Below are 57,106 nucleotides of genomic sequence, written 5' to 3'. Positions count from 1 at the left end.
TCGTCACGATAAACGTTGGTGACGATAGCCGGATTATTGTGCACCACGCCAAACAGATCGGCGGCAATATCGCGATCCAGGTTGTGGGTGAAGATCAGGTTGCCGTTGGTATCATGCACGCGCGCACCGTTGGAGGTGATCATGTACGATTTGATCTCAAGATTATCGCGGATCTGCCCCACGTCGACGTGGTGGCGGCCGGTGGCAAACACAAAGTTCACGCCCCGTGCCGTCAGCAGCTTTAGGGTCTCTTTCGCGTAAGGCGACAGGATGTGGTCAGGGGAAAGCAGCGTGCCATCTAAATCAGATGCAACAACCTGGTACATAGGGATTTCAACCTCTGGTGGAAAACAATAATCAATTATGCCTGTTGAAAAATTCAACAATGGCGTTGAGCGCGACTGAGCGCATAGCGTCCTTTTCAAAAAGGATCTCATGGTACGCGCCGTTAATGACCAGCGGTTTTCCCCCTTCACAAGGGTGACCGGCGGCCGCGCGCAGTTCAGAATAGCGGTCATGCATGCGGTTATCCACCACACGCTCTTCTTCCGCCTGAATCAGGAGTGTTGGTGTATCGTCATTGCCGACACCCGCCAGAACCTGCTCACCGGCAAGGATACCTTCCCGCACCCAGTGGTAGGTCGGGCCCCCCACGCGCAGGCGCGGTTCATCGGCATAAAAACGCAGGTTACGACGATACCGCTGGCGACTGTGAGTCAGAACGTTCATCGCAAACGGCAGTGCCCGCCAGCGTCCCGTCCCGATGGCATAGCCTTCCCGAATGCGCTGATGGCCCTCAGCCCAGTCAAGAATATGACGCACCATCCAGTCAGGAAAACGCATGACGATGCCATACATCGGCGCGGTGAGCGCAATGGCGTCGCACTGGTGAGCGTGGCGCTGTAAAAACAGCGTTGAAATCGCACCGCCCATCGAGTGCGCCAGAATATAGCGCTTCCGCCAGGGGCCGGGCTCGACCTCCTGCTGCCAGAACGCGGCAAGATCGTCGACGTAATCGCTGAAGTTATCCACGTGGCCGCGATGCGTATCCGATAGCAGGCGGCCAGAAAGCCCCTGCCCGCGGTGATCGATAATCAACACATCGAAGCCCAGATGGAACAGGTCATAGGCCAGTTCGGCGTATTTGATGTAGCTCTCGATACGCCCGGGGCAGACCACGATGACCCGGTCATTTTTCTTATCGTGAAAACGCACAAAGCGTACCGGTATATCACCGACGCCCGTAAACTCATCTTCCTCACGCTGGCGCCAGAAATCGGTCAGCGGCCCCATGGAGAAAGCAGCAAATGCGTTTTCTCGTGTTTCCCAGTCCTTTTTCTGCTGAAACATCGGGTTTCTACTCACCTAAGCCAAGGAATATCGTTTTTTCGTAACCGGTCACAAAATGACTCAACAATAGCGTATTGTGGCATAAAAACAGACGATTCGGGAGTTTCAAATGACCTTCGAGTGGTGGTTCGCTTACCTGCTGACATCCATCATCCTTAGCCTTTCACCGGGCTCGGGCGCCATTAACACCATGACCACCTCCATCAACCACGGCTATCGCGGTGCGGCAGCGTCAATTGCCGGTTTGCAGACCGGGCTGGGCATTCATATCGTGCTGGTTGGGATTGGTCTGGGGACTCTGTTCTCCCGCTCGGTACTGGCCTTTGAGGTGCTGAAATGGGCCGGGGCGGCGTATCTGATTTGGCTCGGCATCCAGCAGTGGCGCGCGGCAGGCTCCATCAACCTGAACACGCTCGCGCAGACGCAAAACCGCGGCCATCTGTTTAAGCGTGCGGTGTTCGTCAACCTGACCAACCCGAAGAGCATCGTGTTCCTCGCCGCGCTGTTCCCGCAGTTTATCTTGCCGCATCAGCCCCAGGTGATGCAGTACGTGGTGCTGGGCGCGACCACCATTATTGTCGATATCATCGTGATGATTGGTTACGCGACGCTGGCGCAGCGGATTGCGGCGTGGATTAAAGGGCCTAAGCAGATGAAGGCCCTGAATAAAGTCTTTGGCTCGCTGTTTATGCTGGTTGGCGCGCTGCTTGCGTCAGCGCGTCATGCTTAGCGAGAAATGATGAGATGAATGCCGAAGCCGGCGAACAGCGCGCCGGCGAAGCCATCAATCCACTTCGCGATACGCTGGTAGCCGCGGCGCATCGCCGGTAAGGCGAACAGGCTTGCCACGATGGTAAACCAGGCAAAGGTTTCAACAACGATCAGCAGGAAGATGCCCCAGCGTGCGCCCGCACCGACGCTATCGCCGACAAACAGCGAGAACACGGAGCCGAAATAGATAATCGCTTTTGGGTTCGCCAGATTGGTCAGCAGCCCTTTTACAAAGCTGCGGCCGCCCGTTGCCAGCTCCACCTTTGGCTCTTCCGGTTTTTTCTGCTCTTTCTTCAGCGCCCCGCGCAGCATCTGGTAGCCCATCCAGCACAGGTACAGCCCGCCGCCGACCATAATGATGTTATGCAGCCAGGCCATCTTCGCCAGGATCAGGTTCAGACCGAGCAGCGCGACTGCCGCCCAGACCATAACGCCCATGGTGATACCGAGCACGCCCATCATCGCCTCTTTGCGGGAGCGGCTGACGGCCGTTTGTGACACGAAGAAAAAGTCCGGTCCCGGGCTCATCAGCGCAACGATGTGCACTAACGCCACGGTGAGAAATAGCATCAACATAATTAACTCGCGGGGAAATAATTCAGTGAGTCATCATCCTGGCACTTTTTCGCCCGGCTGACTACTCCTCATCATCACCATCGGCGTGAGAGCGGATGAGCGCCATAAACTCTTTACCGAAGCGTTCCAGCTTGCGCGTGCCGACGCCGTTGACGCTGAGCATTTCGCTGGCGCTGAGCGGCATCTGCTCGGCCATCTCGATGAGCGTCGCGTCGTTGAACACCACGTAAGGCGGGATGTTCTCTTCATCGGCGATGGCTTTACGCAGCTTGCGCAGTTTGGCAAACAGCTTGCGGTCGTAGTTGCCGCCGTAGGATTTCTGCATCACACGTGGCTTCAGGGCGATGACGCGCGGCACGGCGAGCTTGAGCTCAACGTCACCGCGCAGCACCGGACGCGCGGCCTCCGTGAGCTGAAGCGCGGAGTGCTGGGCAATGTTCTGCGTGGCAAAGCCGAGGTGAATGAGCTGGCGAATGATGCTCACCCAGTGCTCGTGGCTCTGGTCCTTGCCAATACCGTAGACAGGCAGCTTGTCGTGGCCCATGTCGCGGATACGCTGATTGTTGGCACCGCGCAGCACTTCCACCACGTAGCCCATCCCGAAGCGCTGGTTCACGCGGTAAATGGTCGAGAGCGCCTTACGCGCGTCCATCAGACCATCGTACTGTTTCGGCGGATCCAGGCAGATATCGCAGTTGCCGCAAGGCTCCTGGCGCCCTTCACCAAAGTAGTTGAGCAGCACCAGACGGCGGCAGGTTTGCGCTTCAGCAAACGCGCCCATCGCGTTGAGCTTGTGGCGCTCAATATCCTGGAGCTGCCCCTGCGGTTTCTCTTCCAGACAGCGGCGCAGCCACGCCATATCGGCCGGATCGTAAAACAGCATCGCTTCCGCAGGCAGACCGTCACGTCCGGCGCGACCGGTTTCCTGATAGTAGGATTCGATATTGCGCGGGATGTCGAAGTGCACCACAAAGCGCACGTTCGGCTTGTTAATCCCCATCCCGAACGCCACCGTCGCAACCACGATTTGCAGGTCGTCGCGCTGGAATTTCTCCTGCACGTCGGCGCGGATGTGGTTCTCTAACCCGGCGTGATACGCGGCGGCGCTAAAGCCGCGGTTTTGCAGACGCGCGGCGGTGTCTTCCACCTTCGCACGGCTGTTGCAGTAGATGATGCCGGACTTGCCGCGCTGCTCCTGGACGTAGCGCAGGAGCTGATCCAGCGGCTTGAACTTTTCCATCAGCATATAGCGGATGTTAGGGCGGTCGAAGCTGCTGACCTGAATATAGGGGTCGTTCAGCCCGAGCAGACGAACGATATCCAGCCGCGTGGTGTCATCCGCCGTGGCGGTGAGCGCCATAAACGGCAGCTCGGGGAAGCGCTGACGCAGCTGGCCGAGGGCAGCGTATTCCGGGCGGAAATCGTGTCCCCACTGGGAGATACAGTGCGCTTCATCTACCGCCAGCAGCACCGGGTTCCAGTGCGCGAGATGGTCGAGGAAGTTATCCAGCATCAGGCGTTCCGGGGCGATATACAGCAGGCGGATCTGCCCGGTGCGGCACCCGGCCATCACCTCTTGCTGCTGCTCCCGGGTTTGCGTGGAGTTAAGACAGGCGGCCGCGACGCCGTTGGCGAGCAGCTGGTCAACCTGGTCTTTCATCAGAGAAATGAGTGGGGATACCACGACCGTCAGGCCGTTAAGCACCAGCGCGGGCACCTGATAACAGAGGGACTTACCGCCGCCGGTCGGCATCACCACCAGGCAGTCACGGCCTTCGAGCACCGTTTCAATGATGGTTTCCTGGCCAGGGCGGAACTGCTGGTAGCCAAAGGTTTCATGCAAAACCTGTTTAGCCAGCGACTCCTGATTCAATACTTCCGCCTGCGCCACGTTAACCCCATATGCCTGAAATGAAACAGGCGCTATTTTCAGCGCCTGAGAGAGAAACTTCAACGTTTAACGCAAAAACATTCGAGCAGCCTAGAGAATATCGTTCAGCATCACGCCCACGCCGATGCGGGTCTGGTTGAAGTTGTAATCGATAAGCGACTCGCCGTAACCGCTGTACACCTGAGTATAGATGCGGACATGCTTCGTCATTGGGTAGCTTAAGCCCACTTCCGCACCACCGTAGCCGGTGTTCCAGTTGTACTGGCCTTTGGCGCTGAGCACGGCATCACCTAGCTGGTAGCCGACCTTGAGCTGGTAATAGCCCATATATTTGGTGATATCCGGGTTGTCATCGGTTTCGCCCACCACATACCACGGCTTCACTTCCACCATCCAGTTACCGTTCTGCGCCATCAGACGCGTATAGGCACGGTTCCAGCTGCGCGAGGTGGGATCGGAACGTCCGTTAGAATCATGGTTAAAGCCCACTTCGATATCACGCAGCGTCCAGCCCGCAAACTCATAATCCGTTGCAAAACCGAGGAACAGCTGCGGCTCATAGTTGGTTTCACGGAACGGTGAGGACTCTCCGCTGTTAGAGAGCTGCCACCAGGATTTCTGCGTGTAAGACGCCCCGAGAACCGAGTTCGGCCCCAGAATACCGCGCCAGAACGGGAATGCCAGGCTGAGCTGGAACTTCACCTCATCTTTACGCGCATTATCGGACCAGTTATAGGAGCTTATCGCCTCTTTGTTGAGATCGCTGGTCTGGGTGTAAATCAGGTAGTTGGTGTCATACGGATAGAGCGTAAACGGATTGTCATGCTCCTGAAGAAGGTTCGCGATAATGCTACCGTGAACGGCAGGTTTATCATGCACCTCTTTGATCGTCGCTTCCTGCGCATATGCTGTGAAGGGCAGCGCAACCGCCGCCAGTAACCAGGCCAGATACGTCCGCATCGGTGGTGTTCTCCTGCAAAAGAGTAAAATTACCTGAATAGTTATGTGGCGGACATTCTACAGACTTCTGCGACAACTGCTGCATCCTCGTTTCTGAAAGTGGCATTCCTTGTTGCCGCGGCATAAAATCAACATTTCGTTAACAATAAGGATGTGATGCCTCATGTCAGCCATGCTTACCGCCGAAGAAGTGTTAAAACTCGTGGGCGAGATTTTTGTTTACCATATGCCGTTTAACCGCGCGCTGGGACTGGAGCTGGAGCGTTACGAGAAAGACTTTGCCCAACTGAGCTTCAACAACCAGCCGATGATGGTGGGTAACTGGGCGCAAAGTATTTTGCACGGAGGTGTGATTGCCTCCGCGCTGGACGTGGCGGCAGGTCTGGTCTGCGTGGGCAGTACGCTGACCCGCCATGACACCATCAACGAAGACGAACTTCGCCAGCGTCTGGCGCGAATGGGTACTATCGACTTACGCGTCGACTATCTTCGTCCGGGACGCGGAAATCGCTTTACCTGTACCAGCAGCCTGCTGCGCGCGGGGAATAAAGTCGCCGTGGCGCGCGTTGAGTTACACAACGAAGAACAGGTGTATATCGCCAGCGCAACCGCCACTTATATGGTGGGTTGAGGCGGCAAAATCGGGTAAAATTAATTCACTTTTTTGTAACGGATTTTCCCGATGGATGCTAAACAGACGCGGCAGGGCGTTTTACTCGCCCTTGCCGCTTATTTTATTTGGGGTATCGCCCCGGCGTATTTCAAGCTTATCGCCTACGTTCCGGCTGACGAGATCCTGACTCATCGCGTTATCTGGTCATTCTTCTTTATGATCGCGCTGATGAGCCTCAGCCGTCAGTGGTCGGGCGTCAAAACGCTGTTTAAAACCCCTAAAAAGGTCTTCCTGCTGGCGCTCTCAGCGGTGCTGATTGGCGGTAACTGGCTGCTGTTTATCTGGGCGGTGAATAACCATCACATGCTCGAAGCGAGCCTGGGGTACTTCATTAACCCGCTGGTGAACATCGTGCTGGGGATGATTTTCCTCGGCGAACGCTTCCGCCGGATGCAGTGGTTAGCGGTCCTTCTGGCCTTCTGCGGCGTACTGGTGCAGCTCTGGACCTTCGGCTCGCTGCCGATTATCGCCCTCGGTCTGGCGTTCAGCTTTGCCTTCTACGGCCTGGTACGCAAGAAGATTGCGGTGGAAGCGCAGACGGGGATGCTGTTTGAAACCCTCTGGCTGCTGCCGGTGGCGGCGATTTATCTCTTCGGCATCGCCGACAGCCCAACCAGCCACATGGGCAGCAACCCGTGGTCGCTGAACCTGATGCTGATGGCGGCGGGCGTGGTGACCACCATTCCTCTGCTGTGCTTCACCGGTGCCGCGACGCGTCTGCGTCTCTCCACGCTGGGCTTCTTCCAGTACATTGGCCCGACGCTTATGTTCCTGCTGGCAGTGGTGTTTTACGGAGAGGTACCGGGGGCGGATAAGATGGTGACGTTCGCCTTTATCTGGGTGGCGCTGGCGATCTTTGTTGCGGATGCGATTTATACCCAACGCAGAATGCGCAAAGGGCTGTGATGTTGCCCTCACCCTAACCCTCTCCCACAGGGAGAGGGAATTCGATCGTAGGGCGGGTAAGCGCAGCGCCACCCGCCAGTTTTTTACAGCCAGTTCCGGCGTTTGAAATAGAGATACGGCGCCAGCCCCGCGAGGATCATAAAGATAATCGCCCCCGGGTAACCAAAGCTCCACTTCAGCTCCGGCATAAACTCGAAGTTCATCCCGTAGCTGGATGCCACTAGCGTCGGCGGCAGGAACACCACGGAAACCACCGAGAAGATCTTGATGATGCGGTTCTGCTCGATGTTGATAAAGCCCATCGCCGCCTGCATCAGGAAGTTGACCTTCTGGAACAGGGATTCGTTGTGCGGCAGCAGTGATTCGATATCTCGTAAGATCTCACGCGCCTGCTCCAGCTGACCGCCCGGCAGACGCGCCTTGCGCACCAGGAAGTTCAGCGCGCGCTGGGTATCCATCAGACACAAACGCACCTTCCAGCCGATATCTTCCAGCTCTGCCAGCGTGGACAACGCTTCGTCATATTCGTCGCCCTGATGGCCTTCCATGATCACGCGGCTCAGCTTTTCCAGATCGCTGTAGATGTTTTCAATTTCATCCGCCAGCTGTTCAATTTTGGTCTCGAACAGATCGAGCAGCAGCTCGTACGCGTTGCCGTCTACCATCGCCTGGCTACGGGCGCGCATGCGGTAGAGGCGGAATGCCGGTAGCTCACGCTCGCGCAGGGTAAACAGACGACCGTCGCGAATGGTAAACGCCACGGTGGAGTTGCCCGCGTGGTCTTCCGCATCTTCAAAGAAGAAGAAGGAGTGAATGTGCAGACCGTCTTCGTCTTCAAAAAAACGGGCGGATGCTTCGATGTCTTCCAGTTCCGGGCGGGTTGCCAGGCTTTGCCCCAGCTCAGATTGTACGCGAAGGCGCTCATCGTCGTCCGGCTCGACCAGATCCACCCATACGGCATCAATGAGGGGCTGTGACTCTTCGGCTTCAAGCCGAGTCAGTCGGTTATTTTCGAGTTGAAATGCGCTCAACATGACCGGGACTCCCAATGCAAAAAATATCGGACAGTTCGGTGGGCACACAGAAACAAATTGGGTTTCAGACCATTAAACAGCCTGACTCAGCGCGACGGGAATAGAGCAGTCGCTGACAACCACTAAGGCCATCAGCAAGAGGAGATAGCCTTAGGAGTTGTTCCTGGATGACAGGGAATTGAGCCAGTATCTACTGGGTGTGTCCAAGGCGAATGTCCTCTTAGCGTAATCGTGCGCGCATGTTACGCCAGCTATAACTGCGGCGTCAACACGCAACGGAACGCTGAAGGGCATTAATTGACCTTCACTGTATAAGGCTAGCAGATTATTACAAAATAATGATATTTTTCTGAATGTTAGACTGTTTCCAGCTTGGCGTAGGCCGCCACCAGCCATTTGATCCCCTGCCCCTGGAACGCCACCTGCAGGCGGCTATGCTCGCCGCTGCCTTCCAGATTCACAATGGTACCTTCGCCAAACTTCGAATGGCGCACGCGCTGGCCCAGCTTGTAGCCGGTATCGGTTTCCGCAATCGGCGAGCCCATGCGCTGATGGCTGACCGGACGGCTGATGCTCGCCCGCAGACGCACCTCCTCCACGCACTCTTCCGGCAGTTCACCGATAAAGCGCGACGGACGGTGGTAGACCTCTTTACCGTACAGACGGCGGGTTTCGGCGTAGGTCAGCGTCAGCTTTTGCATCGCGCGCGTCACACCCACGTAGGCCAGACGACGCTCCTCTTCCAGACGCCCGCCCTCATCCAGCGACATCTGGCTCGGGAACATCCCCTCTTCCATCCCGACGATGAACACCTGCGGGAACTCCAGACCTTTGGCGGAGTGCAGGGTCATCAGCTGAACCGCATCCTGCCAGGTGTCCGCCTGCCCTTCGCCCGCTTCCAGCGCGGCGTGGGAGAGGAACGCCTGCAGCGGCATCAGGTCTTCGTCTTCTTCGTTGTAGCTGAACTGGCGCGTTGCCGTGACCAGTTCCTCTAAGTTCTCAATTCGGGTCTGGCCCTTCTCGCCTTTTTCCTGCTCGTACATGGTGCGCAGGCCGGAGTCTTTAATCACCCGGTCGGTCTGCACGTGCAGCGGCATGTCCGCGGTTTCCTGCGCCAGGGCGTCAATCAGCTCAAGGAAGCGCTGTAGAGCGCTGGCCGCGCGTCCGGCAAGGGCCTTTTCCTGCAGCAGCTCGCGGCACGCCTGCCACAGCGTCAACTGGCGGTCGCGCGAGGCCTGACGCACCACGTCCAGCGTACGGTCGCCAATCCCGCGGGTTGGGGTGTTCACCACGCGTTCAAACGCCGCGTCGTCGTTACGGTTGGCAATCAGACGCAGATACGAGAGCGCATCTTTGATTTCCTGACGTTCGAAGAAGCGCATGCCGCCGTAAATCCGGTACGGCATGCTCACCTGCAGCAGCGCCTCTTCCAGCACGCGCGACTGGGCGTTGCTGCGGTAAAGAATGGCGCACTGCTCCAGCGCGCCGCCGTTGTCCTGCCAGGTTTTGATGCGGTTGACCACGAAGCGCGCTTCGTCGAGTTCGTTAAACGCGCAGTAAATCGAAATCGGTTCGCCGTCGACGCCGTCGGTCCACAGCTTTTTACCCAGACGCCCGTTGTTGTTCTCAATCAGGGCGTTGGCCGCGCTCAGAATGTTGCTGGTTGAGCGGTAGTTCTGCTCCAGACGGATAGTTTCCGCGCCGGGAAAATCGTTGAGGAAGCGCTGGATGTTCTCCACCTGCGCCCCGCGCCAGCCGTAGATCGACTGGTCATCATCGCCCACGATCATTACCTTGCCGGTATCACCGGCCAGCAGGCGGATCCACGCGTACTGGATGTTGTTGGTATCCTGGAATTCATCCACCAGGATATTGGTGAAGCGTTCACGGTAGTGCTGCAGGATGTGCGGCTTGTTGAGCCACAGCTCGTGGGCGCGCAGCAGCAGCTCGGCAAAATCCACCAGGCCGGCGCGATCGCACGCTTCCTGATAGGCCTTGTAGACGTTCTGCCAGGTCTGCTCGACCGGGTTGCCGAAGCTCTGAATGTGGTGCGGGCGCAGCCCCTCGTCTTTCTGACCGTTGATGTACCACATCGCCTGACGCGGCGGCCACTGCTTCTCGTCGAGGTTCATCGCCTTGATCAGGCGCTTCAGCAGACGGAGCTGGTCTTCGCTGTCGAGGATCTGAAAATCCTGCGGCAGGTTGGCGTCCATGTGGTGCGCACGCAGCAGGCGGTGCGCCAGGCCGTGGAAGGTACCGACCCACATGCCGCCCTGGCTGGTGCCCATCAGCTGGGCGATACGGTGGCGCATCTCCGCCGCCGCCTTGTTGGTGAACGTCACCGCCATGATGGAGTACGGCGAGCAGTTCTCCACGCTCTGCAGCCAGGCGATACGGTGAACCAGCACGCGCGTCTTACCACTGCCCGCCCCAGCCAGCACCAGCAGGTTGGTGCGCGAGGCGGCAACCGCGTCACGCTGTTTGTCATTAAGGCTGTCGAGCAGGTAAGAAACGTCCATTGGCACCGTCACGTCATGTCGGGCAGGCGAATAGCATTCGCCAAAACCCTGTTAATTTATACAGAACAATTGATGATTATATCAGCGTCGTGAGGGATGCCAACCGCGAAATTTCCACGTGCGGCAGAAGACGGCTATCGGAGGCGATCATCAGGTCAGCGTTTTCCGGCTTGATCCAGCAGGCCTGCATGCCGCAGCGGATAGCGCCAGCCACGTCTGTGGTCAGGTCATCCCCCACGTGCAGGATCTCACCCAGCGGCAGCTTAAGCTTATCTGCCGCCAGATGGTACATGTCACTGAACGGCTTCGCGCGCCCGTGAGGACCCGCACGCAGCACGAACTCAAAATAATCACTCAGGCCAAACAGCTCCGGCTGGGCATTGCCGTTGGTGATGGCCACCAGCGGCCACTTTTCTGCAAGCTTCGCCAGCGTGTCGTGGGTTTCCTGCGGCACGTCGATACGGCTGCGCCATTTGGCGAAGTTTTCCATGGCCGCTTCGGCACCGATGGCCGCGTCCTGCACGCTCAGACCCACGTTGAGCATCGCCTGCTCTACCGCACGACGACGCCATTCGGTCACGTCGTGGTAAATATCCGGCTCGGTCTCCCGCAGGGACTGGCGCAGCTTCTGGAAATCCTTGTTCTGTATCGCCTTCAGCGCGGGATGGTAGTTCTGCACGAACGCCAGCGACTCCTGCTCGGTACGCAGGATCACCTCGCGGTTGTCATAAAGGGTGTCATCAAGGTCAAACGTCAGGGCTGAGATCTGACCGAGTGGGCGGTAAAAACGCATTATTTCCCCCGTTTGGCGCGTGGATGCGCCGCGTCATACACCGAGGCAAGGTGCTGGAAGTCTAAGTGAGTATAGATTTGAGTGGTAGACAGATTTGCGTGCCCGAGGAGCTCCTGCACGCCGCGCAGATCGCCGCTCGACTCAAGCATATGTGTTGCAAAGGAGTGGCGCAGCTTGTGCGGATGCACGTGGCTGTTCAGCCCCTGCTTAATGCCCCACTCCGCAAAGCGCTTCTGCACGTTACGCGCCGAGATCCGCTTGCCGAGTTTCGACAGGAACAGCGCATCTTCGTCGGAGCCAAACAGCCCGCGCAGGTCAAGCCAGTGCTCAATCCAGGAGACCGCGTTGCGGCCAATCGGCAGGCGGCGCTCTTTGCTGCCCTTACCCATCACCCACACTTCACCAGATTCCAGATCGAGATGCTTGAGGTCAAGGTTGACGAGCTCAGACAGACGCAGGCCTGCGCCGTACATCACCTCCAGCATCGCGCGGTCGCGTACGGCAAGCGGATCGTTAAGGTCGATATCCAGCAGGTGGTTTACGTCGTCGACGTCGATATTTTTGGGCAGATGGCGCGGGGCTTTCGGCGTGGCGATGCCCTTTGCCGGGTTGGCTTTTAAACCGCCCTGGCTGACCAGCCAGTCGAAGAAACTGCGCAGCGCTGAGAGCCTGAGCGCCAGGCTCGCCGGGCTGAGATTTTTTTTACGGCTACGCACGACGAACCCGCGTACCGTCGCAGCGTCACATTGTTGCCAGCTTTTCAGGCCGATCTCGTCGGCGATCTGCATGATGGCATCAAGCTGACGCTGATAGTTAAGCAGCGTAATGGGGCTGAGATGGCGTTCCACGCCGAGATAGCGCAGAAAGCGCGAAACGTCAGTAGCGAGCAGTCCGTCCGTCATACGCGCTCAATCCAGCGCTCCAGCAGCTCGGGCAGCATCAGGGCGATCTCCTGCAGCAGGTGGGTGGCTTGCCCTTGCTCATAGTGATGCGCATCGCGGCTGGTAAATAACATGACCCCCAGGTCGCCGTCGCGCCCCATCAGCGACATCGCCACCGAGCCAATCGCTTTGGCTTCCGGCAACACCACCAGTAGCTCAGGCCCGTTCAGCGGCCCCAGATAGTGGTGCTCATGGCCCAGACGCTGAATGCGCAGCGGTTCAAACGCCTGACGGCTCAGTGCCAGATGGGTAAACCCCGACGGCGCGCCAATGCGCCAGCGGTCAGGGAACAGGCGAATCGTTGCGCCTGCTAGCCCCAGCTCCCGAGCCCAGCGGTGGAAGCGGCTGAGGAACTCGTCAAGACTGTGCGCCGACGCCAGACGCGCCTGCAGATGCAGCAGACGATAGAACAGGCTTTCGTTGGTGCTGGCCTGCTCCATCAGCAGCGTCATGTTCTCTTCGAGCTGGTTGATGTGGTTGCGCGCGCGCGCCATGTGCCATTCCACCAGCGACACGGTCCCGCGAACCGGATGCGGCACGCGCATCTCTTCGACAACGCGTGCATTGCGAATAAAAAACTCAGGATTGCGCAGCAGATAATCAACAACAGCTCTGTCGTCCAGTTCCGTCACTGTTTCCTGCAGTTCTTCCCCTGGTTGTTTCATAGATGGATAAACCCGTCATAGACATGTGCCGCCGGGCCAGTCATATACAGTGGATGACCCGGTCCTTTCCAGGCGATATCAAGCCGACCGCCCGGTAATTCCACGCGAACCTCTTCTGCCAGTAACCCCTGAGAGATGCCCACGGCCACCGCCGCACAGGCACCGCTTCCGCAGGCCTGAGTCTCACCCGCGCCGCGCTCGTAAACCCGCAGGCGAATGTGCTCGCGCTTCACCACCTGCATAAAACCGATGTTCGCGCGCTCCGGGAAACGTTCGTGGCTTTCCAGCACCGGGCCGAGCGTTTCGACCGCGGCGGTTTGCACATCATCAACCTGAATCACGCAGTGCGGGTTACCCATTGAGACGACGCCGCACAATACTGTCTGCTCGGCCGCACGCATAATATAGGTCTTTTCCGCTTTGTTTGCGCGAAACGGCACGACGGAGGGCTCGAAGTTAGGCTCGCCCATGTTCACGCGCACCAGTTCATCATCAGTGACGCTGAGCACCATGCGACCATTGGCCGTGCTGACGCGAATATCACGCTTGTTGGTCAGCCCTTTCAGACGAACAAAGCGGGCGAAACAGCGCGCGCCGTTGCCGCACTGGTTAACTTCGCTGCCGTCCGCGTTAAAAATACGGTAGTGGAAATCGAGGTCGGGGTCGTACGGCGGCTCAACCACCAGCAGCTGATCGAACCCCACGCCCAGATGCCGATCCGCCAGGCGACGGATCAGTTCCGGGGAGAAAAACACATTCTGCGTTACCGCGTCGACGACCATAAAATCGTTGCCAAGGCCATGCATTTTAGAGAACTGCATCATTTGCTCCATTGCGCGGGTACAGAACGTTGTCGTCAGAGATTAACCTGAGTCGGGCCACCGTTGTCGCCACGGTCGTTAGTGTTTGGCGTGGTAGACTCAATGCCGCTGTTAACCGGTTTCGTCGGCGGCGGTGCGGTTTTATCCGCAGGTGGGAAGTACAGTGGTCCCTTCAGTCCGCAGCCAGTCAGGCTAAACAGCGTGATGAGAACGGCAAGCGTTCGGAAAGCGTTTTTCATTATAAAGTTGCCCGTAAGTTCAAATCTGTTTCTATCATCGCAGGAGAAGACACAAAAGCAAGAGTTTGCCGCTTTCCTGCAACGGGAATTATTTAGGGTTATACTGCCGGCATCACGAAAAACAGGAACAAAACCATGAACGACAGTGAATTCCATCGCCTTGCCGACAACCTGTGGATGACCATCGAAGAGCGTATTGACGACTGGGACGGCGACAGCGATATCGATTGTGAAATTAACGGCGGTATTCTGACCCTGAGCTTCGAAAATGGCAGCAAAATTATTATTAACCGCCAGGAGCCGCTTCACCAGGTCTGGCTGGCCGCGAAACAGGGCGGCTATCATTTCGATCTGAAAGACGGGGAATGGGTTTGCGACCGCAGCGGCGTAACGTTCTGGGATCTGCTGGAACAGGCGTCGACCGCGCAGGCGGGTGAGACAGTGAGTTTCAGGTAGTTTTGTCGCCCGGTGGCGGCTACGCCTTACCGGGCCTACAACGGCTCGAACCGTAGGCCGGGTAAGCGTTAGCGCCACCCGGCGAAAAGAGTCAGGAAAAATACTGCTGCAACAGCGGCGCGGTGTCCTGATTGGCAGGCGCGGCAGGCGTGACGGCCTGGGTGCGGAACGGAATCACCTGCGTACGGCCGTCGACGTTCACAATCTGGTAGAACTGCGGCAGGTTAAAGTTGATAAAGCTTGAGCCGTAGGTAAAGCGGTCATGCGAAGAGGAGTAGAAGCGGCTGACGTCGCGCACCAGCTCCTCTTTACTGCCTTCACAATGGTGATACACCTCGGCGCGGTTGGTCTCATCCAGAATGTAGATGTTGAACCCGGCATCGTCGCCCGACTCTTCAAAGAAGAACTGAATAATCCCTTCGCTGGCAAAGCCGTCCACCACCTGCGGCAGCTTAACGTGGTTGGTTTCCACCTGCACCGACAGACCGTGCAGCTTGTTATGCGAAATCGCGCCGTAGAATTCGATGGCGTTTTCCAGCTTCTGTACCGACACGTTCAGGCGCTCGAAGAACAGGCCCCAGGTCTGACCGGAGACGCGCAGTGCTTTAAAGCGCCCGGTTTCCTGACGGGTACTGGAGAGACGCAGTTCGATACACTCAGAAACCAGCTGCTGCACGCGGGTACGAATCAACCCACGCAGGTGCTGGCTGTAGCAGAACACTTCCACGCTGTCCGGCGGCGCGGCATCCTGGTGCATCTTGCCGAGGATGGTTTTCAGCGCCTCGATCATCGCCTGCTCGCCGTTGAAGTGCAGGGTACGCACTTCGTTCCACGAGTTGCGATAGAGCAGGTCCACGCTGCCGACCAGGCAGTTTTGCTGCTCGCCAAAGCTAAAGACGTCCAGCTTGCGGAAGTCAAAATGGACCACCTGATTGCGGAAGGCCGCCGTCGGGTCGTATTCCAGGTTGACGATGATCGCCAGATGGCGAATCTCGCACGGGCTGTAGAGCGCTTTCGGCGTTGGGGCAGGCAGACGCAGCGGGAAGTGGTGCGACACATCCGCGACCATCTCCTGCAGCTTAGCGAGATCGACCACCTCGTTGCCTTTGATAAACAGGCGCGTACGCGAGGTCAGCAGGCCGTTAAACCAGGCCCAGGCCACCAGCTTGTTCAGATAGCGGTTATATTCCAGCGGCTGATGGCTGATGATTGAATCCATGCTTGGCGCACGGTTGTACAGATACCACCCGGTGCGGTTCGCGCGGCCCGGCGGCACGTAGATAAAGGTCAGGTTCGGTTCTGACAGGTCAGGCGAAATCTGCGGGTTAACCAGGGTGACTTTGCCCGGCAGCGCTTCAAACGCGGCGTACAGCTTACGGGTCAATACCCCGATGTCCTGCGGGCTGGCGGAAACGCTGAGGTTGTTACGGCGCGCAAAGCGGATCAGATTACGGTAGCTTTGCATCATCGCATCGAGCAGTTCGTTGTGCGCTTCACGCACCTGATCGATTTTCCAGTTGGCCCGGTTGTCGAGCATGGACAGACGCGCTTCGTCCCATCCCCACTCTTTCACTAACTGACTGACCACTTCACGACGCCAGCCCACGCAGGCGCGCTCGCGGCTCAATTTCTCACAGACTTTGAGATAGAAACATCGACGCACCAGGTCAAGACGCGTGGTGTCATCAATGGCTTTCAGGTATTCGGTCACGCGCTCCAGCATCATGCAGTAGGCGTCCAGCCCGAAGGAGACGATTTCCCCGTCGTGCAAACGCTGCTTGATATCTTTCGCCAGCAGGCGCGGCGTAGGGTATTCCCAGGAATAGGCTTCAAGCAGCAGCGTTTTCAGCACCGCTTTGTACGGTGAGTCGATACTCTTATAGAGCTGCCAGAGGCTTGCGCCGAAATACTCTTCTGCTGACAGGGAACTCAGGCCGCCAAGGTCCAGCCATTCGTTTGGCGTCAGTACGCCCTGCGCGTAAAGCGACATGACGTAATCATCGTAATGCTCTTCTTCTTCGCACGGGACCATATTCCACAGAATACGCTTCCCGGCCAGGCGCACAGCAGTACGGTAAAATTCATCCAGCAATAAGATGTGCTGAGTCGAGCCGCAGTCTTCACCACCCAGACTGCCGCTTTCGTTATGGCGGAAACGGTTTTCATCAATCAGGAAGAAGCTCACTTCCACACCGAGCGATGCCGCCCAGCTCTCCAGCAGGCTGCATTTACGCTGCAGCAGCTGACGCTCGTCGTTATCGAGCCAGGACTGATGGCAGACCCAGATGTCCAGGTCCGAAGAACAGCTTTGCCCTACCGATGAGGTGCTCCCCATTGAGTAAACGCCGGTAATCGGCAGTTCACCTTTCGGGGACTCCTGTGGCGGCATGCCGCGGTAGAGTTCCAGCTCGTTCAAATAATGCTGTTGGGTTTCATCAGGCGTGAAAAGGCAAATGCCCTGGGGAACGTTACCATCAAGGTAGCCAGGCATCAGCGGGTGGTGATAGTGCAATAATGTCGGCAGCAGACTGTATACCTGCTGGAAAGCAGGGCCCATAGCAGCAAGCGCGCGATCCACACGCAGTTGATTTATGGCATCCAGTCTCTGTTTCAGAGTCTCAATATAGAGGTACAAGACGTATCGCCTGATGTTTCCGGGTGTCGCAGCTATTCAAAACACGAGTAACAGCGGACCCGCAGTATTTCAAAAAGATAACCGTTACCCTTTTTCGCCCTTATCATTTTTGGTGGTACCGACGAAAAAATGGTCTAAAACGTGATCAATTTAACACCTTGCCGGTTGACCGTAAAGAAAGATGCACTACATACAAGTGTAGCACCGTTCTGTACGTGTAAATTCCTGAATACGGCTATGGCTGGCGAATACGCCGCCTTGTCCCTCTCACGCTTCATCAACCGTAAAACTGCCATCCCAGAGTCAACAATGTTAGGATGGTTAGCGATTGATAATGACGGTAACAAGCATGTTAGACAATGTTTTGAGAATTGCCACACGCCAAAGCCCTCTCGCGCTCTGGCAGGCACATTATGTGAAGCAGCGCCTTGAGGCCTGCCACAGTGGATTGCGCGTCGAGCTGGTACCGATGGTCACGCGCGGTGACGTGATCCTCGATACGCCCCTGGCGAAAGTGGGCGGCAAAGGCCTGTTTGTCAAAGAACTGGAACTGGCATTGCTTGAGAACCGCGCCGATATCGCCGTACATTCGATGAAAGACGTACCCGTCGAGTTCCCGGAAGGGCTGGGGCTGGTGACCATCTGCGAGCGCGAAGATCCGCGCGATGCGTTTGTCTCTAACCACTATGACTCCCTCGACGCGCTGCCAGAAGGTAGCGTGGTTGGCACGTCCAGTTTACGCCGTCAGTGTCAGCTGGCGGAACGTCGTCCCGATCTGATCATTCGCTCGCTGCGCGGTAACGTCGGCACGCGCCTGGCCAAGCTGGATAACGGCGATTACGATGCCATTATCCTCGCCGTTGCCGGCCTGAAGCGTCTGGGGCTGGAGTCGCGCATTCGCGTGGCGTTGCCGCCAGAGCTGTCGCTGCCGGCCGTGGGCCAGGGTGCCGTCGGCATCGAGTGCCGTCTGGACGATGCGCGTACCCGCGAACTGCTCGCACCGCTGAACCATGACGATACCGCTACCCGCGTAAAAGCCGAGCGTGCGATGAATACCCGCCTCGAAGGGGGGTGCCAGGTTCCAATTGGCAGCTATGCTGAATTGACGAATGGCGAACTGTGGCTGCGCGCGCTGGTGGGCGCCCCTGACGGTTCGCAGATGGTGCGCGGCGAACGTCGCGGTAAAGCGCAAGATGCCGAGCGGCTTGGCGTTTCGCTGGCCGAAGAGCTACTGGATAACGGCGCCCGCGAGATTTTGGCTGACGTTTACAATGGAGAACCCCCTGCATGAGTATTCTCGTCACCCGCCCTTCTCCCGCAGGAGAGCAGTTAGTGAGCCGTCTGCGCGCACTGGGGCAGGTGGCCTGGAGTTTTCCGCTCATTGAATTCTCCCCCGGTCGCGAGCTCTCTGCGCTCGCCGACCAGATGAATACCCTTCAGGACGGCGACCTGCTGTTTGCGCTGTCGCAACATGCCGTGGAATTTGCCCACGCGCAGCTGCAACAGCAGGGTTTGACCTGGCCAACCGCCCCCCGCTATTTCGCGATTGGCCGTACAACGGCCCTTGCGCTGCATACCGTAAGCAGCGCGGACGTTCGTTACCCGTTAGATCGGGAAATCAGTGAAGTCTTGCTACAATTACCTGAATTACAAACTGTTGCCGGAAAGCGTGCGCTCATTTTGCGCGGTAATGGTGGCCGCGAACTGTTGGGCGAAACGCTGCGTGAACGTGGTGCAGACGTGACGTTCATTGAGTGCTATCAGCGCTGTGCAAAACACTACGATGGCGCGGAAGAGGCGATGCGCTGGCACGCGCGCGGCGTTAATACGCTGGTGGTCACCAGCGGTGAAATGTTACAACAGCTTTGGTCGCTGATACCGCTTTGGTATCGCGAAAACTGGTTACTCCGCTGTCGGCTTCTGGTCGTCAGTGAGCGTCTGGCGAACCAGGCCCGGGAACTGGGCTGGCAGGATATTCGGATCGCTGATAACGCCGACAACGATGCGCTGCTGCGCGCATTACAATAACTCTCAAATGGGAAGCCATAATGACGGAACACGACAAATCCTCCGCCGTGGTTGAAGAGACCAGGGAGACTGTGGAGACGACGCCACAGCCAGAGACGACAGAGAAAACCGCTGAGAAGAAAAACGGCAGCAACAAAACGAGCCTCACGCTGAGCGCGATTGCCATCGCCATCGCGCTGGCAGCAGGGGTTGGCCTGTACGGTCTGGTGAAACAACAGGGCGCTAACCAGACGTCCACCAGCGATGCGCTGGTGAATCAGCTCACTGCCCTGCAAAAAGAGCAGGAGACGCAGAAAACCGAGCTGGAAGCCGTGATTAAGCAGCAGGCCGCTGCGCTTGCCGAAGCGAACAGCAAACAGGAAGAGCTGACCAAACAGCTGGGTGAAGTACAGCAGAAAGTCGCCACCATTTCCGGCACCGATGCCAAAACCTGGCTGCTCTCGCAGGCCGACTTCCTGGTGAAGCTCGCCGGACGTAAGCTCTGGAGCGATCAGGACGTCACCACTGCCGCGGCGCTGCTGAAAAGCGCCGATGCGAGCCTGGCAGACATGAACGATCCAAGCCTTATCACCGCCCGTCGCGCGATCACCGAAGACATCGCCAGCCTCTCCGCCGTCACACAGGTGGACTACGACGGCATTATCCTCAAGGTGAATCAGCTTTCGAATCAGATTGATAACCTTCAGCTGGCGGATAATAACGACGACGACTCCCCGATGGATTCCGACGGTACCGAGCTTTCGAGCTCCCTGAGCGAATGGCGCATTAACCTGCAAAAAAGCTGGCAGAACTTTATGGACAGCTTTATCACTGTCCGCCGTCGTGACGAAACGGCCGTACCGCTGCTGGCACCGAACCAGGACATCTATCTGCGCGAGAACATTCGTTCCCGTCTGCTGGTGGCGGCGCAGGCCGTACCGCGTCATCAGGAAGAGACCTACAAGCAGGCGCTGGATAACGTCTCAACGTGGGTCCGCGCCTACTACAACACCGATGATGCGACGACCACCGCCTTCCTCGAAGACATTGATAAGCTGAGCCAGCAGAACATCACCATGAACGTGCCGGATAAGCTGGCCAGCCAGCCGATTCTGGAGAAGCTGATGCAAACGCGCGTGCGTAATCTGCTGGCACAGCCGGGCGTACCGGCAGAGCAGACGAGCGGAGCAGCACCTGCTCCGGCTCCTGCGCCTGAAAGCGCACCACAAGGAGAGTAATGATGCTAAAAGTCCTCTTACTCTTCATCCTGCTGATCGCCGGGATCGTGCTGGGCCCCATGCTTGCGGGTCATCAGGGTTACGTCCTGATCCAGACCGATAACTACAACATTGAAACCAGCGTAACGGGTTTGACGATCATTCTGATCCTCGGCGTGGTGGTGCTGCTTGCGATCGAGTGGATCCTGCGCCGTATTTTCCGTACCGGTGCCCATACGCGCGGCTGGTTCGTTGGCCGCAAGCGCCGCCGCGCCCGTAAACAGACCGAGCAGGCGCTGCTTAAGCTCGCAGAGGGTGATTATCAGCAGGTTGAAAAGCTGATGTCGAAAAACGCCGACCACGCCGAACAGCCGGTGGTGAACTATCTGCTGGCGGCCGAAGCAGCGCAGCAGCGCGGTGATGAAGCACGCGCCAATCAGCACCTGGAACGGGCGGCTGAGCTGGCTCACGGCGACCCGATTCCGGTGGAAATCACGCGCGTTCGTCTGCAGCTGGCACGTAATGAGAATCACGCGGCTCGCCACGGCATCGACCGCCTGCTGGAAGTCGCGCCACGTCATCCGGAAGTGCTGCGCCTTGCCGAGCAGGCCTACATCCGTACCGGCGCCTGGGGCTCACTGCTGGACATCATTCCATCGATGGCGAAGGCCGAGGTGGGCGACGATGAACATCGTGATGAGCTTCAGCGTCTGGCGTGGATTGGCCTGATGGATCAGGCGCGCGCTGACCTGGGCAGCGACGGTCTGAAAACGTGGTGGAAGAATCAGAGCCGGAAAACGCGTCAGCAGGTTCCTCTGCAGGTGGCGATGGCGGAACATCTTATTGAATGTGACGATCACGACACGGCTCAGGAGATCCTCCTCGACGGTCTGAAGCGCCAGTACGACGATCGTCTGGTGATGGTGATCCCGCGCCTGAAAACCAACAATCCTGAGCAAATCGAAAAAGTGCTGCGTCAGCAGATTAAAACCGTTGGCGATCGTCCACTGCTGTGGAGCACGCTCGGCCAGTCGTTGATGAAGCACGGCGAATGGCAGGAGGCAAGCCTCGCCTTCCGTGCAGCGCTCAAGCAGCGTCCGGACGCGTTTGACTACGCATGGCTTGCCGATACGCTGGACAAGCAGCATAAGCCGGAAGAAGCGGCCGCCATGCGCCGTGATGGGTTGCTGTTGACGCTGCAAAATAACGGTACGCAGCAGTAATTAATCAGGAGGCCAGATGGCCTCCTTTTTTTATCGCCTTTCTCCTGCTACATTCTTTACACCCGCATCCGCAAACGAACCCGCCAATGTAACGATGTCTTTTCATTAACTTTTTTTCACACACGCGCACATTCTGCAGCGTGGATTAAATCGTTTTTGAAAGGAAATCGTCATGAACTCGCTTTTATATACGCTTATTGAAGCGCTGCGCGGCCACCGCTGGCTGCGCCTGCTTGCCTGTGCTTTTATCTTTTCTTCGTTGGGGAATGGCTTAACCCAGGTTGTGGTCTTCGGCTTGCTGTTAGCGTGGTCGGCCTCGCCTGCTCTGCTAACCCTTGCTTTTCTTTTCGCTACGGTACCGGGATTTATCGGCAGTACGATCGGCGAAAAGCTGTGCTCACGCTGTTCTCCAATATCCCTGCTGATACTGACCGAAGGGCTGGGCCTGCTCGCCCTGCTCTTTCCCCTGCTTGGTGTGGGTTATCACAGCGTTGCCGCATTACTCGCCGTACAATCCACCGAGGCGCTGCTCAGCGGGATGAGCTGGCCCGCGCTGACGTTGCTCTTCAAGCGCGGCCTCAGTGAAGCAGAGCTGCCTGCTGCGACCTGTCTGGAAAATGTGATTTTTGCCTCGCAGGTATTGTTAGGGACCGGCCTGGGCGTGGTGCTGTTCCAGAAGACTTCCGTGTTTACCCTGCTGGCCATTGATGCCGCCAGCTTTCTCGGGTCACTGCTCATGCTATGGCTGGCTGGACGCCGGTTTTCTGCGCCATCACTCACGCCCCCCGAGGAAGAGGAAGCCCCTGCGGCATTACGCTGGCGGACGTTGACCGTTCGGCAGAAACGCAGCCTGCTCATCCTGCCGTCGCTGGCGGCCGTCGGCTCACCGGCCATGGCGCTGCTTCCGGCGCTGGCACAGCAAATCCATCCTCAGGATGCGGCGGGGCTTGCTCTGCCGCTGCTTTTCGCAAGGAGCATGGGACAACTTTGCGGCCCCATGCTGATAAAAAAAGAGAGCCTGACGCGCTTTGCCGCTCACACGCCGCGCATCATCGTTTGTCTCGGTATCTTTCTGACCGGTTATGGTGTGCTGCCGTTTTTGTCCGGGTGGACGGCATGTGCGCTGAGCATGATCTTTATCGCGCATCTGGCCTCGAATATTCTCTTCGCAGCGGGCACGTTTGGCGTACTCAGTAGTTTTCATCTCACGCAAACCGCTTCAGCCAGTGGGAAAGCCTGGCGCTGGCAAACGCTCAGCGCCTCTCTTTTCACCGGTATTGCAGCGATGGTGGCTGTTGGGCTTGGCTCAGTGCTGGCGCTCTATACGGTCTCGTCAGTTGCCCTGCTGTTGGTCGCCCTGATCATGCGCAGGTATCGGGAATAAGGCATAAAAAAACGCCTGCTATAAAAGCAGGCGTTAAAACAGGTCTGTAAGACAACATATTTGGTGCTTCACTCAACGTTATGTCCATGGTGTCTGATGAGGCCGAAGCGACATCTGTCAGTGGACGATAAGCACCGTAAATGGCTCTGCGTCATTCCTGAGTTTATGAGGCACTAAGGCGAACATAAGAGATGGAATGAGCATCTACACGCATATTATTGCACGTAACGTGCCAACATGACACCCAGAACTTTTACATGACGCAACATTTTAAGATAAAAGGAAATTATGCTGTTAAGTAACGTCTTAAGCTCTACAACGTATCGGGAAAAGGCGGGAAGATGTCGCCAGGAGGAGACAGCAAAACCCATAAACAGTTATTTACCTAACTTTCAATGAGTTATATGTCGCTGGATTGCGACAATGAAAAAGGACGTTGTTGGGGAATGACTACAGGGATGAAGAATTGCAGAAAACAAAAAACCCCGCCGAAGCGGGGTTCAAAATTGGTCGGCGAGAGAGGATTCGAACCTCCGACCCACTGGTCCCAAACCAGTTGCGCTACCAAGCTGCGCTACTCGCCGATGTACTGCTTTTTTGAATTTTTAGTTCAATTCATTTAAAAAGTCGTGGTGCGAGGGGGGGGACTCGAACCCCCACATCCAAAGGACACTAACACCTGAAGCTAGCGCGTCTACCAATTCCGCCACCTTCGCAATTCACAACTCTTTCAAATAATGGGGTGGCTAATGGGATTCGAACCCACGACAACTGGAATCACAATCCAGGGCTCTACCAACTGAGCTATAGCCACCACTGTATTCTTTCACGCGGTACTGACTACTTCTCAGACCACCGCAGCTCCAGCACCGGGTTAATGGTGCGCCCGACAGGATTCGAACCTGAGACCTCTGCCTCCGGAGGGCAGCGCTCTATCCAGCTGAGCTACGGGCGCTTAGCGCCGTTGCGGGGCTGGATATTACGTACCTCCGTCCCCGCTGTCTAGTGCTTTTTTGAAAAAAATGCGCGTTTGGTTATGGTTTGCACATTTTGCCGCTTATTCCTCCACTTTCTGCGTGGTGGCACGGCGACCCAGGCCAAAAAGCTTATATGCAGCCGTCACAGCCGCCAGGAAGATCACCCCGACAAACAGCGACATGCGGGTATCTTCATTAAAGTACATCCCGATTAATACGCAAATCAGGAACGCCATCGTCAAATAGTTCGCATAGGGGAACAGAATTGATCGGAACGGATGGCTTTCAATCGCCTTTTTGTGCGCATGACGGAAGCGCAGCTGGCTGATGAGGATAACAAACCACGGCACCATGCCCGGCAGTACGCTGGCGCTGTAGACGTAAACGAACACGCGCTGCGGGTTAGGTATGATGTAATTCAGGCAAGAGCCAATCAGCAGGATCGCAATGGAGACCGCCACCCCCGCCACCGGCACCCCGGCACGTGAGACTTTACTCATCGCCGCAGGCAACTGGTTGTTCTTCGAGAGCGCATAGAGCATACGCCCGCAGCTGTACATCCCACTGTTACAGCCTGACAACGCGGCCGTCAGGACCACAAAGTTGATGATACCCGCCGCCGCCGTGATACCAATTTTGGCGAAGGTTAAAACAAACGGGCTGCCGGTCGTGCCAATTTCGTTCCACGGGAAGATGGTCACGATGACGAAGATTGCACCCACATAGAAAATCAGGATGCGCCACAGCACTTTGCCTACCGCGCTACGCAGCGTGACCTGCGGGTTTTTCGCTTCACCGGCGGTAATGCCGATCAGCTCCACGCCCTGATACGAGGCCACAACGATACACAGCGCCGTCAGGAAGCCCTTCCAGCCGCCAGCGAAGAAGCCGCCGTTTTCGGTCAGGTTGCCAAAGCCGATAGCGTGTCCACCGTTGCCAAAGCCGAAGAAAATCACGCCCAGGCCGACGACAATCATCACGATAATCGTGGTGACTTTGATCATTGCGAACCAGAACTCAATTTCACCGTAAAGGCGCACGGCGGCCAGGTTTGCCAGCGCCACCAGCCCCACGGCAATGAGCGCGGGTATCCACTGGACCATGTCCGGGAACCAGAACTGGACGTAGACCCCTATCGCGGTGATCTCTGAGATGCCCACCGCCATCCACATAAACCAGTATGACCAGGCCGTCAGGTAGCCAAAGAACGGGCTCATATAACGATGCGCGTAAACGGCGAAAGAGCCGGTTACCGGCTCCAGGAAGAGCATTTCGCCCATGGAACGCATAATGAAGAAAACAAACAGCCCGGCAATAATATACGCCAGTAATACGGAAGGGCCTGCCCATTTGAGCGTACTTGCGGAGCCCATAAACAGGCCCACGCCGATAGTGCCGCCCAGCGCTATCAGTTCAATATGACGAGCTTCCAGCCCACGCTGTAGCTCCGGTTTTTTCTCTGCCATAGATCCTCGATTGTGTTTGCTGTTTCCCGGCTTAAGACCGGGTATTGTTTTTTAGGGGTACTAAAATACGGAGCGAATGGTTTCTTAAAATCGGCCAAATGGCAAACGATGCATTAAAAAAATGAATGCATTGCACAGATTGTCAGCAGTTTTGCAGGCGAGTTGCAGCGCGAATAGCATATCGCGCTACATTTTGATTACATTTTCCCGGTGTAATGCCAGGCGAGGTAGCGAAGCAGACGGATCTGTCGTTTAATGCGCGTCGGTTGCGATAGCAGGCGGTACAGCCACTCCAGCCCCAGATTTTGCCAGACCCTGGGCGCACGCTTAACGTGGCCGGTAAAGACGTCGTACGTACCGCCAACGCCCATGTAGAGGGCATCCGGACAGACCAGACGGCAGTCACGCATCAGGATCTCCTGGCGCGGGGAACCCATCGCCACGGTGACAATTTTCGCCCCGCTGTCACGAACCCGCTCAAACAGCGCCTGCCGATCTTCCGGTTTGAAGTAACCATCCTGGCTGCCGACGATATTAACATTCCATTGACGACGCAGTTTCTCCTCCGTCTGGGCCAGTATCTCCGGCTTACCGCCAATCAGGAACACGGGCGTGTCCTGCGCACCTGCGCGGGCCATAAGCTGCTCCCAGAGATCGGCCCCCGCCACGCGGGAAACATTAGCGTCAGGATACTTTTTACGGATAGAGCGGACCACGCTGATCCCATCAGCGTATTTAAATTCAGCCGCTTCAATCAGGCTTTTGACTTCCGCGTTATCCTCAACCGCCAGCATTTTTTCCGCGTTGATAGCCACCAGCGTACCGGATTTCATCTGGCCGTCGGCAAACAGAAAGTCCAGCGCGTGCTGCATGTCGCGCCAGCCAATAAGCTGCAGGCCACGTAGCGCATAGCGCGGTGCAGAAATTTTATCAGTCATTACTATCCTTACTCAGACTTGCGACAGCGTTGTGCTGCCCTGCCGCTCGCGCTTGTGCACAAGCCCTGCGCTGTCAAACAGCCAGTACAGCAGTTTGGCCAGTAACAGGCAGACGCCAAAAACGACCATGAAGAACACCACGCGCGACACGAATGAATCCAACCCTTCGCGCGCCAGCACGATCATATTGAAAATGGCACCAAAGCAGAAACTGTGCAAAATAGCGGCTTTATAGCGGTTGGTCTCTTCGTTGCCCCGCACGTAAAGCCAGTCGAACCACTTAATAATCAGCCCCACGGCAACCGCCCCGGGCAGAATGAACCACGCCCCGCCCATCACCACTAGGGAACCAATCAGCGTTGGCGAGATTGCCAGACCGGAATGGTTGTTCAGCACTTCCCAGGTAAAATAGTTCGCGGTATTGAGCACCACACCAGGCCGCTCCGGCCATAGCCAGGAAGGGATAAAGACGTAGAAGTCGCGAACAATCGGCGCCAGTCCCTGGAAATCAATCTTGTCGTAGTTTTGCAGCAGTAATGCCAGGTTTTCCCACGGCGAGAACGTATCGCGCGTCAGGTAGAGAAACGTGTAAAACGCCTCATCTCCCGCCACGTTCATCCCGTAGCGCTTCAGCGCGAGCCAGAACATCCCCACTATGCCAAACACCCCTGCCGCAACCAGCATCCACAGCGAGATCCAGCCGCGAATGATGCCGATAAACAGGAAGATGGCAAAGGCGATGATGATGTTCGCGCGCGTGCCGCCCACTATCATGTAGGTCAGGATGCCAAACGCGACGGTGCTGACCAGGAAGAACAGCCACGCTTTGCTGTCCTGACGCAGGAAAAAGATCACCAGCATCGCCGGAATGAAGAAGTAGAAGAAACGCTTAAGCGCCACGCCCGAGACTTCGGCCGAAAAAATCTGGCTGTAGGAGTGGAGCTTAAACAGCAGGAAGCCGTTATGCATGAAGAAGATACCGACGCTGACCAGGGCGATGGTCATCAGCATCACCCACGTCAGGTGGGTCTCCACCCGATTCATGGTAAAAAGCGCCCGACGCGGGGCTGTAGCCTGCGCTGAACGCAGACGCGTTTTATAGGTAACGTAGTAGACCGCATAGAAACAGGTCGCCGCCAGAAGCGCCTGGAGCAGGATTTCCGGCGGCGCGACGCTCACGTCAAAACGGAAGACCAGAATGCTGGTGAGCGGGAAGCCGAAAAAGAAGGTCAGCAGAAACAGTAACGAGAAGAATACGTTAAAGTTGAAGCGTACCCGGCGGAATTCAAACCAGGTAAGCGTGGCGATAAACAGGGTGCTCAGAAGCCAGACAACCAGTAACCCGCTGAATTGCAACTGACTCATGCTTTGTCTCCTGACGCGATACGCAGCGCACGGTGCCACGGCGTGAGGTAATTCGGGCTGAAAAAATCGATGCTATTTTTATCCACCAGCGTGAGCTGGCGTTGAGCTTCCCGTACCACCTCGACATTCAGCGTGTCTGAGGTAAACAGCACCGGAATATGCTGCTCGGCCATGTCCTGCCAGAACGGGTTGTCGCGGTTGAGCACGCACGGTACCCCCGCCTGAATCAGCAGACACAGCGTGCCGATTCCCTGCTGTCGGGCAAAGATGAAATAGCCAAGATCGCATTTTCTCAGCAGCGCAAGATATTCATCAAATTCCAGCTTATCGCTAAGGATGTGCAGATTTTCTGCGCTAAACAGCGCAAGTCCCTGTTGACGAACCTCATCAATATAGGCGTCGTTGTTGGCGGGATAGCCCATCGGCACCACCACGTTCACCGTGTCGCCAAACTGCTGATGCACCGCCCTGAGCGCCGCGGTGTGTTCGTTACTGCGATCGCCGGAATTCCCCACCAGGATCGTTAGCTTGCCTTCACGCACCGTGTCATTCGCCATGGCGTTCAGCGCCGGATCCATGCGGGTGGGGAAATAGAGGAGTTCTCCGCGCACGCTCGGGTGCTGTTTAGCAAAATAGTTGAGATCGCCACGGGTGGCAAACACACAGCCTACGCGCCCCTGCGCCATGCGGCGTAAGGGATAGAAAAGACGGAATTTCCAGCCGCGGGAGACTTCGTAGAGATCGGCTCCCCAGATATGCCAGCTGCACTGGGAGGGTTTAATCCCCCCGCTGAGAAGCGCCAGCCACAGGCCGGTATTAAACTGCCCGTGGAAAAAGAAACGTTGCTTACGATCCGCTTTGGCTTTGGCAACAACCGCCTTCGCCAGTGAGGCCTTATCCGGCCAGAAGCGAATAGCGAGCGCCGGAAATGCTGCGCTCAGGCCCTTATCCTGACTTGCAACCATAAACTCACGCGCATCAGGATTACCTGATGCCAGCTCGTCGTTGAAGAACCGCAAAACGGTCTGGTTATGGTGTGGGATATCCGATCCCAGGATGTGAATCAGTGCAGTCATGCGCGTTTACGCCACAATAAAAATACGCCGCAACAGGCGGCGAAATAAACGATATAGGTTGCCATGTAGGCCTGAGCCGCCCCCAGCGCACCGTGCGCGGGTATCAGCCAGTGTGAAAATGCTGTCAGTAACGCAAACTGGCTAATTTCCGCCAGGATATACAGCCGCAGGGACGCTTTTGCAATCACCAGATAGCCGAAAACGTAAGCACCCACTTTCAGCACATCGCCCACCAGCTGCCAGGCAAACAGATCGCGCATGGCGGTGAACTTCGCCGAGAACAGCAGCCAGATGGCGACATCACGCAATAACCAGACGGTAAAGCTGGCAGCTGCAACCGCCGGCAACACGAAGCGCAGCGATCGGAAAATCTCACGGGTAATATCCTGCCTGGACGTCAGACGCGATAATGTTGGCAGCAAATAAACGCTAAAGGAAGCCGTAATAAACTGGAGGTAGGCGTCGGAAATGCTGCTTACGCCCTGCCAGATCCCCACTTCATCCCAGCTATAATGCGCCGCCAGCAGGTTTCGCATCATCACGTAGGCCACCGGCAGCGTGACGGAGGTAATGAGCGCCATCAGGGTAAATTTACCCAACTGACTGGCAAGCACTTTATCCCATTGCGGTTTCAGGTAGCTCAGCGGGATGACGCCCCGACGCATCAGCATAAGCGCCGCAGGCACAACAACCAGAGCCGGGACCAGCGCCAGCCCAAGCAGCGCGCCTTCATAGCCTCCCAGGCGATAGCAGAAATAGTAGGCAATCACGCCGATGACGCTGCCCAGGATTAAGGCAAGCGCGTTCCCGGCAGCATCACGAAACCCTTTCATCAGCGCCAGCAGCAGGTTAGCCCAGGCAATGCCCATCTGAACCAACGCCACCAGACGCACCAGCCCCTGATAGTGGGTGTGCCCGAACAAGCCCTGGCTGATAGGGGCCGCCGCCAGCAGAAAGATAATCGCCATCAGGGTCGAAAAACCCGTGACCATCGCCGAAGAGGTGCCCACGACTCTGCGAAGCTGAGCCGCATCATCATGGTACTGCGCAACGTATTTGGTCACGCCGTTAAAAATACCGGCACCGGCCAGCACCCCAAGGACGGTGACTAGCTGGCGGAAATTACCCGCTAGTCCCACACCAGAGGGGCCAAATGAGACGGCCAGCAGCTTGACGACCAGCAGCCCGGCGCCAATTTTTACAAGCGTGGACGCGGCGGTCCACACCGATGCTTTTGCCAGAGACATATCAGCCGAAATAACTCAGAAGGGTATTAATCACCGTACGCTGGTTAACTGGCGCGAGGTTGTAGAACAGTGGCAGACGAAGCAAACGCTCACTTTCTTTGGTGGTGTAACGGTCTTCACCCGCGAACACCCCAAACGTTTCGCCCGCCGGGCTGGAGTGCAGCGGGATATAGTGGAATACCGCCATAATTTCGGCCTCTTTTAGCCAGGCAATGAGCTGGCTGCGGTCGTCGTTATCGCGCAGCTTGATGTAGAACATGTGCGCGTTGTGGACGCAATCAGCCGGAATGGTTGGCAGCTCAATACGCCCGGCTTTGGCCAGAGGCTCAAGGGCATCGTAATAGGTTTGCCACAGGGAGAGACGCTGCAGGTTGATACGTTCCGCCGCTTCCAGCTGCGCCCACAGGTACGCCGCCTGCAGATCCGCCATAAGATAGCTTGAACCAATATCGCGCCAGGTGTATTTGTCCACCTGCCCGCGGAAGAACTGGCTGCGGTTGGTGCCTTTTTCGCGGATCACTTCCGCACGCTCCACGAGCGCCCGGTCGTTAATCAGCGTCGCGCCACCTTCTCCGCCTGCCGTGTAGTTTTTGGTTTCGTGGAAGCTAAAGCAGCCGATGTGGCCGATGGTACCCAGCGCACGTCCCTTGTAGGTAGACATCACGCCCTGCGCGGCATCTTCCACCACAAACAGATCATGTTTTTTGGCGATGGCCATGATGGTGTCCATTTCACAGGCCACGCCCGCGTAGTGAACCGGCACGATCGCGCGTGTTTTATCGGTGATCGCCGCTTCAATCAGCGTCTCATCAATGTTCATGGTATCCGGTCGGATATCCACAAAAACGATTTTCGCCCCGCGCAGAACAAACGCGTTCGCGGTGGAAACGAAGGTATAGCTCGGCATGATCACTTCATCGCCGGGCTGGATATCCAGCAGCAGCGCCGCCATTTCCAGCGATGCCGTACAGGACGGGGTCAGCAGCACTTTGGCGCTGCGAAAACGCTGTTCCATCCACTGCTGACAGCGACGGGTAAAACCACCGTCACCGCAGAGTTTGCCGCTGCCCATGGCAGACTGCATATAGTCGAGTTCAGTTCCGACGACGGGTGGTGCGTTAAATGGAATCATCTTGTCACCTGTATAACCAGTAGGCGGTGGCGTCGATGTTGGCACCACTCGCAATATAACGTTTAAGCGCGGCGGTGTTGCCCAGTTGGGTCGCGACCCGCAGCGTCACAAGCTGTTGCTGCTGCGCCCAGTGCAGCGCCGCCTGCATGAGTTTCTCACCCATGCCGCGCCCGGCTAATAAGCCGATACGCGCCTCGCGCTCGTTGAGCTTACGCAGCGAGACGAACCCCTGGATTTGACCGTCCCCTGCACGGAAAACCAGGCAGACGTGGTCAAAGGTGCCTTTGACGGCATTCTCTATCCACTGGGCATAGAAACGCCCGCTATCGTCAGGTGCATACCAGGGCGCACGAAAGCGGCTCTGCGCAAACGCCCGGGCCGCCATCCGACGCAGCACGGGGATATCCTGTTCCGTTGCAATTTCCGCGCCGGACGCATCGTGCCGGGTGAGGGTAATGGAAAGATCGACCTCACCTTCAACCAGCTGAAAGCCGTGCTGCTGGAGCGCGTCAAGCAGATCGACGCGCTCCGCCGGGATCTTCGCCTGCACTCGTTGCCAGGCGATAAAATCCGATTCAGCCAGTACCGGCGCGTCATCGCGCAGACGCACGATGGCCGACGGCAGGCCGAAAAAAGCACTCTCCCACTGCAGGGACTCGAGTACCCCATTCAGGCTTTTCAACGCCAGACACCTTTGGTATCCACAATATACTGCTGACGAACGGCATCGCCGGACGTCGCTTTAAACTCTTTATGATCTACCAGCAGCACCAGCACGTCCGCCGCCGCCAGCGCGTCATCCAGCGCCGTCAGCGTGCAGTGCCCCGCCAGTTTTGCCGGTAATTCATGGATATTCGGCTCAACCACCAGCGTTTCGCCCTTGTGCCATTCGGCAATCATCTCGGCAATTTCCATCGCCGGGCTTTCACGCAGATCGTCAATATTGGGTTTAAATGCCAGACCAAAGCAGGCAATTTTCAGCTCACTGGCGCGCTTGCCGCTCTCTGCCAGACAATCCGCTACCGTCGCTTTAACCTGATTGAGCACCCAGTGAGGCTTGCTGTCGTTCACTTCGCGCGCGGTGCGAATCAGGCGCGCCTGCGCCGGATTCTGCGCCACGATAAACCACGGATCGACGGCGATACAGTGTCCGCCTACTCCCGGGCCTGGCTGGAGAATGTTGACGCGCGGATGGCGATTCGCCAGGCTAATCAGCTCCCAGACGTTAATCCCCTGATCGGCGCAGATCAGCGACAGTTCGTTCGCAAAAGCGATATTGACGTCGCGGAAGCTGTTTTCCGTCAGCTTGCACATCTCGGCGGTGCGGGAGTTGGTCACCACACATTCACCTTCCAGGAAAATCTTGTACAGCGCGCTGGCGCGTTCGGAACAGACGGGCGTCATACCGCCAATGACGCGGTCGTTTTTAATCAGTTCGACCATGACCTGGCCCGGCAGCACGCGCTCCGGACAGTAGGCGATGTTGATATCCGCCTGCTCCCCCACCTGCTGCGGGAAGCTTAAATCAGGGCGCGCGTCGGCCAGCCACTGTGCCATCTGCTCGGTAGCACCAACCGGAGAGGTCGATTCCAGGATCACCAGTGCCCCTTTCTTCAGCACAGGTGCGATGGATTTTGCCGCCGCCTCGACAAAAGCCATGTCGGGCTCGTGGTCACCTTTAAAGGGTGTTGGAACGGCAATCAGGTAGGCATCTGCTTCCACAGGGGTCGTGCTGGCACGCAGGAAGCCTCCGTCCACAGCCTCTTTCACCACGCGGTCAAGATCGGGCTCGACAATATGAATTTCGCCACGGTTAATGGTTTCCACCGCGCGTGCGTTGATATCCACACCGACAACCTGTTTTTGACGAGAGGCAAACGCCGCCGCGGTGGGCAAGCCAATGTAGCCAAGACCAATGACAGAGATGGTAGTAAAACTCATAGCGATACCCGATTGTGTTTAAGTGCATGCAAAATACGACCACAAGCCTGCCCGTCGCCATACGGATTATGGGCCCGGCTCATCGCCTGATACGCTTCATCGTCGTGCAGCAGGCGCGTGACCTCTTCGACGATCAGCTGTGCGTTGGTGCCGACCAGACGCACCGTACCGGCTTTGACGGCTTCCGGACGTTCGGTCGTTTCACGCATCACCAGTACCGGTTTGCCGAGGGATGGCGCTTCTTCCTGAATTCCGCCGGAATCGGTGAGGATCAGCCAGGCATGGTTCATCAGCCAGACAAACGGCATGTAGTCCTGCGGTTCGATCAGCAGGACGTTTTCGACGTGGCCCAGAATACGATTGACCGGCTCGCTGACGTTAGGGTTAAGGTGTACTGGATAGACAATTTGCACATCGTCGTTCTGCGCGGCGATTTCAGCCAGCGCATGGCAGATTTGCTCAAAACCCCGGCCAAAGCTTTCGCGTCGATGACCAGTGACCAGAATGGTTTTTTTGCCGTTGTGGAGGAACGGATAGCGGGCTGCGAGCTCTTTCTGAAGATCGCTATTTGCCAGGACGCGGTCACGTACCCAAATTAACGCGTCAATGACCGTATTGCCGGTCACAAAGATTTTATTATCGGCGATATTTTCACGCAGCAGGTTTTGACGAGAGTTTTCCGTTGGCGCAAAGTGGTACATCGCCAGATGGCCCGTTAACGTGCGGTTGGCCTCTTCCGGCCACGGTGAATAAAGATTGCCGGTACGCAGCCCCGCCTCAACATGTCCCACGGGAATTCGCTGGTAGAACGCGGCCAGGCTTGTCGCCACGGTAGTGGTGGTATCACCGTGTACCAGCACCACGTCAGGCTTAAATGACTCCAGGATCGGCTTAAGTTCTTGCAGAATGCGACAGGTTATCTCCGTTAACCCTTGCCCCGGTTTCATAATATTGAGGTCGTAATCCGGGACGATGGAGAAGAGGGTTAAAACCTGATCGAGCATCTCCCGGTGCTGGGCCGTGACGCACACTTTCGCTTCAATATCAGGATCGCAGGCCAGCGCATGAACCAGAGGTGCCATCTTAATGGCCTCCGGCCTGGTGCCAAATACGGTTAGTACTTTCACATCGATTCTCTTCGATTAGGCGATGAAGGCCGCAGCCTTCATCGTAGACGGCGTTCTTAGTTTTTGCGACGACGCGTTAACGCCACGCCTGCGCCCGTCAGTGCGCCTACAATCCCCCACATGATCATCAGGAATGCACGACGCGGACTATCGCGTTTTACAGGTTCTTCAGGCGTTCGCAAATAACGATAGGTCTGAAAACGCGGGTCCAGGGATGGACCGACATTAAGCGTATTGAGCATCGCGCGATTTTGATCGTAATCGAGGTCAAAATCAGGGCCAACGGCCTTCAGGTTTTCCAGACGCGCCTGCAGCATGGGGCGACCAAGGAGGAACATCTCTGAATCAGGCAGCTCATCAGCCGGTACGTCCGTTTCAGTACGGGAAATATTGTGCTGTTCCGCAATTTTCAGCGCCTGCTCAATATTGTGTACACGACGAGCAAAAATGGCTTTAGCCACCTCTTCCTGACGTTTCACCTGCGCTTTCATCTGGATGGTACGAGCCGCCCAGGCGCCTTTAAGCTCTTCGTTAAGATGGCTTGCGGCACGCTGGCTGGCAAACGCAACATACTGACGCAACAGGTTGTTGGCATCCGGCGCAGTTTCTGCAATTAGCTTGACGCTGTCATTCACGTTACGCAGCGCATCGCCCGGCATAAACTGGATATTGTTAATCAGATCGTCCAGCAGGGCGGCATCGGCTTTGGTGTTATCAACCCGACGCTGCTTGTAGTAATCCGTCTGGGACCAGAAATCGCGGCGGGTATCCCACGAAGCCAGCTGCATCACAAACTCTTTATAGGCTTCATCCATAACGGAGGCCTGGTCTGGCGTTGCAAGACTGGCTTTGATATCCAGATTTCGCAGGAATTGCTGCTGGGAATAGTATCCCCCGAGCATGTTAACCGTTGGTTTGTCCGTGATTGCCGTGGCGCTCCACTCTTGTTTTGCAAAGAATGTATAGGCCAGCGCTAACAGTGCAAACCCCAGCGCGATCCCGGCAATCCAAAGTTTGCCTGCCCATAACACGCGAAACAAACCCCGAATATCCAGTTCATTCTCAGTTACCACTGATTTCGCTCCCGCCAACGGTTGAGTCATCATAGTCCCGGTTTTACTTAGTTAATGTTGTATTTTTGCCACTGTTACGACGCATCCTGCGTTTAAGACGTTTAATAAATCGCGCCACTTTCCATGCGCGCTTAATGCAGTAGCCGTACAGGAAAAATGCCAGCAAGAATAATGCCAACATAACCCACTCAGGAATAATATGGGAATATTCTGCAGCTACACCAATCGCGGCTAAAATAGCGGCGGCCAGCGTAATCAGTACAAACGCCTGACGAGATGTAAAACCCGCACGCATGATGAGATGATGAATGTGTTGGCGGTCGGGAGAAAAAGGACTCATTCCTTTGCGCAGGCGGCGGTACATAATCGCCACCATATCCATTAATGGAATGGCAATAATCCACAGCGCTGTTACAGGGCTTATCGGATGGGTCTGGCCCTGAGTGGTTTCAAGCAGGATCCAGATAACCGTAAAACCAATCAGCGTACTGCCCGCGTCTCCCATAAAGACTTTATAGCGACGGCCCAGCACACCGAGGTTTAAGAGGATATAAGGCAGAATGGCGGCAATCATGGCGAAACACCACATTGCCAGACTGTACTGGCCATCAAACCATAAAATAATGCCGATAGCGGCGAACGAGACGGATGACAACCCACCGAGCAGGCCGTCAATGCCATCCACCATGTTGAAAGCATTGATTGCCGCCCAGACGGCAAAGAGTGTCAGGAAGAAGCCAAATGGGCCCAGAACTAACTCCCAGGGGCCAAACACATAGCCGAGGCTTCGCAGATACAGTCCGCCCACAACCATCATCACCACGCCAATGCCCGCCTGAACGGTGGCGCGTATTTTCACCGCGATATCGAACCGGTCATCAAGAGCCCCGACTAACACCAGGACACCGGCGCAGGCAATGTAGAGGGCGGCATGCGGGATATAATAATCGGCAATACCAAACGTGAAGCAAATTCCTGCGTAAACAGATATCCCGCCGACTAAAGGAATAAGTCCCTGATGGCGTTTACGAAAATTAGGCTTATCCACCAACCCTATTCGTTTTGCCACCTTACGCGCAATGAACAAAAAACAGGTTGTGAATAAAAAAATACTGATCAGTTCAGTAACGGCGGTGAATAGATTCACAATGGATTGCTCTCAACAAATGTTAGTCCCGGAAGTATAACCATGAAGCCACAGCCTCAGAAGTAATAAAGATGGCTTCTTACAACTCCCTTTGTATATTTTTCAATCAATTATTTCTTTTGCTGCATAAACGGCCCTATTGTCGCACTGACCGGTCAAAATTGGGAGTAGGTGGTACTAGCGTATAGTCCATAAAAGAAAAACGCCACGTAAAAACGTGGCGTTCGCTGGCTTTATTTGCGTTACGAGCGTTTCATCATGTCGAAGAAATCGTCGTTGGTTTTGGTCATCGCCAGTTTGTTAATGAGGAACTCCATCGCGTCGATTTCACCCATTGGATGGATGATTTTGCGCAGGATCCACATTTTCTGCAGCTCTTCCTGAGTGGTGAGCAGCTCTTCTTTACGGGTACCGGAACGGTTGTAGTCGATAGCCGGGAAGACGCGTTTTTCAGCGATCTTACGAGAGAGGTGCAGTTCCATGTTGCCTGTACCTTTAAACTCTTCGTAAATCACTTCGTCCATTTTGGAACCGGTATCGATCAGCGCCGTCGCGATGATGGTCAGGCTGCCGCCCTCTTCCACGTTACGTGCAGCACCGAAGAAGCGTTTCGGACGATGCAGGGCGTTAGCATCCACACCACCGGTCAGCACTTTACCAGACGCTGGCACCACGGTGTTATAGGCACGCGCCAGACGGGTGATGGAGTCGAGCAGGATGATCACGTCTTTCTTGTGCTCAACCAGGCGTTTTGCCTTCTCGATAACCATTTCCGCAACCTGAACGTGGCGAGAGGCTGGCTCATCGAAGGTTGAAGCAACCACTTCACCTTTAACCAGACGCTGCATCTCGGTCACTTCTTCCGGACGTTCGTCAATCAGCAGCACCATCAGCACACAGTCTGGGTGGTTATAGGCGATGCTCTGCGCGATGTTCTGCAGCAGCATGGTTTTACCCGCTTTTGGCGGCGCCACAATCAGACCACGCTGGCCGCGACCAATAGGTGATGCCAGATCCAGAACACGTGCGGTTAAGTCTTCGGTAGAACCGTTACCACGCTCCATGCGCAGGCGAGAGTTCGCGTGCAGCGGCGTTAAGTTCTCAAAGAGGATCTTATTACGCGAGTTTTCTGGTTTGTCGAAGTTAACTTCATTGACTTTCAACAGCGCAAAGTAGCGTTCACCCTCTTTAGGAGGACGAATCTTACCTGAAATGGTGTCACCAGTGCGGAGGTTGAAACGGCGGATTTGGCTGGGGGATACGTAGATGTCGTCAGGGCCGGCGAGGTAGGAGCTGTCTGCAGAGCGGAGGAAACCAAATCCGTCTTGCAATATCTCCAGCACACCGTCGCCAAAGATATCTTCGCCACTCTTAGCGTGCTGCTTCAGGATGGCGAAAATGATGTCCTGCTTGCGCATACGAGCCTGGTTTTCCAGCCCCATATTTTCGCCGAGAGTGATCAGCTCAGAAACCGGCGTATTCTTTAATTCGGTAAGATTCATAATGGTGTGGGTTCTTAAACTCGGGGTGATTCTCGAACTTAATGTTGTGAATGGTATGGCAGGGTCATCCATGCCTGTTTAGCGGCCATCAACTCATGTCTGTTCGCTGTCTGGTCACAGGGAAAGAACGCAGAACTGAAACGACAAGACGGATTGAGTGACAAGCCCGGAATTTAGCCACTTCACGCACTGTTCATGTCAACAACGGGAAGTATCGGGTAAAACAAGATTCAAACAACAAGATATGTTTAAAACGAAGTCATAGCTAACTTAGCACGACTTCAGCCGGGCGTCCAGAGTTCCACATCATTTAGCCGGGAGCTCTGAACGCACAGCGGAGAAACCTTACGCCAGGTTAGCGTCCAGGAACTCTTTCAGTTGACCTTTGGACAGCGCGCCCACTTTGGTCGCCGCCACTTCGCCGTTTTTGAACAGCAGCAGGGTCGGAATGCCACGGATACCGTATTTTGGTGCGGTGCCCGGGTTCTGGTCGATGTTCAGCTTGGCAACGGTCAGTTTGCCCTGATATTCGTCGGCGATCTCATCCAGAATCGGGGCGATCATTTTGCAAGGACCACACCATTCAGCCCAGAAATCGACGAGGATCAGCCCGTCAGCCTTAAGTACGTCCGTGTCAAAACTGTCGTCAGTCAGGTGAATAATTTTATCGCTCATATATAACTCCACAGGAATAAGCCTGGTACGTTGGTTTTGTCTCCACCAACGACGTGTTGATGTCGCATTAACCAACTAAAGGTTGACTTTATTTCACCGGATACGCTTTCGTAAAGCAATAGTAAGCTGATATTCTACCACACTATGAGCAAAACACATTTAACAGAACAGAAGTTTTCCGACTTCGCGCTGCACCCGAAGGTGATTGAAGCCCTTGAAAATAAAGGGTTTCATAACTGCACGCCCATTCAGGCCCTCGCGCTGCCGCTGACGCTGGCCGGTCGCGATGTTGCCGGGCAGGCGCAAACCGGTACCGGCAAAACGATGGCGTTTTTAACGTCAACGTTTCATTATTTACTTTCTCACCCAGCGATTGCAGACCGCAAAGTTAACCAGCCGCGCGCGCTAATTATGGCCCCGACGCGAGAACTGGCGGTACAGATCCATGCAGACGCTGAACCCCTGGCGCAGGCTACCGGCCTTAAGCTTGGACTGGCCTATGGCGGCGACGGCTACGATAAACAGCTGAAAGTGCTGGAAAGCGGTGTGGATATCCTGATCGGTACCACCGGCCGTCTTATCGACTACGCTAAACAGAACCACATTAACCTCGGTGCAATCCAGGTTGTGGTGCTCGATGAAGCTGACCGCATGTACGATCTGGGCTTCATTAAAGACATCCGCTGGCTGTTCCGCCGTATGCCTCCGGCCAATCAGCGCCTGAATATGCTGTTCTCTGCAACCCTCTCCTACCGTGTGCGCGAACTGGCGTTCGAACAGATGAACAACGCCGAATACGTGGAAGTGGAACCGGAGCAGAAAACGGGTCACCGCATTAAAGAAGAGCTCTTCTATCCTTCCAATGAAGAGAAAATGCGTCTGCTGCAAACGCTGATCGAAGAAGAATGGCCCGATCGCGCCATTATCTTCGCGAACACCAAACACCGTTGTGAAGACATCTGGGGCCATCTGGCTGCAGACGGTCACCGTGTTGGCCTGCTGACCGGCGACGTGGCGCAGAAAAAACGCCTGCGCATTCTTGAAGAATTTACCCGTGGCGATCTCGATATTCTGGTCGCAACCGACGTGGCGGCACGTGGTTTACACATTCCGGCCGTGACGCACGTCTTTAACTACGATCTGCCAGACGACTGCGAAGACTACGTACACCGTATCGGTCGTACCGGTCGTGCGGGCGCAAGCGGTCACTCGATTAGCCTTGCGTGTGAAGAGTATGCGCTGAATCTTCCAGCCATTGAGACTTATATCGGTCACTCTATTCCGCAGAGCAAATACAATCCGGAAGCGCTGTTAAGCGAACTGCCGCCGCCTAAGCGTCTAACCCGCCCACGCTCCGGCAATGGTCCGCGTCGTTCAGGCGGCGCACCGCGTAATCGTCGTCGTTCAGGTTAAAAAATATGCTCAGCTCCACCTCGCTTTATGCGGCAATTGATCTCGGTTCGAATAGTTTTCATATGCTGGTTGTGCGCGAGGTGGCGGGAAGCATACAAACGCTGACGCGCATTAAGCGCAAGGTCCGCCTCGCGGCGGGCCTGAGCAGCGACAATCACCTCTCACCTGAAGCCATGGAACGTGGCTGGCAGTGTCTGCGACTCTTTGCCGAGCGTCTGCAGGATATCCCGCATGCCCAAATCACCGTGGTCGCCACTGCGACACTCCGTCTGGCGGTTAACGCCGTGGATTTTATTGCCAGAGCGCAGGAAATTCTCGGTTGTCCGGTTCAGGTTATCAGCGGTGAAGAAGAAGCTCGCCTGATTTATCAGGGTGTTGCACACACCACGGGGGGTGACGATCGTCGCCTGGTAGTGGATATCGGCGGTGCCAGTACCGAGCTTGTGACCGGCACCGGCGCGCAGGCAACGTCGCTGTTCAGCCTGTCGATGGGCTGCGTGACCTGGCTTGAGCGCTACTTTACCGATCGTAATCTGGGTAAAGAGAACTTCGACGAGGCAGAGAACGCTGCGCGCGAAGTGTTACGCCCGGTGATGGACGAGCTGCGCTATCACGGCTGGAAAGTCTGCGTGGGTGCGTCGGGTACCGTGCAGGCTCTGCAGGAAATCATGATGGCGCAGGGAATGGACGAGCGGATTACGCTTGCCAAACTTCAGCAGCTGAAACAGCGCGCCATTCAGTGCGGACGCCTGGAAGAGCTGGAAATTGAAGGCCTGACGCTGGAGCGCGCGCTGGTTTTCCCGAGCGGGCTGGCCATTCTTATCGCCATTTTCACCGAGCTGAACATCCAGTGTATGACCCTGGCCGGCGGCGCGTTGCGCGAAGGTCTGGTCTACGGGATGCTGCATCTGTCGGTCGATCAGGATATCCGCAGCCGTACCCTGCGCAACGTGCAGCGTCGTTTTCTGGTTGATATCGATCAGGCAGGACGCGTATCGCAGCTGGCGTCACGCTTCGCCGATCAGGTCGCTAACGTCTGGGATCTTGATCCTCTGAGCCGGGATTTATTGCTAAGCGCCTGTGCGCTACATGAAGTGGGGCTGAGCATTGATTTTAAGCAGGCACCGGCTCATGCAGCGTATCTGGTGCGCAACCTGGATTTACCGGGCTATACACCTGCGCAGAAAAAATTGCTGGCAACGCTGCTGCTGAACCAGACCAATGCCGTTGATCTCTCGTCTTTGCATCAGCAAAACGCCGTACCGCCGCGCGTGGCCGAGCATCTGTGCCGCCTGCTGCGTCTGGCGATCCTGTTTGCCAGCCGCCGCCGCGATGATTTGCTGCCCGCCATTAATCTGGTGGCCGATGACGAGAAGCTTTCGCTGACGTTACCGGAGAACTGGATTGATCGTCACCCGCTTGGGGCAGAGATGATCGAGCAGGAGTGCCAGTGGCAGAGCTATGTGCACTGGGTGCTGGAAGTGAAGTAATACGCTGAACATTGCCGGGTGGCGGCTCCGCCTTACCCGGCCTACTCATCATTATCCTTTCTCTTTGGCTTTTGCCAGCATGGCGCGGATATTTGCCACGTTAGCCTGCCCCTTGTGCATCCGCTCTTCTGCGGTAATCACTTTGCGCTCCTGTTCCCAAATCACGTCATCCTGCGGCAGCTCCAGCAGGAAACGGCTCGGCTCCGGGCGGACAAGTTCGCCATACTGACGGCGCTCTTTACACAGTGTGAACGTCAGCTCTTTCTGCGCGCGGGTGATCCCCACGTAGGCCAGGCGGCGCTCCTCGTCGACGTTGTCTTCATCAATGCTGCTCTGATGCGGTAACAACCCCTCTTCCATACCGACCAGATAGACATACGGGAACTCCAGACCTTTTGACGCGTGCAGCGTCATCAGCTGTACCTGATCGGCCTCTTCTTCGCTCTCGCCCCGCTCCATCATGTCGCGCAGGGTAAAGCGGGTGACCACCTGCGTCAGGGTCATCGGCTCGTCGATTTCAGAGCCCTCCAACATTTCGGTCATCCAGCTGAAGAGCTGGTTAACGTTCTTCATGCGCATCTCAGCCGCTTTCGGGCTGGCCGAAGTTTCGTACAGCCAGGACTCATAGTCGATGCCGTGAATAAGATCGCGCACCGCCGCCACCGGCTCGCGCTCCGCGAGACGTTGCACTTCGCCAAGCCAGTGGGTGAACCGCGTTAATGAATCATACCCGCGTCCGGTTAACGTCTGGCTCAGCCCCATGTCGAAGCTGGCAGTAAACATACTTTTGTTGCGGGTCATCGCCCACTCGCCGAGCTTTTGCAGCGTCGCCGGGCCAATCTCGCGTTTTGGCGTATTCACGATGCGCAGAAACGCGCTGTCGTCATCCGGGTTAGTGAGCACGCGCAGATAGGCCAGCAGATCTTTGATTTCTGGTCGTGAGAAGAACGACGTGCCGCCCGAGATTTTGTACGGAATGCGGTTCTGCATCAGCATCTTTTCAAAGACGCGCGACTGGTGATTGCCGCGATAGAGGATCGCGTAATCCTTATATTCGGTTTTGTTGACGAAGTGGTGGGCGATGAGTTCGCCCGTCACGCGCTCCGCTTCATGATCCTCATTGTTGGCGCTGAGTACTTTCAGCTCCGTGCCGTAGCCCAGTTCGGAGAAGAGACGCTTCTCAAACACGTGCGGGTTATTGGCAATCAGGATGTTAGCTGCTTTCAGGATACGCCCGGAGGAGCGATAGTTCTGTTCTAGCTTAATCACCTGCAGCGCCGGGAAATCTTTGCTCAGCAGCACCAGGTTTTGCGGGCGCGCGCCGCGCCAGGAGTAAATTGACTGGTCGTCGTCGCCTACCACGGTAAAACGCGCGCGCTGCCCCACCAGCAGCTTCACCAGCTCGTACTGGCTGGTGTTGGTGTCCTGATACTCATCCACCAGCAGGTAACGGATTTTGTTCTGCCAGCGCTCGCGCACCTCTTCATTACGCTGCAGCAGCAGCGTCGGCAGCAGGATCAGGTCGTCGAAGTCCAGCACGTTGCACGCTTTCATATGTGCATCGTACAGACCGTAGCAGTGGGCGAAGATGCGATCCCGTTCGCCTTTGGCGATCGCCGCGGCCTGGGCCGGCGTCATCAGATCGTTTTTCCAGTTCGAGATCGTCGAGATCAGCTGCTGCAACAGCACTTTATCATCTTCGATCAGCCCCTCGGTGAGCTCTTTGAGCAGCGCCACCTGATCGGTGTCATCGAAGAGCGAGAAGTTGGACTTCATTCCCAGCGCCGCATACTCGCGTTTGATGATATCCAGTCCCAGCGTGTGGAAGGTGGAGATCATCAGGCCGCGCGCCTCTTTACGGCCCAGCGTCTGACCGACACGCTCTTTCATCTCGCGCGCCGCTTTATTAGTAAAGGTGACCGCCGCAATGTGTCGCGCCTGATACCCACAGTTGTGGATCAGATGGGCGATTTTGTTGGTGATCACGCGGGTTTTACCCGAACCGGCCCCTGCCAGCACCAGGCATGGTCCAGTAACGAATTCGACCGCTTGTTGTTGTCCGGGGTTTAAACGCATGGGAGTATTGCTCAATCTTCGAACGGGGTGTGGATTGTAGCAGAAAGCCGGGCGCAGATTTACCGGCTAATGATAAAGTGGAGAAATCGCGTTTAACCCTTAGAGCAGAACCATGAAAAAGACCGCAGCAGCCCTGCATATTCTGGTAAAAGAAGAGAAACTGGCTCAGGAGATCCTGGCCAAGCTGGAGCGCGGCATCAGCTTTGATCATCTGGCGAAGCGTTACTCTAAATGCCCGTCCGGGCGCAATGGCGGTGATCTTGGGGAGTTTCAACAAGGTGCAATGGTCGGCCCGTTCGATCAGGCGGTCTTTAGCTGCCCGCTTCTGAAGCCCTACGGCCCGGTAAAAACCAAATTTGGCTACCATATCATTAAGGTGCTTTATCGCCGCTGACGCGTGGTATATTGCGCCCCGATTTATCTCAACCTATTCAAGGCACGATCATGGCAAAAACAGCAGCAGCACTGCATATTCTTGTTAAAGAAGAGAAACTGGCTCTGGATCTTCTGGAGCAGATCAAAAACGGCGCCGACTTCGGCAAACTGGCGAAGAAGCACTCTATCTGTCCGTCAGGCAAACGCGGCGGCGATCTGGGTGAATTCCGCCAGGGTCAGATGGTACCGGCGTTCGATAAAGTGGTCTTCTCCTGCCCGGTGCTGGAGCCAACCGGCCCGCTGCACACGCAGTTCGGCTACCACGTGATTAAAGTGCTGTATCGCAAATAAAAAAGCCGGGTGGCGGCTGCGCCTTACCCGGCCTACATCTTACGGTTTTGTAGGTCGGGTAAGCGAAGCGCCACCCGACAAGATTGTTAGCCCGCTACCGCGATACGCTTCATATCGGTCATGTAGCCACGCAGTTTGTGACCCACTTTCTCGATCTGGTGGCTGCGAATCGCTTCGTTCACGTCGCGCAGCTGCGCGTTGTCCACGGCACCTTCAGCAATCGCTTTGCCCAGATCGCCCGTCTGCAGAGTGGTCATAAACTCTTTCAGCAGCGGTACGCAGGCGTAAGAGAACAGGTAGTTACCGTATTCTGCGGTATCAGAGATCACCACGTTCATTTCGTACAGACGCTTACGGGCGATGGTGTTCGCAATCAGCGGCAGCTCGTGCAGTGATTCGTAGTACGCAGACTCTTCGATGATGCCGGAATCCACCATGGTTTCGAACGCCAGCTCAACGCCTGCTTTCACCATCGCGATCATCAGGACGCCTTTATCGAAGTACTCCTGCTCGCCGATTTTACCTTCATACTGCGGCGCGGTTTCGAACGCAGTCTTACCGGTCTCTTCACGCCAGGTCAGCAGTTTCTTATCGTCGTTCGCCCAGTCCGCCATCATACCGGAAGAGAACTCGCCGGAGATGATGTCGTCCATGTGTTTCTGGAACAGCGGCGCCATGATGTTTTTCAGCTGTTCAGACAGCGCGTAAGCACGCAGTTTTGCCGGGTTGGACAGACGGTCCATCATCAGCGTAATACCGCCCTGCTTCAGCGCTTCGGTGATGGTTTCCCAGCCGAACTGAATCAGTTTTTCCGCGTAGGCCGGGTCGGTACCCTCTTCCACCAGCTTGTCGAAGCACAGCAGAGAACCGGCCTGCAGCATGCCGCACAGAATGGTCTGCTCGCCCATCAGGTCAGATTTCACTTCGGCAACGAAGGACGATTCCAGCACGCCCGCACGGTGGCCGCCGGTCGCCGCTGCCCATGCTTTGGCAATCGCCATGCCTTCGCCTTTCGGATCGTTTTCCGGGTGAACTGCGATAAGCGTCGGCACGCCGAAGCCACGCTTGTACTCTTCGCGTACTTCCGTACCCGGACACTTCGGTGCCACCATCACTACGGTGATGTCTTTACGGATCTGCTCGCCCACTTCAACGATGTTGAAGCCGTGGGAGTAACCCAGCGCGGCACCGTCTTTCATCAGCGGCTGTACGGAACGCACAACGTCTGAGTGCTGTTTGTCCGGGGTCAGGTTAACCACCAGATCCGCCTGCGGGATCAGCTCTTCGTAGGTACCCACTTTGAAGCCGTTTTCGGTCGCTTTACGCCAGGAAGCACGCTTCTCGGCAATCGCTTCTTTACGCAGAGCGTAGGAGATATCCAGACCGGAGTCACGCATGTTCAGGCCCTGGTTCAGACCCTGTGCGCCACAGCCGACGATGACCACTTTTTTACCCTGAAGGTAGCTCGCGCCATCGGCAAATTCGTCGCGCGCCATGAAGCGGCATTTGCCCAGCTGCGCCAGCTGCTGGCGCAAGTTCAGTGTATTAAAGTAGTTAGCCATGGGTGATACCTCGTGATGTTGTGTGTCTTATTGTTCGGTTCGCGTTTCAGCGAGAATGTACCCACATTACAACAGGAAATTTATTGCGGAAATTGATATATTCACAACGTCACGTTGCAATTTTTGCAATATAAAAAGAGGGAGTGGAATCAGTGGATTTACGCGATCTGAAAATGTTCCTGCACCTGGCGGAAAGCCGTCACTTTGGCCGCAGCGCGCGGGCGATGCACGTTAGCCCCTCCACGCTTTCGCGCCAGATCCAGCGCCTTGAGGAAGACCTCGGCCAGCCGCTGTTCGTGCGCGACAACCGCACCGTCACCCTCACGGAAGCGGGCGAAGAGTTGCGCATTTTTGCCCAGCAGACGCTGTTGCAGTACCAGCAGCTGCGTCACTCGATTGACCAGCAGGGGCCGTCACTTTCCGGTGAGCTGCATATTTTCTGCTCCGTGACCGCCGCCTATAGCCATCTGCCGCCCATTCTCGACCGCTTCCGCGCGGCGCATCCGTCGGTTGAAATTAAACTCACTACCGGCGACGCCTCCGACGCAATGGAGAAAGTGGTGACGGGCGAAGCGGATCTCGCCATTGCCGGGAAGCCGGAAACCCTGCCGGGCGCGGTGGCATTCTCGATGCTGGAGAATCTGGCAGTAGTACTGATTGCCCCCGCGCTGCCCTGCCCGGTGCGTAATCAGGTGTCGGTGGAAAAACCGGACTGGTCCACGGTGCCGTTTATCATGGCCGATCAGGGGCCGGTGCGTCGCCGCATCGAGCTGTGGTTCCGCCGTCAGAAAATCAGCAACCCGTCGATTTACGCCACGGTCAGCGGCCATGAGGCGATGGTGTCGATGGTGGCGCTGGGCTGCGGCGTGGCGCTGCTGCCGGAAGTGGTGCTGGAAAATAGCCCGGAACCGGTGCGCAATCGCGTAATGATTCTGGAGCGCAGCGACGAGAAGACGCCGTTTGAGCTTGGCGTGTGCGCACAAAAAAAGCGGCTGCATGAGCCGCTTATTGATGCGTTCTGGACGATATTGCCGAACCACTAAAGCCGGGTGGCGCTGCGCTTACCCGGCCAGACCTTAGCCCGCGAGGAAGAAGCGGAAGGCCGGGTTATGGGTTTCGTCGTGACACTCATAGCCCAGCTCGTTCAGCCGTGTTTCGAAATCCGGCTCGTGCTCGCCCAGTTCAAACGCCGCCAGCACGCGCCCGTAGTCGGTGCCGTGGCTGCGGTAGTGGAACAGAGAGATGTTCCAGTGCGTGCCCAGCGTGTGCAGGAACTTGAGCAGCGCGCCCGGCGATTCCGGGAACTCGAAGCTGAACAGACGTTCCCTGAGTGGCTTCGATGGACGCCCGCCGACCATGTAGCGCACGTGCAGCTTCGCCATCTCGTCGTCAGAGAGATCGACCACGCTATAGCCGCCCTCATGCAGCAGGTTGAGGATCTCTTTGCGCTCCTCCACGCCGCGGCTCAGGCGCACGCCGACAAAAATACAGGCGTCTTTGGCATCGGCAAAACGGTAGTTAAATTCCGTCACAGAACGACCGCCCAGCAGCTGACAGAACTTCAGGAAGCTGCCCTTCTCTTCCGGGATGGTCACCGCCAGCAGTGCTTCACGCTGTTCGCCCAGCTCGCAGCGCTCGGAAACGTAGCGCAGACCGTGGAAGTTCACGTTGGCACCAGACAGCACGTGCGCCAGCCGCTCGCCGCGAATGTTGTGCTGCGCGATGTATTTTTTCATCCCCGCCAGCGCCAGCGCGCCGGAAGGTTCCGCCACCGCGCGCACATCCTCGAACAGATCTTTCATCGCCGCGCAGATAGCATCGCTATCAACCGTGACGATATCGTCGAGATATTCCTGGCACAGGCGGAAGGTTTCATCCCCAATGCGCTTCACCGCCACGCCCTCGGCAAACAGCCCGACGCGCGGCAGATCTACCGGGTGACCCGCATCCAGCGCCGCTTTCAGGCAGGCAGAGTCTTCCGCTTCAACGGCGATGACTTTGATCTGCGGCATCAGCTGTTTGATCAGCACCGCCACGCCCGCAGCCAGGCCGCCGCCGCCGACCGGCACAAACACGCGATCGAGATGGGCATCCTGCTGTAGCAGTTCAAGCGCCAGCGTGCCCTGCCCGGCAATCACCATCGGGTGGTCGAACGGCGGCACCCAGGTGAAACCCTGCTGCTGCGCCAGCTCGATCGCTTTGGCTTTGGCTTCGTCGAAGTTAGCCCCGTGGAGCAGCACTTCGCCGCCGAAACCTCGCACCGCATCGACTTTGATGTCCGCGGTTGCGACCGGCATCACGATCAGCGCTTTCAGCCCCAGACGGGCAGACGAGAACGCAACGCCCTGGGCGTGGTTGCCCGCCGAGGCGGTAATCACGCCGCGCGCTTTCTGCTCGTCGGTCAGCCCGGCCATCATCGCGTAGGCGCCGCGCAGCTTGAAGCTGTGCACCGGCTGACGGTCTTCGCGCTTGACCAGGATCACGTTGTCGAGGCGCGAAGAGAGTTTTTCCATTTTCTGCAGGGGCGTAACCTGCACGGCTTCATAGACCGGCGCGCGCAGCACCGCTCTCAGGTATTCCGCCCCCTCGGGGGCGGCGGATAAGGGTTGCGACTCGGCCATCATTAGCCCCCAAGTTTCGATTTATCGCGCACCGCGCCTTTATCTGCACTGGTGGCAAGGCTCGCGTAGGCGCGCAGGGCGAAGGAGACTTCGCGCTGGCGATCTTTCGGCGTCCAGGCTTTGTCGCCGCGGGCCTCCTGGGCTTCACGACGGGCCGCGATCTCCTGGTCGGTAAGCTTGAGCTGAATGCCACGATTCGGAATGTCGATTTCGATCAGGTCGCCGTCTTCGATGATGGCAATGTTGCCGCCGCTTGCTGCTTCCGGTGAAACGTGGCCGATGGAGAGACCAGAGGTGCCGCCGGAGAAACGCCCGTCGGTGATCAGCGCGCAGGCTTTACCGAGGCCCATCGATTTCAGGAAGGTGGTTGGGTAGAGCATCTCCTGCATGCCCGGGCCGCCTTTCGGCCCTTCATAACGGATGACAACCACGTCGCCTTCCACCACTTTGCCGCCGAGGATGGCGTCTACCGCTTCATCCTGGCTTTCGTACACTTTCGCCGGGCCGGTGAATTTCAGGATGCTGTCGTCCACGCCAGCGGTCTTCACGATGCAGCCGTTTTCCGCAAAGTTACCGTACAGCACGGCCAGGCCGCCGTCTTTGCTGTAGGCGTGTTCCAGCGAGCGGATGCAGCCTTCGGCGCGGTCATCGTCCAGGGTGTCCCAGCGACAGTCCTGCGAGAATGCCTGGGTGGTGCGAATACCGGCAGGACCCGCGCGGAACATTTTTTTCACCGCGTCGTCTTTGGTCAGCATCACGTCGTACTGGTCCAACGATTCCGGCAACGTCAGGCCGAGGACGTTTTTCACGTCTCGGTTCAGCAGCCCGGCGCGATCCAGCTCGCCGAGGATACCGATGACGCCACCGGCACGGTGCACGTCTTCCATGTGGTACTTCTGCGTACTCGGCGCGACCTTACACAGCTGCGGCACTTTACGGGACAGCTTGTCGATGTCGCTCATGGTGAAGTCGATTTCGGCTTCCTGCGCGGCGGCCAGCAGGTGCAGAACGGTGTTGGTGGAACCGCCCATGGCGATATCCAGCGTCATGGCGTTCTCGAACGCCGCTTTGCTGGCGATGCTGCGCGGCAGCGCGCTGGCGTCGTCCTGCTCGTAGTAGCGTTTGGTCAGCTCAACGATACGTTTACCGGCATTGAGGAACAGCTGCTTACGGTCGGCGTGGGTCGCCAGCAGCGAGCCGTTGCCCGGCTGAGAAAGGCCCAGCGCTTCGGTCAGGCAGTTCATGGAGTTCGCCGTGAACATCCCGGAACAGGAGCCGCAGGTCGGACACGCGGAGCGTTCCACCTGGTCGCTCTGCTCGTCAGAGACTTTCGGGTCCGCGCCCTGGATCATCGCATCGACCAGGTCGAGCTTGATGATTTTGTCGGAGAGCTTGGTTTTCCCCGCTTCCATTGGGCCACCGGAGACGAAGATCACCGGAATATTCAGGCGCAGGGAGGCCATCAGCATCCCCGGGGTGATTTTGTCGCAGTTGGAGATACAGACCATTGCATCGGCGCAGTGGGCGTTAACCATGTACTCCACCGAGTCGGCGATCAGCTCGCGCGACGGCAGTGAATAGAGCATGCCCCCGTGCCCCATCGCGATACCGTCATCCACCGCAATGGTGTTGAACTCTTTCGCCACGCCGCCGGAGGCCTCGATTTGCTCGGCAACCAGCTTACCCAGATCGCGCAGGTGAACGTGGCCCGGAACGAACTGGGTGAAGGAGTTCACCACGGCGATAATCGGCTTACCGAAATCGGCGTCGGTCATTCCGGTGGCGCGCCACAGTGCGCGGGCACCCGCCATGTTACGGCCATGGGTGGTGGTGGCTGAACGATACTTAGGCATGCTTTATTTACTCCCGTCTGACTATGTAATGGGACGGTGCGTGCCGTCCCAAATTTATACTTAGTGATTAACCTGATCCAACCAGCCGTATTTATCTTCTGTTTCGCCGGTGAAGAGGCCAAAGAACGCTTGCTGAATGCGTTTGGTGACCGGGCCACAGCGGCCTTCGCCCACCTGGATACCGTCTACGCTGCGCACCGGCGTGATTTCAGCCGCGGTACCGGACATAAAGACTTCATCGGCCAGATACAGGGATTCGCGAGACAGCACCTGCTCGCGCACTTCGATACCCAGATCTTTCGCCAGCTTGATGATGGCGTCACGGGTGATGCCCGGCAGCGCGGACGAGGTGAATGGCGGCGTAAACAGGATGCCGTCTTTCACTTCAAACAGGTTTTCACCCGCACCTTCTGAGATGTAGCCGTTTACGTCCAGGGCGATACCTTCCTGATAGCCGTGACGGCGCGCTTCGCTACCTACCAGCAGTGAAGAGAGGTAGTTACCGCCCGCTTTCGCGGCGGTCGGGATGGTGTTTGGCGCAACGCGGTTCCAGGAAGAGACCATTGCGTCGATCCCCTGCTCCAGGGCTTCAGCACCCAGGTAGGCACCCCATGGGAACGCGGCAATGATCACATCCGTGGTATAGCCAGCGGGCGGGTTCACGCCCATACCGACGTCGCCCACAAACACCAGCGGGCGAATATAGGCGCTGGTCAGGTTGTTCTTGCGAATCACGTCGCGACAGGCTTCCATCAGCTCGTCGACGCTCTGGGAAACCGGGAAACGATAAATTTTGGCTGAGTCATGCAGACGCTGCATGTGTTCGCGATGGCGGAACACCACTGGCCCTTTGTGGGAATCGTAGCAGCGGATGCCTTCAAATACGGAGGTACCGTAGTGCAGCGCGTGGGACATCACATGGACCTTCGCGTCCTCCCAGCGAACCATCTCACCGTTGAACCAAATGTAATCAGCTTTTTTTGTCGTCATTTTTTCGTCCTGTCACGCTTAAGCGCGGATTTGTTGTGATGTGGTTGTGCTCTGGCAGATGGCAACATGGGCAACGTCTACCAGCTTTGATAACTGACTAAACAGTAAGTCGACCGACCGCGGGCTGGCAACGGTTAATTCGATACTGATGTTTTGGGCGTCAGTGGCCGTCTCCATATTCATAGAGCAAATCTGAAAACCACGATGACGCACCACACGCAAAACGCGCTCTAAGGTTTCCGGGTTGAAGCGAGCCTGTACGGCGACCTGATGCTGCATCATGATAATTTCTCCATCATTTGTGAGTTACTGGCACCAGGCGGTACCAGCGGCCAGACGTTCTCGAGTTCATCGATTGAGACATGAAGCAGGTAAGGCCCCTCGCTGTTCAGCATGGTGTCGAGCGCCGCTTCAACCTGATCTTTACGGGTGATGTGCTGACCAGGGATGCCAAAGGCGCTGGCCAGCGTGAGGAAATCGGGGTTATCGGTGAGCGTCGTTTCGCTGTAGCGCTCCTGGAAGAACAGCTGTTGCCACTGACGAACCATCCCTAAACGCTGGTTGTCGAGCAACACGATCTTCAGCGGCAACTGCTTACGCTTAACGGTGCCGAGCTCCTGAACGTTCATCATGAAGGAGCCGTCACCGGAGATACAGATTACGGTATCGTTCGGGCGGGCAACCTGTGCGCCAACGGCGGCTGGCAGACCGAAGCCCATCGTCCCTAACCCGCTGGACGTGATGAAATTCTCCGGACGGGTGTAGGTCATGTGCTGGGCTGACCACATCTGATGCTGGCCGACATCGGTCGTCACCACGCTGTTTGTCGGTTTACGGTCGGACAACTGCTTCAACAGCAGCGGCGCGTAGATGGCCTCGCCCGGGTGATCGTAACGCCAGGCGTGTTCAGCGCGCATATCGGCGGTGTGCTGACGCCATGCGTTGATATCCAGCGGCTGCTGCAATGCCGGTAACAGCGCATTGAGATCGCCCTGCAGCGCGACGTGCGCCTGACGCAGCTTATTCATCTCCGCCGGGTCGATATCCATATGGATGACTTTGGCGTTCGGCGCGAAGGTATTCAGTTTGCCGGTAACGCGGTCGTCAAAACGGGCACCGACGGCGATGAGCAGATCGCACGCCTGCACCGCCAGGTTTGCCGCTTTAGTGCCGTGCATCCCGAGCATGCCCAGATAGTACGGGTAGTCTGCATCTACCGCACCCAACCCTTTCAGCGTGCAGGTGGCAGGCATTTGCGTTACCGCAATAAATTCACACAGGGCGGGAACGGCCTGCGCCATGCCTACGCCACCGCCAACGTACAGCATCGGCTGTTTTGCCTGCGCCAGCATCTGACACGCCTCTTCAACTGCCGCATGCGGAAACGCGTCGTCGCTTCGAACGGTGGAGAAGTGCGGCTCCAGTTCGCCGAGTGCGACCTGGATATCTTTCGGGATATCCACCAGAACCGGGCCAGGGCGGCCGGAGCTGGCTACCTCGAATGCTTCAGCCATGACGCGCGGCAGCTCTTCCAAAGACTGAACGAGGAAACTGTGTTTGGTGCAGGCCAGCGATAAACCCAGTACATCGACCTCCTGAAAAGCGTCGGTACCGATGAACGGAGACGCCACCTGCCCGGTGATGGCGACAACGGGAACAGAATCCAGCAGCGCGTCAGCCAGGCCGGTGATGAGGTTAGTTGCGCCAGGACCTGACGTCGCCATACACACGCCGGTTTTACCGGTCGCGCGGGCGTAACCAATGGCCGCCATCACTGCGCCCTGCTCGTGTCGGCACAAGAGATGTTCCACGCCGCCGTCATACAGTGCATCGTAAATCGGCATAATTGCGCCACCCGGATAACCGAATACTGTCTCGACTCCCTGCGCGCGCAACGCATGTACTACCCACTGTGCCCCATTCATAGTTAGTTCCCCGTCATAAATCGGGAGAAACAGAATTTTGTGCTAGTCGTCATGCTCTGCTCCTCATTTGCGTTTTTTAGTCATAAAAAAACCCCCGGACCTTTCGGTGCGGGGGTCTTAGTTCGTTAAGGCTTGATTTCTAAGCCTTTCCTCGTCCAAGTGCAGCCCCGCACGGTGGGATAATAATCACCACCACGCTAATCACGACCAGGCTAATCACTCGTAGAAGGGCTGTCATTTTCAGTTCTTTTTGCATCTTGTTCGAAGGAATACCTAAAGAGTTATCACAGTTTTTAAATCAAACACAAGATTTATTTATGACGGATTTGGTTAGTCCGCGAATCATATTTCTTAAAAGCGTTGTTTTATATACGGAAATTAGAAAATGAATATTTTTCATTTTTTTACTGTGGCGCTAACCGTCAGAACAGGATTTTTTACGTTCTGCGAGGAGGTTTCCACGATTATGAGATTGTTGCAATACACCATTAAAATCCCTGAACAAGCGGCGTAAATTCACGAAATGGCGCTAAACAAATATAACGAGCACTGACATAGTCACACCAGGAGGTAGTGCAAATGTCACTGTCAGTTGTTTATACGCGTGCGGCTCTCGGGGTAAAGGCACCGCTTGTTTCCGTAGAGGTGCATTTAAGTAATGGGCTGCCCGGACTCACGCTTGTCGGGTTACCTGAAACGACGGTTAAAGAGGCCAGGGATCGAGTCCGCAGCGCAATAATAAATAGCGGTTATGCCTTCCCCGCGAAGAAGATCACCATCAACCTTGCTCCTGCCGATCTGCCTAAAGAGGGGGGACGATACGATTTACCTATCGCAATTGCCCTTCTCGCGGCTTCTGAGCAGCTTAATACGACACGGCTAGGCTCGTATGAGTTCGTTGGCGAACTCGCGCTTACAGGCGCGTTAAGAGGCGTTCCCGGGGCGATATCGGGAGCGCTGGAAGCCATACGTGCAGGGCGGCAAATCATTGTGGCCAATGAAAACGCATCAGAAGTGAGTCTTATCGCGGAAAAAGGATGCCTCATCGCGGGGCATTTACAGGAAGTTTGTGCATGGCTGGAAGGGCGACATGAACTGTCCGAGCCGGAGGAGTGTGATGATGTTATAGCGGATGCTCCAGAGGATCTCAGCGAGATTATGGGGCAGGAACAAGGGAAACGGGCGCTGGAGATTACGGCTGCAGGGGGACACAATCTTCTGTTAATTGGTCCGCCGGGTACGGGTAAAACCATGTTGGCGAGCAGATTGAGTGGGTTGCTTCCACCGCTCAATAATCATGAAGCGCTGGAAAGTGCCGCCATATACAGCCTCATCAGTTCTGCATCGTTGCAAAAGCAGTGGCGCCGTCGCCCTTTTCGATCCCCGCATCATAGCGCTTCACTGACGGCAATGGTCGGCGGTGGGTCTATCCCCGGGCCGGGTGAGATCTCGCTGGCACACAATGGCATTCTGTTTCTTGATGAATTGCCGGAGTTTGAGCGCCGCGTGCTGGATGCACTGCGGGAGCCCATTGAATCCGGCGAGATACATATCTCACGCACGCGGGCCAAAATAAGCTATCCCGCGCAGTTTCAGCTGGTCGCCGCGATGAACCCCAGCCCGACGGGCCACTACCAGGGCAACCATAACCGCTGTACGCCAGAGCAGACATTGCGCTATCTCGGTAAGTTATCCGGCCCGTTCCTCGACCGTTTCGATTTATCTCTCGAAATCCCGCTTCCTCCACCGGGCCTGCTCAGGCAAACGGGCATCACGGGTGAAAGCTCAGCAGAGGTACGCGAGCGGGTGATTGCAGCCCAGAAGCGGCAGTACGCCCGTCAGAACAGGCTAAATGCGCGGCTGGATAATGCCGGGATCCGGCAGTTTTGTTCTCTTAACATTGAGGATGCGGGATGGCTGGAGGAGACGTTGACGCGGTTCGGGCTATCCATACGTGCGTGGCAGCGTTTGTTGAAAGTCGCCAGAACCATTGCTGACGTGGAGGGGTGCACTGACATTGAGAGGAAACATTTGCAGGAGGCGCTGAGCTATCGCGCTATCGATCGTTTGCTGCTGCATCTGCAGAAGTTGCTGGCATAAAAAAGGGGCCGTAGCCCCTTCTTATCATCTTAGTCATCAGACTCGGTGTAGTCTTCTGCACCTTCCATCTGCGGCTTACCGCCAGACAGCGTATGGAAGCGCTTTGGACGCTTAATGCGCGCCATGTACTTGATCCACACACGTTCCGCTTCAGACTGCGGCTCACGCTCACCACGGCAAACAGAAACAAACTGTTTTTCGTCTTCGGTTGCAGGTTCACGCTTACCCAGATCCAGCTCGTTAAAGGCATAACCATGGCGCTCAAGCAGTTGAGCTTCTTTGATGGTGAAATCGCCGTGACGAGAGAACCCGCGCGGATAATGTTTATTGTCGAAAAAACGATTAGTCGTCGTAAAGCTTTCCGCCATCCTACACGCTCCTAATTCTTTGGCCGAGCTATTTATGGCGCGGAGTATTAGTTACGCTTGACAGAGTGTAAAACAAAACATTTAAATCATAACGACAAATAATTTTGCGGAGAAAGATGTGGATACGGAATTGCTTAAAACTTTCCTTGAAGTGAGCAGAACACGCCACTTTGGGCGAGCAGCTGAAGCCCTTTACCTGACGCAGTCAGCCGTCAGTTTTCGTATTCGACAGCTGGAAAATCAACTGGGTGTGAATCTTTTTACCCGCCATCGTAACAATATTCGCTTAACGCCTGCCGGCGAGAAACTGCTGCCGTACGCTGAAACGCTTATGAATACCTGGCAGGCGGCACGCAAAGAGGTGGCACATACGTCGAGGCATAATGAGTTCTCGATAGGGGCCAGCGCTTCCCTGTGGGAATGTATGCTAAGTCAGTGGCTTACCCGGCTTTATCATTCACACAGTCACCTGCAATTCGAAGCCAGGATTGCGCAACGGCAGTCGCTGGTTAAGCAACTTCATGAGCGCCAGCTTGATCTTCTGATCACAACCGAAGCCCCCAAGATGGACGAATTTAGTAGCCAGATTGTGGGTCAGTTTGGACTGGCGCTTTATGCCTCTGAACCTTCAATGATGAAGGCAGACCTGACCTATTTGCGCCTGGAATGGGGGCCAGATTTTCAGCAGCATGAGACGGGATTGATTGCACCTGATGATGTTCCGCAGTTAACGACCAGCTCTGCGGAGATCGCCTGTCAGCAGCTGCCCTTGCTGAGAGGTTGTACCTGGTTACCTGTTCGCTGGGCAGATACTAAAGCGGGGCTGCATACGGTGCTGGATTCCACCACGCTTACCAGGCCGCTGTATGCGATTTGGCTGCAAAACAGTGATAAGCAATCACAGATAAAAGATCTGTTAAAAATCAATGTAATGGATTGATATATCAGCCAGCAGGAATGCTGGCTGAAAAATTAAGAAGAGCGTTTTCTGCAGCGCTTCAGGCAAAAAAAAATCCTTTGCCGAAGCAAAGGATTCTATATGGCAGGGGCGGAGAGACTCGAACTCGCGACACCCGGTTTTGGAGACCGGTGCTCTACCAACTGAGCTACGCCCCTAAAGTTTTTGCCATTAAGCCTGCCGATAGGGCAGGCTTAATGTCTTAATAAGTGGCGGAACGGACGGGACTCGAACCCGCGACCCCCTGCGTGACAGGCAGGTATTCTAACCGACTGAACTACCGCTCCACCGAAGACT

The 57,106-nt window shown here is 56.4% G+C and carries 53 protein-coding genes and 6 tRNA genes (1 of these 59 cut by a window edge); 16 read left to right on the top strand and 43 right to left on the bottom strand.

The window, feature by feature from the left end; translation table 11 throughout:
* A protein-coding gene (yigL, locus tag BM007_RS21740) for a sugar/pyridoxal phosphate phosphatase YigL (protein WP_090420945.1) crosses the window boundary here: on the bottom strand, positions 1 to 326 show its 5' portion. It extends 475 nt beyond the left edge of the window; the window shows 326 of its 801 coding nt (coding positions 1–326); the start codon lies at positions 324 to 326; its stop codon lies beyond the left edge, outside the window.
* A gap of 31 nt (positions 327 to 357) precedes the next feature.
* Positions 358 to 1,350, bottom strand: a complete 993-nt coding sequence (gene pldB / locus BM007_RS21735) for a lysophospholipase L2 (RefSeq protein WP_090420942.1) — start codon at positions 1,348 to 1,350, stop codon at positions 358 to 360.
* Between the two features lie 109 nt (positions 1,351 to 1,459).
* Here pldB and rhtB point away from each other — a divergent pair, with 109 nt between their 5' ends.
* Positions 1,460 to 2,080 (top strand): homoserine/homoserine lactone efflux protein, encoded by a 621-nt coding sequence (rhtB, locus tag BM007_RS21730; RefSeq protein ID WP_090420939.1) that lies wholly within the window; start codon positions 1,460 to 1,462, stop codon positions 2,078 to 2,080.
* Here rhtB and rhtC read toward each other — a convergent pair.
* The 3 genes from rhtC to pldA form a co-directional block, all read right to left on the bottom strand.
* Complete coding sequence (gene rhtC, locus BM007_RS21725) at positions 2,077 to 2,697, bottom strand: threonine export protein RhtC (protein WP_024907989.1); 621 nt, start codon at positions 2,695 to 2,697, stop codon at positions 2,077 to 2,079. The two genes, rhtB and rhtC, sit on opposite strands and share 4 nt — an antisense overlap.
* A gap of 61 nt (positions 2,698 to 2,758) precedes the next feature.
* Entirely contained in the window at positions 2,759 to 4,588 is a 1,830-nt protein-coding gene (gene recQ / locus BM007_RS21720) for an ATP-dependent DNA helicase RecQ (protein WP_047345452.1), read from the bottom strand.
* Positions 4,589 to 4,678: 90 nt separating this feature from the next.
* Entirely contained in the window at positions 4,679 to 5,548 is an 870-nt protein-coding gene (pldA, locus tag BM007_RS21715; protein WP_090420936.1) for a phospholipase A, read from the bottom strand.
* A 163-nt stretch (positions 5,549 to 5,711) separates the two neighbouring features.
* Between pldA and yigI the strand changes: the two genes are divergently transcribed.
* The gene (gene yigI / locus BM007_RS21710; protein WP_008501538.1) at positions 5,712 to 6,179 is read left to right on the top strand and encodes an acyl-CoA thioesterase YigI; all 468 of its coding nucleotides are present in this window, start codon (positions 5,712 to 5,714) and stop codon (positions 6,177 to 6,179) included.
* Between the two features lie 51 nt (positions 6,180 to 6,230).
* A complete protein-coding gene (rarD, locus tag BM007_RS21705; protein ID WP_090420933.1) occupies positions 6,231 to 7,127 on the top strand; it encodes an EamA family transporter RarD in 897 nt (298 codons plus the stop codon).
* Between the two features lie 83 nt (positions 7,128 to 7,210).
* Here the strand turns inward: rarD and corA are convergent, their stop codons facing one another.
* From corA to BM007_RS21665, 8 genes are all read right to left on the bottom strand, one after another.
* The gene (corA, locus tag BM007_RS21700; protein ID WP_008501540.1) at positions 7,211 to 8,161 is read right to left on the bottom strand and encodes a magnesium/cobalt transporter CorA; all 951 of its coding nucleotides are present in this window, start codon (positions 8,159 to 8,161) and stop codon (positions 7,211 to 7,213) included.
* Positions 8,162 to 8,311: 150 nt separating this feature from the next.
* Positions 8,312 to 8,368 carry a YsgD/CorL family protein gene (ysgD, locus tag BM007_RS23290; protein WP_212743980.1) on the bottom strand — a complete coding sequence of 19 codons (57 nt, stop codon included), beginning with the start codon at positions 8,366 to 8,368 and terminating at the stop codon, positions 8,312 to 8,314.
* 149 nt (positions 8,369 to 8,517) lie between these two features.
* Positions 8,518 to 10,680: a DNA helicase II gene (gene uvrD, locus BM007_RS21690; RefSeq protein ID WP_032646073.1), complete on the bottom strand. Its 2,163-nt coding sequence runs from the start codon at positions 10,678 to 10,680 to the stop codon at positions 8,518 to 8,520.
* A gap of 76 nt (positions 10,681 to 10,756) precedes the next feature.
* Positions 10,757 to 11,473 carry a 5-amino-6-(5-phospho-D-ribitylamino)uracil phosphatase YigB gene (gene yigB / locus BM007_RS21685; protein WP_090420930.1) on the bottom strand — a complete coding sequence of 239 codons (717 nt, stop codon included), beginning with the start codon at positions 11,471 to 11,473 and terminating at the stop codon, positions 10,757 to 10,759.
* On the bottom strand, positions 11,473 to 12,375 hold the full coding sequence (gene xerC, locus BM007_RS21680; RefSeq protein WP_090420927.1) for a tyrosine recombinase XerC: 903 nt from the start codon (positions 12,373 to 12,375) through the stop codon (positions 11,473 to 11,475). Before xerC ends, yigB begins: the two co-directional genes overlap by 1 nt.
* Positions 12,372 to 13,079, bottom strand: a complete 708-nt coding sequence (locus BM007_RS21675) for a DUF484 domain-containing protein (RefSeq protein WP_048989630.1) — start codon at positions 13,077 to 13,079, stop codon at positions 12,372 to 12,374. Before BM007_RS21675 ends, xerC begins: the two co-directional genes overlap by 4 nt.
* Positions 13,076 to 13,900: a diaminopimelate epimerase gene (dapF, locus tag BM007_RS21670; RefSeq protein ID WP_024907981.1), complete on the bottom strand. Its 825-nt coding sequence runs from the start codon at positions 13,898 to 13,900 to the stop codon at positions 13,076 to 13,078. The genes BM007_RS21675 and dapF overlap by 4 nt, the downstream gene beginning before the upstream one ends.
* A gap of 35 nt (positions 13,901 to 13,935) precedes the next feature.
* Positions 13,936 to 14,139: an LPS translocon maturation chaperone LptM gene (locus tag BM007_RS21665; RefSeq protein ID WP_024907980.1), complete on the bottom strand. Its 204-nt coding sequence runs from the start codon at positions 14,137 to 14,139 to the stop codon at positions 13,936 to 13,938.
* A gap of 135 nt (positions 14,140 to 14,274) precedes the next feature.
* Here BM007_RS21665 and cyaY point away from each other — a divergent pair, with 135 nt between their 5' ends.
* Positions 14,275 to 14,595 (top strand): iron donor protein CyaY, encoded by a 321-nt coding sequence (cyaY, locus tag BM007_RS21660; RefSeq protein WP_090420923.1) that lies wholly within the window; start codon positions 14,275 to 14,277, stop codon positions 14,593 to 14,595.
* Positions 14,596 to 14,686: 91 nt separating this feature from the next.
* On the opposite strand, the gene cyaA is transcribed toward cyaY, so the two are convergent.
* On the bottom strand, positions 14,687 to 17,230 hold the full coding sequence (cyaA, locus tag BM007_RS21655) for a class I adenylate cyclase (RefSeq protein ID WP_023309629.1): 2,544 nt from the start codon (positions 17,228 to 17,230) through the stop codon (positions 14,687 to 14,689).
* A gap of 349 nt (positions 17,231 to 17,579) precedes the next feature.
* Between cyaA and hemC the strand changes: the two genes are divergently transcribed.
* From hemC to BM007_RS21625, 5 genes are all read left to right on the top strand, one after another.
* Positions 17,580 to 18,521 carry a hydroxymethylbilane synthase gene (gene hemC / locus BM007_RS21645; RefSeq protein ID WP_139210936.1) on the top strand — a complete coding sequence of 314 codons (942 nt, stop codon included), beginning with the start codon at positions 17,580 to 17,582 and terminating at the stop codon, positions 18,519 to 18,521.
* Positions 18,518 to 19,258 (top strand): uroporphyrinogen-III synthase, encoded by a 741-nt coding sequence (hemD, locus tag BM007_RS21640; RefSeq protein ID WP_090420917.1) that lies wholly within the window; start codon positions 18,518 to 18,520, stop codon positions 19,256 to 19,258. The genes hemC and hemD overlap by 4 nt, the downstream gene beginning before the upstream one ends.
* Positions 19,259 to 19,278: 20 nt before the next feature.
* Positions 19,279 to 20,475 carry a uroporphyrinogen-III C-methyltransferase gene (gene hemX, locus BM007_RS21635; protein WP_090420915.1) on the top strand — a complete coding sequence of 399 codons (1,197 nt, stop codon included), beginning with the start codon at positions 19,279 to 19,281 and terminating at the stop codon, positions 20,473 to 20,475.
* 2 nt (positions 20,476 to 20,477) lie between these two features.
* Positions 20,478 to 21,677 (top strand): protoheme IX biogenesis protein HemY, encoded by a 1,200-nt coding sequence (gene hemY, locus BM007_RS21630; protein WP_061716313.1) that lies wholly within the window; start codon positions 20,478 to 20,480, stop codon positions 21,675 to 21,677.
* A 172-nt stretch (positions 21,678 to 21,849) separates the two neighbouring features.
* Positions 21,850 to 23,061: an MFS transporter gene (locus BM007_RS21625; protein ID WP_090420912.1), complete on the top strand. Its 1,212-nt coding sequence runs from the start codon at positions 21,850 to 21,852 to the stop codon at positions 23,059 to 23,061.
* Between the two features lie 507 nt (positions 23,062 to 23,568).
* On the opposite strand, the gene BM007_RS21620 is transcribed toward BM007_RS21625, so the two are convergent.
* The 17 genes from BM007_RS21620 to trxA all read right to left on the bottom strand — a co-directional run bounded on the left by BM007_RS21620 (position 23,569) and on the right by trxA (position 38,727).
* Positions 23,569 to 23,645: transfer RNA gene (locus BM007_RS21620), tRNA-Pro, on the bottom strand.
* 46 nt (positions 23,646 to 23,691) lie between these two features.
* Positions 23,692 to 23,777: transfer RNA gene (locus BM007_RS21615), tRNA-Leu, on the bottom strand.
* A gap of 22 nt (positions 23,778 to 23,799) precedes the next feature.
* Positions 23,800 to 23,875 (bottom strand) — tRNA-His (locus tag BM007_RS21610).
* Between the two features lie 64 nt (positions 23,876 to 23,939).
* Positions 23,940 to 24,016: transfer RNA gene (locus BM007_RS21605), tRNA-Arg, on the bottom strand.
* Between the two features lie 102 nt (positions 24,017 to 24,118).
* On the bottom strand, positions 24,119 to 25,504 hold the full coding sequence (locus BM007_RS21600) for a bifunctional threonine/serine APC transporter ThrP (RefSeq protein WP_024907972.1): 1,386 nt from the start codon (positions 25,502 to 25,504) through the stop codon (positions 24,119 to 24,121).
* Between the two features lie 197 nt (positions 25,505 to 25,701).
* The gene (gene wecG, locus BM007_RS21595; protein ID WP_024907971.1) at positions 25,702 to 26,442 is read right to left on the bottom strand and encodes a lipopolysaccharide N-acetylmannosaminouronosyltransferase; all 741 of its coding nucleotides are present in this window, start codon (positions 26,440 to 26,442) and stop codon (positions 25,702 to 25,704) included.
* 12 nt (positions 26,443 to 26,454) lie between these two features.
* Positions 26,455 to 27,807: an ECA oligosaccharide polymerase gene (wzyE, locus tag BM007_RS21590; protein ID WP_024907970.1), complete on the bottom strand. Its 1,353-nt coding sequence runs from the start codon at positions 27,805 to 27,807 to the stop codon at positions 26,455 to 26,457.
* Positions 27,804 to 28,883, bottom strand: coding sequence for a TDP-N-acetylfucosamine:lipid II N-acetylfucosaminyltransferase (locus BM007_RS21585; RefSeq protein ID WP_090420909.1), 1,080 nt, complete (start codon positions 28,881 to 28,883; stop codon positions 27,804 to 27,806). The genes wzyE and BM007_RS21585 overlap by 4 nt, the downstream gene beginning before the upstream one ends.
* Positions 28,880 to 30,130 (bottom strand): lipid III flippase WzxE, encoded by a 1,251-nt coding sequence (gene wzxE / locus BM007_RS21580; RefSeq protein ID WP_024907968.1) that lies wholly within the window; start codon positions 30,128 to 30,130, stop codon positions 28,880 to 28,882. The genes BM007_RS21585 and wzxE overlap by 4 nt, the downstream gene beginning before the upstream one ends.
* Before the next feature lies 1 nt (position 30,131).
* The gene (gene rffA / locus BM007_RS21575; RefSeq protein ID WP_024907967.1) at positions 30,132 to 31,262 is read right to left on the bottom strand and encodes a dTDP-4-amino-4,6-dideoxygalactose transaminase; all 1,131 of its coding nucleotides are present in this window, start codon (positions 31,260 to 31,262) and stop codon (positions 30,132 to 30,134) included.
* A gap of 4 nt (positions 31,263 to 31,266) precedes the next feature.
* Entirely contained in the window at positions 31,267 to 31,944 is a 678-nt protein-coding gene (gene rffC / locus BM007_RS21570; protein ID WP_090420906.1) for a dTDP-4-amino-4,6-dideoxy-D-galactose acyltransferase, read from the bottom strand.
* Entirely contained in the window at positions 31,941 to 33,203 is a 1,263-nt protein-coding gene (wecC, locus tag BM007_RS21565) for a UDP-N-acetyl-D-mannosamine dehydrogenase (RefSeq protein WP_090420903.1), read from the bottom strand. The genes rffC and wecC overlap by 4 nt, the downstream gene beginning before the upstream one ends.
* The gene (wecB, locus tag BM007_RS21560; protein WP_024907964.1) at positions 33,200 to 34,330 is read right to left on the bottom strand and encodes a non-hydrolyzing UDP-N-acetylglucosamine 2-epimerase; all 1,131 of its coding nucleotides are present in this window, start codon (positions 34,328 to 34,330) and stop codon (positions 33,200 to 33,202) included. Before wecB ends, wecC begins: the two co-directional genes overlap by 4 nt.
* Before the next feature lie 56 nt (positions 34,331 to 34,386).
* Positions 34,387 to 35,433: an ECA polysaccharide chain length modulation protein gene (gene wzzE, locus BM007_RS21555; RefSeq protein WP_024907963.1), complete on the bottom strand. Its 1,047-nt coding sequence runs from the start codon at positions 35,431 to 35,433 to the stop codon at positions 34,387 to 34,389.
* 13 nt (positions 35,434 to 35,446) lie between these two features.
* Positions 35,447 to 36,550, bottom strand: coding sequence for a UDP-N-acetylglucosamine--undecaprenyl-phosphate N-acetylglucosaminephosphotransferase (gene wecA / locus BM007_RS21550; RefSeq protein ID WP_024907962.1), 1,104 nt, complete (start codon positions 36,548 to 36,550; stop codon positions 35,447 to 35,449).
* 242 nt (positions 36,551 to 36,792) lie between these two features.
* On the bottom strand, positions 36,793 to 38,052 hold the full coding sequence (gene rho / locus BM007_RS21545; RefSeq protein ID WP_008501566.1) for a transcription termination factor Rho: 1,260 nt from the start codon (positions 38,050 to 38,052) through the stop codon (positions 36,793 to 36,795).
* A 345-nt stretch (positions 38,053 to 38,397) separates the two neighbouring features.
* The gene (gene trxA, locus BM007_RS21540; RefSeq protein WP_006179218.1) at positions 38,398 to 38,727 is read right to left on the bottom strand and encodes a thioredoxin TrxA; all 330 of its coding nucleotides are present in this window, start codon (positions 38,725 to 38,727) and stop codon (positions 38,398 to 38,400) included.
* Between the two features lie 144 nt (positions 38,728 to 38,871).
* On the opposite strand from trxA, the gene rhlB reads away from it, so the two are divergent.
* A complete protein-coding gene (gene rhlB / locus BM007_RS21535; protein WP_021242834.1) occupies positions 38,872 to 40,140 on the top strand; it encodes an ATP-dependent RNA helicase RhlB in 1,269 nt (422 codons plus the stop codon).
* A gap of 5 nt (positions 40,141 to 40,145) precedes the next feature.
* On the top strand, positions 40,146 to 41,630 hold the full coding sequence (gene gppA, locus BM007_RS21530) for a guanosine-5'-triphosphate,3'-diphosphate diphosphatase (RefSeq protein WP_032646095.1): 1,485 nt from the start codon (positions 40,146 to 40,148) through the stop codon (positions 41,628 to 41,630).
* Positions 41,631 to 41,681: 51 nt separating this feature from the next.
* On the opposite strand, the gene rep is transcribed toward gppA, so the two are convergent.
* Positions 41,682 to 43,706, bottom strand: coding sequence for a DNA helicase Rep (gene rep, locus BM007_RS21525; RefSeq protein WP_032646096.1), 2,025 nt, complete (start codon positions 43,704 to 43,706; stop codon positions 41,682 to 41,684).
* 112 nt (positions 43,707 to 43,818) lie between these two features.
* Between rep and ppiC (BM007_RS21520) the strand changes: the two genes are divergently transcribed.
* Both ppiC (BM007_RS21520) and ppiC (BM007_RS21515) read left to right on the top strand, forming a co-directional pair.
* Positions 43,819 to 44,100 carry a peptidylprolyl isomerase PpiC gene (ppiC, locus tag BM007_RS21520; RefSeq protein WP_004886860.1) on the top strand — a complete coding sequence of 94 codons (282 nt, stop codon included), beginning with the start codon at positions 43,819 to 43,821 and terminating at the stop codon, positions 44,098 to 44,100.
* Positions 44,101 to 44,150: 50 nt separating this feature from the next.
* Entirely contained in the window at positions 44,151 to 44,432 is a 282-nt protein-coding gene (gene ppiC, locus BM007_RS21515) for a peptidylprolyl isomerase PpiC (protein ID WP_008501570.1), read from the top strand.
* An 86-nt stretch (positions 44,433 to 44,518) separates the two neighbouring features.
* Here the strand turns inward: ppiC (BM007_RS21515) and ilvC are convergent, their stop codons facing one another.
* Positions 44,519 to 45,994 (bottom strand): ketol-acid reductoisomerase, encoded by a 1,476-nt coding sequence (gene ilvC / locus BM007_RS21510; RefSeq protein ID WP_090420900.1) that lies wholly within the window; start codon positions 45,992 to 45,994, stop codon positions 44,519 to 44,521.
* A 152-nt stretch (positions 45,995 to 46,146) separates the two neighbouring features.
* Here ilvC and ilvY point away from each other — a divergent pair, with 152 nt between their 5' ends.
* Entirely contained in the window at positions 46,147 to 47,037 is an 891-nt protein-coding gene (ilvY, locus tag BM007_RS21505) for an HTH-type transcriptional activator IlvY (RefSeq protein WP_023333829.1), read from the top strand.
* A 33-nt stretch (positions 47,038 to 47,070) separates the two neighbouring features.
* Here the strand turns inward: ilvY and ilvA are convergent, their stop codons facing one another.
* From ilvA to ilvL, 7 genes are all read right to left on the bottom strand, one after another.
* A complete protein-coding gene (ilvA, locus tag BM007_RS21500; RefSeq protein ID WP_024907958.1) occupies positions 47,071 to 48,615 on the bottom strand; it encodes a threonine ammonia-lyase, biosynthetic in 1,545 nt (514 codons plus the stop codon).
* A gap of 2 nt (positions 48,616 to 48,617) precedes the next feature.
* Positions 48,618 to 50,468 (bottom strand): dihydroxy-acid dehydratase, encoded by a 1,851-nt coding sequence (gene ilvD, locus BM007_RS21495; RefSeq protein ID WP_032646098.1) that lies wholly within the window; start codon positions 50,466 to 50,468, stop codon positions 48,618 to 48,620.
* Between the two features lie 60 nt (positions 50,469 to 50,528).
* Complete coding sequence (ilvE, locus tag BM007_RS21490; protein WP_023309654.1) at positions 50,529 to 51,458, bottom strand: branched-chain-amino-acid transaminase; 930 nt, start codon at positions 51,456 to 51,458, stop codon at positions 50,529 to 50,531.
* An 18-nt stretch (positions 51,459 to 51,476) separates the two neighbouring features.
* On the bottom strand, positions 51,477 to 51,740 hold the full coding sequence (gene ilvM, locus BM007_RS21485) for an acetolactate synthase 2 small subunit (protein WP_006179206.1): 264 nt from the start codon (positions 51,738 to 51,740) through the stop codon (positions 51,477 to 51,479).
* A complete protein-coding gene (ilvG, locus tag BM007_RS21480) occupies positions 51,737 to 53,383 on the bottom strand; it encodes an acetolactate synthase 2 catalytic subunit (protein WP_090420897.1) in 1,647 nt (548 codons plus the stop codon). The genes ilvM and ilvG overlap by 4 nt, the downstream gene beginning before the upstream one ends.
* A gap of 2 nt (positions 53,384 to 53,385) precedes the next feature.
* The gene (gene ilvX, locus BM007_RS23285) at positions 53,386 to 53,436 is read right to left on the bottom strand and encodes a peptide IlvX (RefSeq protein WP_166792073.1); all 51 of its coding nucleotides are present in this window, start codon (positions 53,434 to 53,436) and stop codon (positions 53,386 to 53,388) included.
* Between the two features lie 86 nt (positions 53,437 to 53,522).
* Positions 53,523 to 53,621, bottom strand: coding sequence for an ilv operon leader peptide (gene ilvL / locus BM007_RS21475; RefSeq protein WP_001311244.1), 99 nt, complete (start codon positions 53,619 to 53,621; stop codon positions 53,523 to 53,525).
* A 341-nt stretch (positions 53,622 to 53,962) separates the two neighbouring features.
* Between ilvL and BM007_RS21470 the strand changes: the two genes are divergently transcribed.
* Complete coding sequence (locus BM007_RS21470; protein ID WP_090420895.1) at positions 53,963 to 55,483, top strand: YifB family Mg chelatase-like AAA ATPase; 1,521 nt, start codon at positions 53,963 to 53,965, stop codon at positions 55,481 to 55,483.
* A gap of 29 nt (positions 55,484 to 55,512) precedes the next feature.
* Here the strand turns inward: BM007_RS21470 and BM007_RS21465 are convergent, their stop codons facing one another.
* Positions 55,513 to 55,851, bottom strand: coding sequence for a MaoP family protein (locus BM007_RS21465; RefSeq protein ID WP_008501577.1), 339 nt, complete (start codon positions 55,849 to 55,851; stop codon positions 55,513 to 55,515).
* 118 nt (positions 55,852 to 55,969) lie between these two features.
* On the opposite strand from BM007_RS21465, the gene hdfR reads away from it, so the two are divergent.
* Positions 55,970 to 56,791, top strand: coding sequence for an HTH-type transcriptional regulator HdfR (hdfR, locus tag BM007_RS21460; protein WP_024907953.1), 822 nt, complete (start codon positions 55,970 to 55,972; stop codon positions 56,789 to 56,791).
* Between the two features lie 100 nt (positions 56,792 to 56,891).
* Here hdfR and BM007_RS21455 read toward each other — a convergent pair.
* Together BM007_RS21455 and BM007_RS21450 are read right to left on the bottom strand one after the other, a co-directional pair.
* Positions 56,892 to 56,967: transfer RNA gene (locus BM007_RS21455), tRNA-Trp, on the bottom strand.
* A gap of 52 nt (positions 56,968 to 57,019) precedes the next feature.
* A tRNA-Asp gene (locus BM007_RS21450) sits at positions 57,020 to 57,096 on the bottom strand.
* Between the last annotated feature and the right edge of the window lie 10 nt (positions 57,097 to 57,106).

Source organism: Enterobacter sp. NFIX59, from assembly GCF_900113755.1.
In the GTDB taxonomy this organism is placed as follows: domain Bacteria; phylum Pseudomonadota; class Gammaproteobacteria; order Enterobacterales; family Enterobacteriaceae; genus Enterobacter; species Enterobacter pseudoroggenkampii.
Note: the sequence above shows the minus strand (reverse complement) of the source record. Positions and strands in the feature narration are given on the sequence as shown.

Bases quoted from the DNA above. Each gene is read 5' to 3' on its own strand.
- pldB (WP_090420942.1), bottom strand. From the start codon at position 1,350: ATGTTTCAGCAGAAAAAGGACTGGGAAACACGAGAAAACGCATTTGCT.
- rhtB (WP_090420939.1), top strand. From the start codon at position 1,460: ATGACCTTCGAGTGGTGGTTCGCTTACCTGCTGACATCCATCATCCTT.
- rhtC (WP_024907989.1), bottom strand. From the start codon at position 2,697: ATGTTGATGCTATTTCTCACCGTGGCGTTAGTGCACATCGTTGCGCTG.
- pldA (WP_090420936.1), bottom strand. From the start codon at position 5,548: ATGCGGACGTATCTGGCCTGGTTACTGGCGGCGGTTGCGCTGCCCTTC.
- yigI (WP_008501538.1), top strand. From the start codon at position 5,712: ATGTCAGCCATGCTTACCGCCGAAGAAGTGTTAAAACTCGTGGGCGAG.
- rarD (WP_090420933.1), top strand. From the start codon at position 6,231: ATGGATGCTAAACAGACGCGGCAGGGCGTTTTACTCGCCCTTGCCGCT.
- corA (WP_008501540.1), bottom strand. From the start codon at position 8,161: ATGTTGAGCGCATTTCAACTCGAAAATAACCGACTGACTCGGCTTGAA.
- uvrD (WP_032646073.1), bottom strand. From the start codon at position 10,680: ATGGACGTTTCTTACCTGCTCGACAGCCTTAATGACAAACAGCGTGAC.
- yigB (WP_090420930.1), bottom strand. From the start codon at position 11,473: ATGCGTTTTTACCGCCCACTCGGTCAGATCTCAGCCCTGACGTTTGAC.
- xerC (WP_090420927.1), bottom strand. From the start codon at position 12,375: ATGACGGACGGACTGCTCGCTACTGACGTTTCGCGCTTTCTGCGCTAT.
- BM007_RS21675 (WP_048989630.1), bottom strand. From the start codon at position 13,079: ATGAAACAACCAGGGGAAGAACTGCAGGAAACAGTGACGGAACTGGAC.
- dapF (WP_024907981.1), bottom strand. From the start codon at position 13,900: ATGCAGTTCTCTAAAATGCATGGCCTTGGCAACGATTTTATGGTCGTC.
- BM007_RS21665 (WP_024907980.1), bottom strand. From the start codon at position 14,139: ATGAAAAACGCTTTCCGAACGCTTGCCGTTCTCATCACGCTGTTTAGC.
- cyaY (WP_090420923.1), top strand. From the start codon at position 14,275: ATGAACGACAGTGAATTCCATCGCCTTGCCGACAACCTGTGGATGACC.
- hemC (WP_139210936.1), top strand. From the start codon at position 17,580: ATGTTAGACAATGTTTTGAGAATTGCCACACGCCAAAGCCCTCTCGCG.
- hemD (WP_090420917.1), top strand. From the start codon at position 18,518: ATGAGTATTCTCGTCACCCGCCCTTCTCCCGCAGGAGAGCAGTTAGTG.
- hemX (WP_090420915.1), top strand. From the start codon at position 19,279: ATGACGGAACACGACAAATCCTCCGCCGTGGTTGAAGAGACCAGGGAG.
- hemY (WP_061716313.1), top strand. From the start codon at position 20,478: ATGCTAAAAGTCCTCTTACTCTTCATCCTGCTGATCGCCGGGATCGTG.
- BM007_RS21625 (WP_090420912.1), top strand. From the start codon at position 21,850: ATGAACTCGCTTTTATATACGCTTATTGAAGCGCTGCGCGGCCACCGC.
- BM007_RS21600 (WP_024907972.1), bottom strand. From the start codon at position 25,504: ATGGCAGAGAAAAAACCGGAGCTACAGCGTGGGCTGGAAGCTCGTCAT.
- wecG (WP_024907971.1), bottom strand. From the start codon at position 26,442: ATGACTGATAAAATTTCTGCACCGCGCTATGCGCTACGTGGCCTGCAG.
- wzyE (WP_024907970.1), bottom strand. From the start codon at position 27,807: ATGAGTCAGTTGCAATTCAGCGGGTTACTGGTTGTCTGGCTTCTGAGC.
- BM007_RS21585 (WP_090420909.1), bottom strand. From the start codon at position 28,883: ATGACTGCACTGATTCACATCCTGGGATCGGATATCCCACACCATAAC.
- wzxE (WP_024907968.1), bottom strand. From the start codon at position 30,130: ATGTCTCTGGCAAAAGCATCGGTGTGGACCGCCGCGTCCACGCTTGTA.
- rffA (WP_024907967.1), bottom strand. From the start codon at position 31,262: ATGATTCCATTTAACGCACCACCCGTCGTCGGAACTGAACTCGACTAT.
- wecC (WP_090420903.1), bottom strand. From the start codon at position 33,203: ATGAGTTTTACTACCATCTCTGTCATTGGTCTTGGCTACATTGGCTTG.
- wzzE (WP_024907963.1), bottom strand. From the start codon at position 35,433: ATGACTCAACCGTTGGCGGGAGCGAAATCAGTGGTAACTGAGAATGAA.
- rho (WP_008501566.1), bottom strand. From the start codon at position 38,052: ATGAATCTTACCGAATTAAAGAATACGCCGGTTTCTGAGCTGATCACT.
- trxA (WP_006179218.1), bottom strand. From the start codon at position 38,727: ATGAGCGATAAAATTATTCACCTGACTGACGACAGTTTTGACACGGAC.
- rhlB (WP_021242834.1), top strand. From the start codon at position 38,872: ATGAGCAAAACACATTTAACAGAACAGAAGTTTTCCGACTTCGCGCTG.
- gppA (WP_032646095.1), top strand. From the start codon at position 40,146: ATGCTCAGCTCCACCTCGCTTTATGCGGCAATTGATCTCGGTTCGAAT.
- rep (WP_032646096.1), bottom strand. From the start codon at position 43,706: ATGCGTTTAAACCCCGGACAACAACAAGCGGTCGAATTCGTTACTGGA.
- ppiC (WP_004886860.1), top strand. From the start codon at position 43,819: ATGAAAAAGACCGCAGCAGCCCTGCATATTCTGGTAAAAGAAGAGAAA.
- ppiC (WP_008501570.1), top strand. From the start codon at position 44,151: ATGGCAAAAACAGCAGCAGCACTGCATATTCTTGTTAAAGAAGAGAAA.
- ilvC (WP_090420900.1), bottom strand. From the start codon at position 45,994: ATGGCTAACTACTTTAATACACTGAACTTGCGCCAGCAGCTGGCGCAG.
- ilvA (WP_024907958.1), bottom strand. From the start codon at position 48,615: ATGGCCGAGTCGCAACCCTTATCCGCCGCCCCCGAGGGGGCGGAATAC.
- ilvD (WP_032646098.1), bottom strand. From the start codon at position 50,468: ATGCCTAAGTATCGTTCAGCCACCACCACCCATGGCCGTAACATGGCG.
- ilvE (WP_023309654.1), bottom strand. From the start codon at position 51,458: ATGACGACAAAAAAAGCTGATTACATTTGGTTCAACGGTGAGATGGTT.
- ilvM (WP_006179206.1), bottom strand. From the start codon at position 51,740: ATGATGCAGCATCAGGTCGCCGTACAGGCTCGCTTCAACCCGGAAACC.
- ilvG (WP_090420897.1), bottom strand. From the start codon at position 53,383: ATGAATGGGGCACAGTGGGTAGTACATGCGTTGCGCGCGCAGGGAGTC.
- ilvL (WP_001311244.1), bottom strand. From the start codon at position 53,621: ATGACAGCCCTTCTACGAGTGATTAGCCTGGTCGTGATTAGCGTGGTG.
- BM007_RS21470 (WP_090420895.1), top strand. From the start codon at position 53,963: ATGTCACTGTCAGTTGTTTATACGCGTGCGGCTCTCGGGGTAAAGGCA.
- BM007_RS21465 (WP_008501577.1), bottom strand. From the start codon at position 55,851: ATGGCGGAAAGCTTTACGACGACTAATCGTTTTTTCGACAATAAACAT.